Consider the following 44583-nt stretch of genomic DNA (forward strand, 5'->3'; position numbering starts at 1 on the left):
TTACAGGATTTTAAGTGCATTTTTTATCTGTAAATATTGGTAATTTAGTTGTCAAGCGCAGTTTTTAGTGTTGAGCCAAAATAATAGTATTTAAGTTTATATTATAAAATTAAAAGGCTGAAAATATAGGATAAAATCTATGTTTTCAGTCTTTTATGCTACTTTAAAATTTATAATAATAAAAGTTTATACAGTATTATGAGAAATGTAATTTGATTTTGGAAATTTCAATAAGTAAATTCATATAGAAGAGGCAATGCAAAAATAAAATACTTAAGCTTCCTGTATAGTTGGAGGACTTGCTTCAATACTGTTTCTAGGAGCTTGAGCTGATGGATTATTTTGAGTAAATAATAGGAATAAATTATAAAATATCAAGCAGATTAAAATAATAACTAAAAGATAGATTATAGTATCTATAATTTTATTTATAATTTTATCATTCATTAAACAATGCCTTTCACAATATATTAATTGTTATATTTTAAATATAGTAGCTATATCATATAAATATGTATTTTATGATTTACAAGGAATTAATAATATTATTATAAATAACTTGTTGTAAATAATGTGAAAAAAAGTTAAGCTAAATATATAAAAAGAAAAGGGGTTGAAATAATGCGTGAAGTAAATGTTGAAAAAATAATAGAAACAGTTAAAAATCTTTCTATTGAAGCAAATTATTTTTTAGGAAATGATATTAAAGAATCATTAGAAAAATCCAGAAAAGAAGAAACTTATGAATTAGCAGGACAAGTATTAGATAAGATAATATTAAATTCCGAAGTAGCTAAAAATGAGCAAATGCCTATGTGCCAAGATACTGGAATGGCATGTGTGTTTGTAGAAATTGGACAAGATGTACATATTGTAGGTGGAAAACTCGAAGATGCTATTAATGAAGGAGTTAGAAGAGGGTATTATGAAGGATTTTTAAGAAAATCTGTTGTTGGAGACCCTATAAAAAGAATAAATACTGGTGATAATACTCCAGCTGTCATATATTATGATATTGTTGATGGTGATAAAATTAAAATTACACTTGCGCCTAAAGGATTTGGATCAGAAAATATGAGTAAAATAGGTATGCTTAAACCATCTGATGGGCTTGATGGAGTTAAGAAATTTATATTAGATACTGTTAAATCTGCAGGACCTAATCCATGTCCACCTATGGTTATTGGAGTTGGGATAGGAGGAACATTTGATAAAGCAGCTTATTTAGCTAAAAAGGCACTTATAAGACCTATAGATACATGGAACAAGAATGAATTTTACAAAGATTTGGAAAAAGAACTTTTAGAAAAAATAAATGAGCTTGGAATTGGACCACAAGGCTTTGGAGGAAGAACTACAGCACTTGGTCTAAATATAGAAGTGTATCCTACACATATTGCAGGACTTCCTGTAGCAGTAAATATAAACTGTCATGCAACAAGACATAAAGAAGCATTTATATAGAATTAGGAGGAATATGGAATGGAGATTAAAATAAATACACCACTTACAAGTGAACAGATTTCTAACTTAAAAGCTGGAGATTCTGTATTATTAAGTGGGACAATATATTCTGCTAGAGATGCAGCACATAAAAGGCTTATTGAGCTTTTGGATGAAGGAAAAGAGCTTCCATTAGATATAGAAAATGAAATAATATATTATGTTGGACCATCTCCAGCTAAACCAGGAAAGGCAATTGGGTCAGCAGGTCCTACAACTAGCTATAGAATGGATGCATATGCTCCTAAGTTAATGGATTTAGGGCTTAAAGGCATGATAGGAAAAGGTGCAAGAAATAAGGACATTATAGATTCTATAGTAAAGAATAAATGTATATATTTTGGTGCAATTGGAGGTGCAGCAGCTCTTATAGCTAAAAGTATAATAAAATCTGAAATAATTGCATATGAAGATTTAGGTGCAGAAGCTATAAGAAAAATGGAAGTGAAGGACATGCCTTTGGTTGTAATAATTGATTCACAAGGAAATAATTTATATGAATTAGGGCAAAAAGAATATTTAAATTCTACAAATAAGTAAACTTCAGATTTAAATATTATATTAAGTCGTAGTAAATAATAATAAATTATGAATAAAAAAGAATGTATTGCTTAGCCATAATACATTCTTTTTATCATTGTATGTAATTTATATTTTTAATTATATACTTACAAACCCTTTTCCTCTTACTTCAGAAATATCTACTACAGTTATGAAAGCAGAAGGATCTATATTTAGAACTGCATTTTTTAATGTTACCATTTGTCTACTTGTTACGATACAGTATAACATTTTCTTTCTATCATGAGTATATTCACCTTCAGCAACTAAAGATGTAATTCCACGATGGAGGTCTTTAAGAACATAATTTATAATATCTTCTTCTTTTTTTGTAAGTATGAGAAGAAGTTTTTTACTGTTAAATCCTAAAAGTACCCTATCTAATACAATATTTTGAATAAATAGAGATATAAAAGTATATAGAGCTTGTGGAAGTCCAAATAGGTATGCTCCAATAAGAATTATAATTATGTTAATAGAAAAACTTAATGATCCAATATTAAAATTTGAATATTTTTTTCTTATAAGCATTGTAATAATATCTGTTCCACCAGTTGAACCATTTTTTAAAAACACTAATCCATATCCTATACCACATAATGCACCACCATAAATACAATATATAAGAGTATCAAGTCCTCCCATAGGCACATATGATGATAATGGTTTTGTTATCACAAGTGCAAGTGATAAACATAACATACCTATTGTAGTGTATATAGTAAATGATTTATTTAACTTTTTATAGCTTATTAGTAATAGAGGAATATTTACTAATAATACAGTTAAACCTGTTGGAATATTCAGTGTGTATTGAAATAAAAGTGCTATACCTGTAGCTCCACCACTAAGAAGTTTAGCATGTGATAAAAAGATATTGACACCTAATGATGCTATAATACATCCTATAAAAATAATTACTAGATCTTGTATGTTGGCTTTATATTTGTAGTATGTATTCATAAGAATACTCCTTTTAAGTTAATACTCTATATATTAATGCACGTTATAATTTAAAAAGCAAGGAAAATAACACTAAATAAGATTTATTGAAAAAATACTTTTAATGAGAGATAATATGTTTGGTAAATTTGTTAAAAAAACTATTTAGATTTTAAGGGATTACACTTACAATAGAGTGAAAAATATGAATTTGATAATTTGTATCAATCTAAAATTGTTAGATATATTTAATTATGATACAGTTTAATTATAGAGTTGCTTTATAAACAGGAGTTGAAGATTTTATGAATATAAAACTACCAGGAAGTTTACGAGTTAAGAAAATTATACTTATAATCCTAGTGATAATATCAGTATATGTAATATCTTATGAATTAATTCAAAATAAGAATAGTAAAAAAGACAATATAAATATTATTCAAGAACAAATCATTGGAGAAGACAATTCTAATAATACAAATAAAGATAATTCGGAAGTATTAAATGATAATACTTCTGATAAGAATGAAGAAAATTTATATTCAGAAAAAGAAGAAGGATTATATACTGAGGCATATAATTTATTTTTTTCAAATAAATATGAAGAGGCAATAAAAAAAGCAGATATATTATTAGAGGAATTTCCTCAAAATCCAAAAGGATATAATATACGAGGAATAGCTAAAGCGTATAATGGAGATTATGATGGTGGTATAAAAGATATAGATAAATCACTACAAATATCACCGGATTATGGTTATGCACTTTTCAATAAGGGGCTTACATATGAACTATATGGTAATATGGAAGAAGCATTGAATTGGTATAATAAGGATTTAGAAGTAGAAGAATATGAATGGACATATTATGGAATCGCATCTATATATGGTAGAAGAGGCGATGTAGATAATACAGTAAAATATTTGAAAAAAGCAATAGAAATAAATCCAGAAGTTAAGGAAGAGGCTAAAACAGAAAAAGATTTTAACCCAGTAAAATCATCTAAGGATTTTGAAAATTTAATTAATAGTTAGTAAAAAACTATTTTAGGAGGGATGAAAACATGTTTAATGTATTAGTAGTAGATGATGAGAAAGAAATAAGAGATGCAATTGAAATATATTTAAGAGGGGAACATCTTAATGTTTTTAAAGCAGAAGACGGGATAGAAGCGCTTGAAATACTTGAAGAGCAAAAAATTCATTTAATTATATTAGATGTAATGATGCCTAGATTAGATGGTATAAGAACGTGTTTGAAGATAAGAGAAAATCAAAATCTACCTATAATTATGCTTTCAGCTAAGGGAGAGGATTCAGATAAAATATTAGGATTAAATGTAGGAGCAGATGATTATATAACAAAGCCTTTTAATCATTTAGAACTTGTGGCAAGAGTGAAATCACAGCTTAGGAGATATGAAAAACCTTTGAATGTTGAATCCGGAAAAGATATTATTAAAGTTAAAGATCTTGTAATAGATACTATTGCGAAAAAGATTACTGTAAGAGGAGAAGAAGTAAAAGTTACAGCCACAGAATATAAGATTCTTTATTTATTAGCATCTAATTTAGGAAAAGTATTTTCGATTAAAGAAATATATGAAAAAGTATGGGAAGAAAATTTTTATAAGAGCGAAAATACTGTTACAGTTCACATAAGAAGAATAAGAGAAAAAATTGAAATAAATACAAAAGAACCTGAATATATTAAGGTGGTGTGGGGTATTGGATACAAAATTGAAAAAGATAATTAAAGTATATTGGAATAGTATATATCTTATAGATATCCTAATAATTACATTAATAACTTTAGTGTTATTTTCTATATTCGGAGACTATGCTCAAGCAAATAGGATACAGCATGAAATTGCAGTAAAAGAAATACAAAAAAATATATTAGAATTAATTATTTTATTTGTAATAGATGCATTATTCATAATTAAAATAGCATTGATAATTAAGAGGAATCCTAAATCTCCTAATATTAAATCTAAGGTTATAAATAATGTGATTTTTGTACTTAAAAATGGATTTAGATATAAGCAGACACGAAAAACTTTACTTGTATCAATAACTCTTGGAATAATAGTTCTTATAACATATCTATATTTTTTAGCAACAGGAGGATATGAGAACAATATTTTTGTGAGGTTTTTTCAAACATATCCATTCAAGGGAAGCCTTATAATGATGGTATGCTTATTTTTAGCACTCATATATGGAATAAAAAAGACTCTTGATATATGTGTAGTAAATGAAGCGCTTAGAAAAGTAAGTGAAGGAAAGGTACAAGATGAAATAAAGCTGAAAGGTTCGCAAACTATAAGAGAATTAGCTGAAAATATTAACTTAATTAAAGCAGGATATAAGGAAATACTTGAAGAGGGGGTAAGAAATGAGAAATTAAAGACTGAGCTTATATCAAATGTATCTCATGATTTAAAAACTCCTCTTACTTCAATAATAAATTATGTAAATATATTAAAGAGTGATGATATAACAGAAGAGGAACGTAAAAATTATGTTGATATCTTAGAAAAAAAATCGTTGAAGCTTAAAGCATTAATAGAAGATTTATTTGAAATGTCTAAAATAAATAGTGGTAAGATGGAACTTAATAAGGAAAAGATTGATTTTTTATCCTTAATTCATCAGGGGGTAGGAGAATATAGCAATCTATATTATGATAAGAATATTTCATTTAAAGTTGATTGTAATGAAGAAGCAATATATATTGATTTAGATGGTAGACTTATGTCCAGGGCTATTGAGAATTTGATAATTAATTCATTAAAATATTCTTTAGATAATACTAGAGTCTATATTAATATATATAAAAATGAGCGTTATGTAACAATTGCTATGAAAAATATAGCTAATTATGAAATGGACTTTAATGAGGATGAAATTTTTGAAAGATTTGCAAGAGGAGATAAATCTAGAAATTCAAAAATAGAAGGTTCAGGATTAGGTCTTGCAATAACTAAAAGTATAATTGAACTTCATGGTGGAACAGTAAAAATAAAGAGAGAAGGAGATATGTTTAAGATATATATAAATATCCCTATAATCAATAAAGATAATTAGTGAATAAAAATTATTAATAAAGTAGTTAATCTGTAGAAATAAGGAGATTAACTACTTTTATTTTGTTTATTTTAGAAATTTACAGTTTTACTTTTATTAGTTGAAAAACTATAATATACAATATATTGTACAGGATAATGAGAAAATAAGAGTGAAAATACAACATATAGTGGAGGTAATAATGATGTCAATTTTGAATGATTTATGTATGGAGGCATTATCGGGAATTGAAGATGATGGAGTTTATACTGAAAAAAAACTATTAGAAGCGTTAGGACGTGTAGTAAGAGAAGGTATGTGTGAAAATGAAATAAGAAAATCACTTATTCAGATTTGTTTAGAATTAACTACGGATATGGAGCCTAACTGGCAGTATGCAGCATCTAAAATATATACATATGAACTTTATGATGAGGTAAGGAAAAATAGAAATTTAGACGGTAATAAGGAGTTATATGCTAATTACTATGAATTTATTAGAGAATTAACTGATAAAGGTCTATATGGAAAATATATTTTGGAGAATTATTCAAAAGAGGATATTAAGGAATTAGAAAAAGAAATAAAGCCTGAAAGAGATTTTTTATTTAACTATAGTGGAATAAGCCTTGTAAGCAAGAGATATCTTGTTCAGGATTACAATAGAAGACCAGTTGAACTTCCACAGCAGATGTTTATGGGAATAGCTATGCATCTTGCTATACCAGAAGATAAAGCAAAGAGAGTGTATTGGGCAAAAAGGTTTTATGATGTATTAAGTTCTTTGAAAGCTACTATGGCAACTCCGACTATGTCTAATGCCAGAAAGCCATTTTATCAATTGAGTTCATGCTTTATTGATACTGTAGATGATAGTTTGGAAGGAATCTATAAATCAATAGATAACTTTGCACAGGTTTCTAAGTTTGGTGGTGGAATGGGAACATATTTAGGAAAAGTAAGAGCACTTGGTTCACCTATAAGAGGATTTAAAGGTGCATCTGGTGGAATAATACCATGGATAAAGCTTTTTAATGATACTGCTGTAGCAGTTGACCAGCTTGGAGTTAGAAATGGATCAGTTGCTATATGGCTTGATGTATGGCATAAAGATATACCAGAATTTCTTCAGATAAGAACTAATAATGGTGATGATAGAAAGAAGGCTCATGATGTGTTTCCAGGATTGTGCTATCCAGATTTATTTTGGAGGCTTGCAGAAAATGATATAGATGCAAAATGGTATATGATGTGTCCTCATGAGATTAAAGAAGTTAAAGGATATAGTCTAGAAGATTTTTATGGAGTGGAATGGGAAGAAAAATATTATGAATGCGTTAATGATGACAGAATTGATAAGAGAGTAATGTCTGTTAAGGATATAGTAAGGCTTATTATTAAAAGTGCTGTTGAAACAGGTACACCATTTGCATTTTATAGAGATACAGTAAATAAAATGAATCCTAATAAACATAAGGGAATGATTTATTCATCAAATCTTTGTACTGAAATTATGCAGAATATGAGTCCAATGCAGATTCAAGACAGCCAGATTATAGATGAGAATGGCGACAGTGTTGTGGTTCAAAAAATAATACCAGGAGATTTTGTTGTGTGTAATCTTTCATCTATAGTTCTTGGAAATGTTGATGTATGTGATGAAAAAGAAATTGAATATGTAGTTGAAACACAGATAAGGGCAATGGATAATGTTATTGATTTAAATTACTATTCAGTACCTTTTGCTGAAATTACTAATAAGAAATATAGGGCTATAGGTCTTGGAACAAGTGGATATCATCATATGCTTGCAAACAATAGGATTCATTGGACAGAAGATAAACATAAGAATTTTGCTGATGAAGTTTATGAAAGAATAAATTATTATGCTATAAGAGCAAGTATGAATATAGCAAAAGAAAAGGGATCATATAAATTATTTGAAGGATCAGACTGGTATACAGGAGAATATTTTGATTTAAGGGAATATAATAGTGAAAAATGGTGTGACTTAAAAAGAGAAGTAAGGAAGTTTGGAATGAGAAACGGTTACTTGTTTGCAATAGCACCAAATGGTTCAACAGCAACTATTGCTGGAACTTCTGAGGGGATAGACCCGATTATGGCCAGATTTTATTTAGAAGAAAAGAAAGGAAGTATAATCCCTAAAACTGCACCAAATTTAAATGATGAAAATTACTGGTATTATAATTCTGCATATAATATAGATCAGGCATGGTCTGTGCAGATTAATGGTATACGTCAAAGACATATAGATCAAGGACAATCATTTAATTTATATATAACTAATAATTACACTATGAGACAGATAATGAATTTATATATAGAGGCTTGTAAATGTGGAGTTAAATCTATATATTATGTTAGATCTAAATCATTAGAAGTAACTGAATGTGAAAGTTGTTCAGCATAAAAGTATTAAAAGGAAAATATTTCTATTTAGATAAATCTAATGTGATTAAAAAATGTGCGATTAAAGTATTAGGCAGATAGGAGAATTTTTTATGAGTATAAATAAGAAACCTCTTTTTAATGAATTTGGAGATAGAGAAATAAGTAGAAAGAGGCTTATAAATGGTAATACAACTAATTTAAATGACTTTAACAATATGAAATATACATGGGTTTCGGATTGGTATAGGCAGGGGATGAATAACTTCTGGATACCTGAAGAAATAAATTTATCACAAGATTTAAAGGATTATAAAAATCTTTCAGAAGATGAGAGAACTGCTTATGATAAGATTCTTTCATTTTTAATATTCCTAGATTCTATTCAGACAGCAAATTTGAGTAATATAAATAATTATATAACTGCTAGTGAAATTAATTTATGTCTTACAATTCAAAGTTTTCAAGAAGCTGTTCATTCACAAAGCTACAGTTATATGCTTGATAGTATTTGTTCTCCAGAAAAGAGAGATGAGATTTTATATCAATGGAAAGATGATGAGAACTTGCTCAATAGAAATAAATTTATAGGAGATTTATATAATGAATTTATAAATAATCCAACTGAAAAGAATCTTTTGAAGACGCTTATGGCAAATTATATATTAGAAGGGATATATTTTTATTCTGGATTTATGTTTTTCTACAATCTAGAAAGAAACGGGAAAATGCCTGGTTCAGCTCAAGAAATAAGATATATAAACAGAGATGAAAATACTCATTTATGGCTATTCAGAAATATAATTAAAGAATTACAAAAAGAAAATCCTGAATTATTTACTGATGAAATTAAAAATGAGTTGAGAGAAATGATGAAAGTCGGAGTAGATCAGGAAATTATGTGGGGGCATTATGTTATTGGAGATAAGATTCAGGGTATAAATAAAAGACTTATAGAAGATTATATAAAATATTTAGCCAATAAGAGGTTAAAAGAAATAGGATTAGAAAAATTATATGATGGATATGGAAAAAATCCAGCAACATGGGTAGATATTCAATCAAATGCTAATTCAGTAAAAACTGACTTTTTTGAAGCAAGATCTACTGCGTATGCTAAAGTTACTACATTAGTTGATGATTTATAGATTATTAACTGATAGTAAATAATGTAAAAATATGATATACTATTTTTAGAGTTATGTTATAATTTCAAAGATAAGGATATTAATTATTGGTTTAAGTAAGAAAAAACGTTTTAATTAAGTCATATTTAGAGAAATTATGGTATAATTAAAGTTGTTTAGACTTAAATACTAACTCATTATTACACTGATGAGCTGAAAGAAAAATATATTTTTATAAAATTTACAATCAAGGAGGAATTCCGTATTATGAAAAAAGGTATTGCTGCTTCTAAGGGATATGCAATTGGTAAAGTATTTTTACAGGAGCATGAAGAAATCGTTGTAACTGATGCTAAAATTTCTGATATAGCTGCAGAAAAGGAAAAATTACAAAAGGCATTAGATGAATCAAAGAGTCAATTAGAGACTATAAAAGCAAAAGCATTAGAAGAAATGGGAGCTGAAAAAGCTGAAGTATTTGAAGCTCACATTACTCTATTAGATGACCCAGAATTTACTGGAGCTATGATGAGTGAAATAGAATCAAACAGCGTTAATGGTTTAAAAGCTATTCAAAGCGTTGCAGACAGTTTTGTTGCTATATTCGAATCTATGGATAACGAATATATGAGAGAAAGAGCAGCAGATATTAAAGATGTATCAAAGAGAATATTAGCAAACTTTGCAGGTAAGGGTGGAGATGGATTTGCTATTACTGAAAACAATACAGTAGTAGTTGCTCACGATTTAACACCATCTGATACAGCAGGATTAGATAGAACTAAAGTTGTTGGATTTATTACAGATATAGGTGGAAGAACTTCTCATGCTGCTATAATGGCTAGAACATTAGAAATTCCAGCTGTACTTGGATTAGGAGACATAACTAAATGTGTTAAAAATGGAGACATGGTTATAGTTGATGGTATAACAGGTGATGTTATAATAAATCCTTCAGAAGAAGTATTAGCTGAATATCAAGCTAAGAAAGAAAAATTCCAAGCTGAACAAGAAGAATTAAAGAAATTAATAAATGTTAAGACTACTACTAAATCAGGTAGAAGAATAGAAGTTTGTGGAAACATAGGTAAGCCAGAAGACGTACTTGGTGTTATAGCAAACGGTGGAGATGGTGTAGGATTATTCAGAACTGAATTCTTATACATGGATAGAGATAGTGCTCCAACAGAAGAAGAACAATTCGAAGCATACAAATTTGTTCTTGAAAAAATGGAAGGTAAGCAAGTTGTTATCAGAACATTAGATATCGGTGGAGATAAAACTCTTCCATACTTACCATTACCAAAAGAAATGAACCCATTCTTAGGATATAGAGCTATTAGACTTTGCTTAGATAGAAAAGAAATATTTAAGGTTCAATTAAGAGCATTACTTAGAGCTTCAGTTTATGGTAAACTTGCTGTAATGTTCCCAATGATTTCAGGATTAGAAGAATTTGAACAAGCAAAAGAAGTTGTTGAAGAATGTAAGGCTGAATTAAGAGCAGAAGGAAAAGAATATTCAGATGATATCCAATGGGGTATCATGGTTGAAATTCCAGCTGCAGCAGTTTATGCTGATGAATTAGCTAAACATGTTGATTTCTTCTCAATAGGAACTAATGATTTAATACAATATACATTAGCTGCTGACAGAATGAGTGAAAAAGTATCATATCTTTACAATCCAATGCACCCAGCTGTACTTAGATTAATAAAAATGACTATAGATGGAGCTCATAAACATGGTAAATGGGTTGGAATGTGTGGAGAAATGGCAGGAGATGAAGCTGCTATCCCAACATTAGTTGAATATGGTTTAGATGAATTCTCAATGAGTGCTACATCAATCTTAAATGCTAAAAAGATAATGTTAGAACAAGAATAATCATAATTTTTAATATGTAAAAGCCATCGTAATTTAATTATGATGGTTTTTATTTTTGAGTTAAAAGTGATTTAATTGTTAATAGTTAATAAATATGCCTATAATAGAAATATTAAGGTAAATGATATAAGAGGATTATTGAGGAGAACTATGGATAATAAAAATAGAAAAATATATAATAAAGCATTAGATTTCCATGAAAAAGGTGAAATAAATAAGGCTTTAGATCTATGCGAGTCTATTTTAGCTGAAAACCTAGGTGAATCAGAAGTATTAAATTTTAAGGGACTTATGCTTTATGAAAAAGGATTGCTTAAGGAAGCAGTTACAGTCTGGAAAATTAATTTTGATTTAAATAATGATTCAATAGCGAAAAGTTATATAAAAGATGTTGAGTATGATGAAGAGAGAATAAAAATTTATAAGGAAGCTGAACAGGCTCTAAAGAAATCAGATATAAACACTGCTTTAAAATTATTTATAGAATGTGCTAAGAGTGATTTTAATTGCATTAAGGTTAATACAGGTATTGCATGGTGTTATCAAGAAAATGGTGACTATTACAGGGCAAAAGAATATGTAGATAAGGCACTTAAAATAGATAAACATGCAGTTACAGCAAATGAGATAAAAAAACAGCTGGAAAATATGGAACTATATTATGGAGAAATTAAGAGTAGAAGAGGAATTGGGAAAATATTTATTATTATTTCAGTAGTCAGTATATTATCTATTGGAGGATATTATTTTTGGAAAAGTAATATGAAAAATAATGAGAAATTAGTGAATAATGTTGAAGTTATAAATGAAAGTATAGGAAATGAAGAGGAATTAGCAAATAAAGAAGAGATAGAAAAGCAAGAAGAAAATATTGTGAATAAATTCGATATTGAATCATTAGAACAAGATATTAAGAATAAGGATTATAAATCAATTTATGAGAAAGTCCATGATGTACAAACTTCTGAATTAAGTGTTAATGAAAAGAAGATATATAATAAAGCTGTTTCAATATTGAAAAAAGATGGAGTAACTGGTTTTTATGAAGATGGATTACGATATTTTAATCAAAAAGATTTTGATAATGCAAAGAATCAGTTTGATAAAGCTTATGAATATTGTGACGGAGATAATCTTGAGCAGCATATTATATTTTATAGAGGAAGTACTGCATCAGAACAAGGCAATAGGGATTTAGCGCTGGAAATGTATAAAAATTACGATAAATTATATCCAGAAGGGTCATATATAGAAGGAGTTCTATATGAACTTGCACTTTTTAATTGGGATATTAATAAGGAAGAATCAAAAATATACGCACAAAGATTGATTAATAATTATCCATATTCTATATATGTTAACGATAAAATTAAGAATATATTAAATGTGAGCAATTAATTTACATAAAATAATTATGAGAATGTTTATTTGAAATATTCTTATAATTATTTTTTTATATTTTGTTCATATACTTAAATTAATAATAACAATCTCACCTGGAAAAGATATTTATAAGAATGTTTTTTGAGAGGTGAAATAAATATGATAACAATAATTAAAGAATGTAATGTATATGCACCAGAAAATTTAGGAGTAAAAGATGTTGTGATTGCAGGCGGGAAGATAGAAGGTGTATATGATAATGTTGATTTTGACAGCAAAACAATAGAGTATGAAGTGATTAATGGAAAGGATAAGTTATTGTTCCCAGGGTTTATAGATTGTCATGTTCACGTTATGGGTGGAGGAGGAGAGGGTGGGTTTCATACGAGAATACCAGAAATGCAGATGTCACAATTAACAAAAGCAGGAATAACAACTGTTGTTGGGTGTATTGGGACAGATGGAATATGCAGAGATATGAAATCTTTAATAGCAAAAATTAAAGCATTAAGAGAAGAGGGAATTTCAGCATATGCTTATACTGGTTCATATGAAGTTCCAGTAATAACACTTACTGATTCTATAAAAAGTGATTTAATGATTGTAGAAGAGATAATTGGAGTTGGAGAGATTGCTATATCTGATCATAGAAGTTCACAACCAAGCTTTGGAGAATTTGCAAATGTAGTAGCTCAGAGTAGAGTTGGAGGATTATTATCAGGGAAATGTGGAATAGTTAATATACATTTAGGAGATGGAGAAAATAAACTTGAATATCTTTTTGACTTAATTGATAATACAGAAATACCAACTACTCAATTGTTGCCAACTCATATTAATAGAAATAGTGAATTATTTAAAGTAGGATTGGAATATGTTCAGAGAGGTGGTTATATAGATTTAACTACAAGCTGTGATTTAGACCACATGGAAAATGGTGAACTAAGAGCTGGAGATGGATTGAAGGAATTTATTGATAAAAAACTTCCTATTGAACATATAACTTTTACTTCAGATGGAAACGGAAGTATGCCTAGATTTGATGCAAATGGACGTCTGGATGGAGTAGGAATTTGTGAAGTATCAACATTATATAGAGAAGTAAAGCATGCAATAAAAGAAAATAAAATTCCAATAAATGAAGCCATAAAAGTAATTACATCTAATGTAGCAAAAATTTTAAAATTAAAAAATAAAGGAGCTATAGAGTGTGGAAAAGATGCTGATTTAGTAATTGTTGATAAAGAATCACTTGATATTAGTATGGTTTTTGCAAAAGGTAGGAAAATGGTTGAAAATAATCAAGTGCTAATAAAAGGGACTTTTGAGTAATATCTTTATAAATGAAAAGCTATTTAAGAATACACTATATTCTCAAATAGCTTAATTTTATGCCTTTAATTTAAAAAATGTATGATGGCCAATTGTTTTTTCGTTTACTTTTTTAGTTGTTTTCATCCAGTTGCATGTTGCAGTGGCTGGATTATAGAAAAACAAAGCGTCATTCGAGGGGTCATACCCCTTTATTGCATCGTATACTGCATTGTAACAATCTTGGTTTGCCACAGATTTTATTTTTCCATTTTTTACACAAGAAAAGGCATTCTTTTGAAATATTACTTCTTTAATTGTGTTTGGAAAGCTTGAACTTACTGTACGATTAAGTACAACAGAGGCAACTGCAACCTTTCCTTCATAAGGTTCACCTATGCTTTCGGCTGCAACTAACTTTGCCATTAAGTCTATATCTTCTCCCGTTATATATAACTGTTTTGAATTATGATTAAAAACTTCAACAACTTGATTAGTTTCTTCATTATTTTGAGTTATATTTGATGTATTTTTAATTGAATATTCGGTATTATTTATATATTTTATATTCTTTATAGATTTATTTGCTTTGCAATCAGTACCTAAAACCTCAGCTGCAACTGGATTTATATTCATAACGGAAAAAAATAGTATCAATGCAGTTACAAAAATACTAAATGTTCTTTTCATAAAAAAACCTCCTTCGGTATAGTGCAACAAATAATATTATTACCAAAGAAAGTAATTATATTCACATAATAATTTTTTATAGTCTATATATTATATGATTAAGTAGGATATTATAATTTTTATAGTTTACTATTTTAATTAATTAATGTTAATACTATTACTGATAAGTTATAAGTCAAATTTTTATATTTAAATAATATTAATACAGTAGTAATAAAAAAGTAATTCTCTTTAGTATTAAGGAGAAAAAAATTGTTGTATAATTTTAATATGATGAAAAGAGGTGAGTATTATGCAGGAAGTATTATCTATGATTATAAAGAGTTTTTCCAATATATCAATATGGTCAGTTTTAGATATTTTGGTTGTATCATATATATTTTATAAAGGGTATATGCTTATAAAAGAAACACGAGCTGAGCAGTTACTTAAGGGAATAGTATTGATAATAGCATTAATTCCTATAAGCTATTTATTAAAATTAGATATGCTTTATTTTATATTAAATAAAACGTTAACTATAGGTGTATTATCAGTAGTTATTATTTTTCAGCCAGAAATAAGAAGAGCATTAGAGCATTTAGGAAGGACTGCATTTGATGATATGCATGGGTTACGAGATGAAGAGTTGGTACATAAGGTTATAGAAGAAATATCTATTGCTGCTGAAAATCTTTCTGAGAGCAAGACTGGTGCACTTATTGTAATAGAACAAACTACAGGATTAAACGAAGTTATGGGAGCAGGAACATTGCTTGATGCAGTTGTAAGCTCAAGCCTTTTGGAGAATATTTTTGTTGTTAATACTCCACTTCATGATGGGGCCACTATAATAAGAAATAATAGAATTTGGTCATCAGGATGTGTTTTGCCTCTTACTAATAATGCTAATATAAATAAAAAATTAGGAACACGACATAGAGCTGCAATAGGATTATCTGAAATATCAGATGCACTCGTAATTGTTGTGTCTGAAGAAACAGGAACTATTTCTTTAGCCGTAAATGGAAAAATAACTAGGGGATATGACAAGGAAAGATTACAAAAAGTTCTTACAAGAATAATTGATAATAGAAGTAAGAAAAATGTTAAGACAGCTAGGGAGAAGGTGAAGTCATGGATAAAATTAAAAAGCAAAATTTAATGGTTAAAATTATTTGTGTATTATTATCCTTTGGCTTATGGTTGTATGTAACTAATGTTGAAAATCCCGCTAGAAGCTATGAAGTAAAAGACATACCTGTAGAATTAGTCAATACAGATGCAATTGAGAATGCTAAATTTGCAATTGTAGATGGTCAGAAATTTACTGTAGATTTAAAAGTAGAGGGACCATCAACTGAAGTAAGTAAAGTTACTCCGGAAGATTTCAAGGTAGTTGCAGATATGTCCAAGTATGCTCTTAAAGCTGGAGAAAATACCATTCCAGTTCAAATAATGAGTTATCCTCCAAATATAACTATAAAAAATACAGGTTTTTTAGGTATAAAGATAGATTTAGAGGAAATTGTAACAAAGGAATTTCCAATAACATCAAATGTAAAGGTAAGCTATAAAGAGGGAGTTTACGAATTGGATAAAAAGATAACTCCTACGACAGTTAAGGCAACAGGGGGAAAAAGTAAAATTGATAAAATAGATAGAGCGGTAATTAGTGGAGAAGAAAAGGATGTTAGTAAAAATACTGAGAACAATTATAAAGTAATATTTTTAGATTCTGATGGAAATGAGGTTACTGGAATTCAGTCTGATGTATCTACTGCAAAATTATCTATTAATGTAGTTACAGGTAAAAAAGTTGCTGTGAATTTAAAAACTAGTGGTCAGGTTCCAGAAGGCTATGAATTAAGTGGCTATGATTTACAGACTAAGTATGTTGAAATTTCAGGTGATGGTTCACAAAATATAGAATCAGTAGATACAGAGCCTTTAGATATATCTTCATTTACTCAAGATACAGAGCAAACTGTAAAATTGAATTTACCACAAGGTATTACTGTAATCGGTGGAGATAGTACTGTAAAAGTTAAGCTTAATATAAAAAAGAGTGATATAGTTACTAAAATATTAAGTTGTGCAGTTAAGTATAATAATTTAAATGATCAATTTATTATTGATTCACCAACTGAAAAAGTAAATGTAACATTAAGTGGAACACAGAGTAACTTAGATAAGATATCAGAAAATGAAATATCTGCATCAATAGATTTAAGTAATATAACTGAAGAGGGAACATATACTTATAAACCAGATATAGTTATTAATAATGACAATAAAAATTTAACGATAAGCAGTGTAGATAGTGTTACAATAGTGGTAAAGAAAAAAGCAGAATAGTTATAAAAATGTGTATAAGGAAATTATCCTAATACACATTTTTATTTTTATGGATAATATATAAATAAAATTAGTTTAATTCAGCTAAAGAGTATTTTTATGATATAATCTTTTTGATTTGAGAGATACAACTAGAAAAAATAACTATAGATTTATAAAAAATAATTTTACTTAAATATAGGTATTTAATTATTTTTATATTTGAAAGGAAAACGGTGATAATATGGCCATAAGAATAAATAATATACATTTATCATTAGATGAAGATGAAAAATTACTAAAGAATAAAGTTTGTAAGAAGTTAAAAATATCTGAAAATGATATTAAGAAGTTAGATATACTAAAAAGAAGTTTAGATGCTAGAAAGAAGAATGATATTAAAGTTAATTACTGTGTTGAGGTAATATGTGATAAAGAAAAGAAAATTCTTTCTAGAATTCATGATAAAGATGTAAAACATGAAATAATAGAAGAAAAGGAACCATTAGAAAGAGGAAATGATGAATTAAAATCAAGACCAGTAGTAGTAGGATTTGGTCCAGCGGGGATTTTTGCTGCACTTACACTTGCTAGAGAAGGATATAAGCCAGTTGTGTATGAACGTGGAGAAGATGTGGATAGTAGAACTGAAACTGTAGAAAACTTTTGGAAAACTGGCAAGCTTAATCTTGAATCAAATGTTCAGTTTGGTGAAGGTGGAGCGGGAGCATTCTCTGATGGAAAGCTTACAACAAGAATAAAAGATCATAGATGTGCATTTGTATTAGATGAACTTATAAAAGGTGGGGCACCTAGTGAAATAAAGTATGAAAGTAAGGCACACGTAGGAACAGACCTTTTAAAAGGTGTAGTTAAAAATATAAGAGAGGAAATAAAGAGACTTGGTGGAGAAGTAAAATTTAATTCTAAAGTTGAACAAATTGATTACGAGAATGGTGAACTAAAAAGTATTGTAGTTAATGGTGAAAGAATTCCATGTCAGGCTTTAGTTCTTGCAATAGGCCATAGTTCAAGGGATACATATGAAATGCTTCATGAAAAAGGAGTATCTATGGAAGCAAAACCATTTGCTATAGGAGTAAGAATTGAACATCCACAAGAACTTATTAATGTGAGCCAATATGGTGAAAGTCATAATCATCCTAAATTAGGAGCTGCTGATTATAGACTTACATATCAAAGTGAAAGACTAAAAAGAGGAGTATATTCATTCTGTATGTGTCCAGGTGGGGTAGTAGTTGCGGCAGCATCAGAAGAGGGAAGACTTGTCTCAAATGGAATGAGTTATCATGCTAGAGATTTAGCTAATGCAAATTCTGCTTTAGTAGTAACTGTTTCTCCAGAGGATTTTGAAGGAGATTCTCCACTTAGAGGAATGGAATTCCAAAGACATTATGAAGAACTTGCATTCAATTTAGGTGGTGGTGACTATAAGGCACCTGTTCAATTACTTGGAGATTTTATGTGTGATAGAATATCTACTAAATTAGGAAGTGTGACTCCAAGTTATACAGCAGGATATGTATTTGAAGATTTGAGAAAGTGCCTTCCTAGTTATGTAATTGAAGCTCTTAAAGAAGGAATACAAAACTTTGATAAAAAGATAAAAGGATATGGAAACGAAGATGCAGTATTAACAGGAATAGAAACAAGAACTTCTGCACCAGTTAGAATGCATAGAAATGAAACTTTAGAAAGCACAAATGTAAGAGGACTTTATCCAACAGGAGAAGGTGCAGGATTTGCTGGAGGAATTATTTCTGCAGCAGTAGATGGAATAAAAGTTGCAGAACATATAATACATAGATTTAAGCAACCTGAATAAAATTTAATTGTTAAAAAGATTACATTTTAGAATATGAAATTTTAAAATTAATATTTTTTAAAAAGTCTGATATCTCTATAGATATCAGCTTTTTTTATTCTTGAAACTAAAAAAATAAATAGATTTCTTATAAAAATTTTTCTCATTTTTGCAAATATAAGTTAATTTTTGATATAATATACTTATTAAGTTTATATTTACATAAATATAATTGATATAAAATTAACAAGGTTTAATAAAAAATGTATTATTTGCAAAATTATATAGGTAAGAGGTGCATAAGAAATGAGTAAAAATTTTGATGATTTATTCTCAAGATTAAAAGAAATTCCAACTAAAAAGGTTGCAGTAGCAGTTGCACAGGATGAACCTGTACTAGAAGCTATAAAGAAAGCTGCAGAACTTAATGTGGCTAAAGCAATATTAGTAGGAGATAAGGAAAAAATACAAGAAATAGCAAAGAAGATAGATTTGGATTTATCTGGTTATGAAATTATGGATGTTAAAGATCCAAAGAAAGCTACTCTTGAAGCTGTTAAATTAGTATCTAGTGGACATGCTGATATGTTAATGAAAGGGTTAATAGATACAGCAACTTTCTTAAGAAGTGTTCTAAATAAAGAAGTAGGACTTAGAACAGGAAAACAAATGTCTCACGTTGCTGTTTTTGAAATAGAAGGATGGTACAGATTATTCTTCTTAACAGATGTAGCATTTAATACTTATCCAGAATTAAAAGAAAAAGTTGCAATAATAAATAATGCAGCAGCAGTTGCCCATGCATGTGGAATAGAACAACCAAAGGTTGGAGTTGTTTGTCCAGTTGAAGTTGTAAATCCTAATATGCAATCTACTGTAGATGCAGCATTACTTGCTAAGATGAGTGATAGAGGACAATTTAAGGGATGTACTGTTGATGGGCCATTTGCTTTAGATAATGCAATATCATTAGAAGCAGCTGAACATAAAGGTGTTAAGGGTGAAGTTGCAGGTCAATCTGACATATTAATGCTTCCTAATATAGAAACAGGTAATGTTATGTATAAAACATTAACATATTTTGCACCATGTAAAAATGGATGTCTTTTAGTTGGAACATCAGCACCAGTTATATTAACTTCAAGAGCTGATACTTTTGAAACAAAGGTAAATTCAATAGCATTAGCAGCATTAGTTGCAGATAGAAATAAATAATTAATTAATAATATAAAAACTGTATTGAAATTAATAGAGTTCTTATAGTTAGAAATTATATGCTTATGAAACTTAATATTGGGGGAATAAAAAATGGCTTATAAGTTATTAATAATAAATCCAGGATCAACATCAACAAAAATTGGTGTATATGAAGGTGAAAAAGAGTTATTTGAAGAAACATTAAGACATACAAATGAAGAATTAAAGCAATTTGATACAATTTTTGATCAATTACAATTTAGAAAAGATGTTATTCTCAAAGTATTGGGAGAAAAGAATTTTGATATAAAAACATTAAGTGCAGTTGTTGGTAGAGGTGGTATGCTTAAACCAGTTGAAGGCGGTACTTATGCTGTTAATGATGCTATGGTTGAAGATTTAAAAGTAGGGGTACAAGGTCCTCATGCATCTAATTTAGGTGGTATATTAGCTAGATCAATAGCTGATGAAATAGGAGTGCCTTCATTTATAGTTGACCCAGTTGTTACTGATGAACTTGCAGATGTTGCAAGATTCTCTGGTACACCTGATATTCCAAGAAGGAGTAAATTCCATGCATTAAATCAAAAAGCAGTTGCAAAGAGATATGGTAAGGAATCAGGAAAAGGATATGAAAATTTAAATCTAGTTGTAGTTCATATGGGCGGAGGAGTTTCAGTAGGAGCTCATAAACAAGGTAAAGTTGTAGATGTTAATAATGCACTTGATGGAGATGGTCCATTTTCACCAGAAAGAGCAGGAGCAGTTCCAGCTGGAGATTTAATAAAAATGTGCTTTAGTGGAGAATACACTCAAGCAGAAGTATACAGCAAAATAGTTGGTAAAGGTGGATTTGTTGGATACTTAAATACTAACGATGTTAAGGGAACTATTGATAAGATGGAAACTGGAGATAAGAAATGTGAAAAAATATATAAAGCATTCTTATACCAAATCACAAAAGCAATCGGAGAAATGGCTGCAGTATTAAATGGTAAAGTAGATCAAATAATCTTAACTGGTGGTATCGCATATTCACCAACACTTGTACCAGATTTAAAGGCAAATGTTGAATGGATTGCTCCAGTTACAGTATATCCAGGAGAAGATGAATTATTAGCATTAGCTCAAGGTGCAATAAGAGTTCTTGATGGAGAAGAAAAAGCAAAATTATATTAAAATTATTTATATATAATTTTGTACAAGCATTGTATAAAACATTAATTTAAAATATATGTTTTGTGGTAGTAATACTACAAAGCATATATTTTTTATTTTTAATCAAACAAATGAGTTGATTTAGAGATTATATAAATTTTGTATTTATAAAAAGCATAAAATTAATGGATTAATAATATTAACATATAAGAATTATTATTAATTCTATAAATTGTGTGACTATACGAAGAAAGTATCCGTTGACAAAAAACGCCAGTATTGATATACTAAAACCAATGACAAATTGGTGATGATTTGTTAAAAAAATATAATAAAACTTAATAAAATAATATAGGTTTGATTAAAAACATTAATATTTAAGCAATTATTTTAAAAAGCATAATTTATGAAAAGCTAAATTAAATACTTATAGATTATGTGAATTTAAGACAATATATATTTGGGGGTTGTATAAATATGAAGGAACCAAGAATTTTTTATCAACAAGACTGTGATTTATCACTATTAAAAGGTAAAAAAATAGCTGTTATTGGTTATGGTAGCCAAGGACATGCACATGCATTAAATGCAAAAGAATCAGGATGTGATGTAATCATAGGTCTATATGAAGGCAGTAAGTCATGGGCAAAAGCAGAAGCACAAGGATTTAAGGTTTATACTGCAGCAGAAGCAGCAAAACAAGCTGATATTATCATGATACTTATCAATGATGAATTACAAGCTGCAATGTATAAAAAAGATATAGAACCAAACTTAGAAGCAGGGAATATGTTAATGTTCGCACACGGATTTAACATTCACTTCAATCAAATCGTTGCACCTAAGGATGTTGATGTTACAATGATCGCTCCAAAAGGACCTGGTCATACAGTAAGAAGCGAATACCAAGAAGGAAAAGGAGTTCCTTGTTTAGTAGCTGTACATCAAGATGCAACTGGTAAGGCATTACAAATGGCTTTAGCATATGCTGCTGCAATTGGTGGGGCAAACGCTGGTGTTCTTGAAACTACATTCAGAACTGAAACTGAAACAGACTTATTTGGTGAACAAGCAGTACTTTGTGGTGGTGTTTGTGCATTAATGCAGGCTGGTTTTGAAACATTAGTAGAAGCAGGATATGATCCAAGAAATGCATATTTTGAATGTATTCACGAAATGAAATTAATAGTTGACCTTATTTATCAATCAGGTTTTGCTGGAATGAGATACTCAATTTCTAATACAGCAGAATATGGTGATTATGTAACTGGACCAAAATTAATTACTGAAGAAACTAAGAAGACTATGAAGAAGATTCTTAAAGATATCCAAGACGGATCATTCGCTAAAGAATTCTTATTAGATATGTCAGCAGCTGGCGGACAAGCTCACTTTAAAGCTATGAGAAAACTAGCTTCAGAACATCAATCAGAAAAGGTTGGAGAAGAAATACGTAAACTTTACAGCTGGAATAATGAAAATGATAAGTTAATCAATAACTAATATATTTAAAAAGCTATTGAAATCTGATATATTTGATTTCAATAGCTTTTATTATAAAGCAGTAAATAAATACAAAAGAAGAGTATTTTTTAGTGGAGGATAATATGAATAAATGTTTATATTGTAAAAAAGAACTTAAAGATGAATATGTTTTAAATAAAGCAGGATATTTTTGCAATGATGATCATTATACAAAATACTTAACTTCTTTAAGCAAAGAAGAATATATAGAATTGCAGCATTCTTTTTGCGTGTGCAGTGATGATTAATTGTTACATTAAAAATAAATTATGTGTTCATTATCATTATTTAATACAGATAACTATCAAGATAATATAGCAAAAGAATTTATTAATTCTAAAACTATAGATTAGATATATTTTGAATATTAAAGTTAGAAAACTAAACCTACAGGAGTATAATATGCTTAGTAGGTTTAGTTTTTTTATTTTAGTTAAGAATGTTTAAAGTAATAATTAATATACTTTAGAGTACTCTGATAAAAATAGTTGAAAAAGTATTAGGAGGAATAGAAAATTGAGAAGTTCATTAAATTTTACTAATAAATTAAAAATGCTTTGTGAAATGGAAGGTGATTCAAAGTTTCAAATATTACAGTATGAAAGCTTGGAAGGTGCATCAGATGTAGAAACAGCTTTTGGTTTAAATATTATCAGAGAAAATGGCATTAAATTAAAGCAGATAAGAATAGCATTAGACGATAGTTCTGTAATTCTAGAACCAGGTGCATTAAGTTACATGAAAGGTGATATAGAAATTAAAAGCAAAACTGGAGGGGTATTTGGTTTTGGTAAGAAATTATTAACTAGCAAGCTTACTGGGGAAACTGTATTTAAGCCAACATATAGTGGTAGTGGAGAAATATTTTTAGAACCATCCTTTGGAAACTTTGCGCTAATAGAGCTTGAAGATGATGAGATAATAGTGGATGATGGAATGTTTTTTGCGTGTGAAGATAGTGTTGAGGTTGGAGTATCAATTCAGAAAAATGTATCATCAGCTCTTCTTGGAAATGAAGGATTATGCCAGACTAAAATTTCTGGAAGTGGAATAGTAGCATTAGAAGTTCCTGTACCTGAAAATGAAATATTTAAATGTGTTTTAGTAAATGATACATTAAAAGTTGATGGTAATTTTGCAATATTAAGAACAGGTAACATTGAGTTTACTGTTGAAAAGTCTTCTAAGTCAATTGTTGGCAGTGCAACTAGTGGAGAAGGACTTGTTAATGTTTATAGGGGTTCTGGAGAAGTTTGGTTGGTACCAACTAAAAGCGCATATAATGATTTAAAAATTAAAAGTTTGGCTGAAATGCAAAAGCCACAGAGAAAAATGAATACTAATGAAGATTAATAAAAAAGCGATATCTTGTAATTAAGATAATCGCTTTTTTGCAAAGATTTTATAAATAATCTATTTGCTGCATTATTGTAATTTTACAGATTTTAAATATTGTTACTTTGATATATTAAAGTTGTAAAGTAAGATAGACATAGTTATAATTAATATTAATGATGATAAATGAGGTGATATGATGAACTCTCTAGAATCTAAGATAAAAAGTAAGGAATTAGATTTGTTTTTTGAAGGAATTTTAAAGCTTGAAAATATAGAAGAATGTTATATGTTTTTTGAAGATGTTGCAACAATAACTGAAGTAAAAGCTTTAGCACAAAGATTTCATGTGGCACAGCTTCTTAAGGGAAAAAAGACATATTCTGAAATAGCTGAAATAACAGGAGCAAGTACAGCTACAATAAGTAGAGTTAATAGATGTTTAAATTACGGAAGTGACGGCTATAATTTAATATTAGATAGATTGGATAAAGAACAAAAAGAATAATGTGTTTTGAAGTCACATTACGGCATATAAGATAAGATTGTAAATCTTTAAAAAAGATATTATACTATTTAAGGTAAATAGATGTAAATAAAAACAGTTATTTTTTATATTATAGTATTTAGAAGAACATATTTGCATCATGATCGGTGCTTATTATAATGAAAAAAGTGAGGTAAAATTTATGGGTAGAATGTTTGGAACTGATGGAGTTAGAGGAGTTGCCAACACAGAATTAACAGCACAGATTGCGTACAATTTAGGAAGAGCAGGAGCGTACGTATTAACAGAAGGAGCTCATAAACCTAAAATATTAGTAGCAAAAGATACAAGAATATCAGGAGATATGCTTGAAGCAGCTTTAATTTCAGGAATACTATCTGTAGGAGCTGAAGCAGTAGTTCTTGGAGTTGTACCAACACCAGCAGTTGCATATTTAACAAGAAAATACGGTGCAGATGCAGGGGTTATGATTTCAGCATCTCATAATCCAGTAGAATATAATGGAATTAAATTCTTTAATGATAAGGGATATAAGCTTTCAGATGAATTAGAGGATGAAATTCAAAGAGTTATAGAGAATGGATTTGAGGGAGTTCCAAGTCCTACAGGAACAGATATAGGAAGAGAAACTATTGAAGTATCTGCTTTAGATGATTATATTGAATTTGCAAAAAATACAATTCCTTATAGCTTAAAAGGATTAAGAATAGCTTTAGATTGTGCAAATGGAGCTTCTTATAAATCATCAGTAAAAGCATTTAGAGATTTAGGCGCAGATGTATTTGTTATAAATGATAATCCAGATGGAACAAATATAAATGAAAACTGCGGTTCAACACATCCAGAAGAATTAATGGAATATGTAATTAAAAAGAAATGTGATTTAGGATTTGCTTTTGATGGAGATGCAGATAGATGTTTAGCTGTTGATGAAAAAGGAAATCTAATAAATGGAGACTTTATACTAATGCTTTGTGCTAAGTATTTAAAGGAAATCGGAAAATTAAGAGATAATACTTTAGTAGTTACTGTAATGAGTAATTTAGGACTAGATATTGCATGTAAAAAAGAAGGTATAAATGTAGTAAAAACAAGTGTTGGTGATAGATATGTTCTTGAAGAAATGGTTAAGGATAAATATGTTATAGGTGGAGAACAATCAGGACACGTTATATTCTTAGATCATAATACAACTGGTGATGGATTAGTTACTGCACTTCAAATTGCAGCAATTGTTAAAAAGAAAGAAACACCATTATCAGAACTATGTACAATAATGAAAGAACTTCCACAAGTTTTAGCAAATGCAACAGTTCCAAATGATAAGAAAAACTTATATTTAACTGATGATGAAATTCAAGGTGAAATTAAGAAAATAGAAGATGCTTTAAATGGTGTTGGAAGAGTATTAATAAGACCATCTGGTACTGAACCATTAGTAAGAGTTATGCTTGAAGGTGAAGACCAAGGAGAAATAGATAAGATGGCTCATGGATTAGCTGAGTTAATAGAAAAGAAATATTCATGCTAATTGATTAAAATATTGAAATAAATACGAAAATATTATAAGAATACTACTTTGTAATAACTATGAGGGTTACTGCAAAGTAGTATTTTTTATTTTGTGAATAACAAATACCTTAGGAGGGGATAAATAAATTAGAAAAATAAACTTTTAGGAGGTAAGCGATGGATAATATACCATGTAATGAATTTTTATTAGTTATGCCTAATGGAGATTGCAAAGGATTTAATGATTTAAAAGAAGCTAAAGCTTACATAAATATATATTATGAGAGAAAAATTGATGAAGATGTTGATGAACATGGCTATAATGACTTTACCGATATTGGTGGTGGAGATGCTAGACACAATATTTGCACACAACTAGGTGTTGAAGAAGGAAAGTGTGAAGTATATAACATGGATGAATTTATAAAGAAGTTGGAAGGTGAGTTGGTATTTGATAATGAAAAGAATGAAATTATATCTAAACTTATGGAGGATCATCTAGACATAAATTTATATAATTATAATCTTGATATGATTTTAGCTGATATGGATTCTATTGATATGATGGAACCTTATGGTGAAATGAGCTAATGAATAAATTTAAAGTTAAGATAATAAATATAAATAAGTAAGAATTAATAAACATATATTAAATAAATAGCAATGATATTATAATTTAAATAAAATATTAAATAAAAAGAAAATAAATTAATAAAATATCAAAAAAATAACTATTTTTATAATAAAAAGATAAAATGATATGATAAAATGTAAGAGTAAAAATTAATGTGGTAAAAAATAGAATTAATTGTTGACAATGGTAATTAAGCGGAGTAAAATTTATTTCAACAGGAAAAGTTAATAGGTCCTTAAGTAAAGTAAATGCAATGATGGAGACAGTTATTAAGCATATTAAAGTTTAAGAGAGTCGATGGTTGGTGTGAATCGATACTTTAGCTTTTTAATTATCACTCCTGAGCAGAATCCAGAAAGAGAATGAAATATTCTTGAGTAAACGATATCCGGTGGCATCCGTTATATGCAAGGGTTTGGTAGAACCTAGTGATATTTGTAAGGCGGAGTATATAATCCCACTTCTTATGATTTGTATCATTAAGGGTGGACTTTTTTTAACTATTTTTAGGAGGGGAGCTAATGGAAAAGCATGTTTTATCTGCTTTAGTTAGAAATTCATCAGGAGTACTAAGCCGGGTAAGTGGATTATTTTCAAGAAGAGGATACAATATTGACAGTTTTACTGCAGGTATTACAGATGATCCTTCATTTTCAAGAATGACTATAACTCTTACAACTGATGATGATGGGTTAGAACAAGTAAAAAAACAGTTTGAAAAACTTGAAGATGTAATACGAGTTATTAGTTTTAAAGCTAATGAATGTGTATATAGAGAACTTGTACTAATAAAAGTAAGAGCCAATGCTGAAAACAGAGCTGCAATTAATGAAATAGTAAGTATATTTAGAAGTAAAATAATAGATTTATCGCCAGATACATTAACTATTGAACTTACTGGAGATGAAGAAAAAATTACAGCATTAATTAAGCTTATGGAGGAGTATGGCATAGAAGAATTAGTTAGAACTGGGGTTACTGCACTTCAAAGAGGGGGAAAAACAATTAATAATTCAGTTGATAATTTTAATTTGTAGTGCAGAGTAAAAGTAATAGCAATAAAGAATAGGGGTAATTAATTATAAATATAGAATAGCAATAACAATAATAAAAAGGGGGATAAGTATATATGGCTGGGAATCAGGTTCAAATATTTGATTCAACTCTTAGAGATGGAGTACAAGGTCAGGGAATTTCATTTTCTTTAGAAGATAAGCTTAAAATAGTAAAAGCACTTGATGATATTCAAGTTGATTTTATTGAAGCTGGCAATCCAGGATCTAATCCTAAGGATATGGAGTTTTTTAAGAGATTAAAAGATATTGAATTAAAGCATTCGAAAATTGCAGCATTTGGATCAACAAGACGACCTAACATAAAGGTTGAAGAAGATAAAAATATAAAAGATTTATTGTCCTCAGAAGCTGATGTAGTAGTTATATTCGGGAAGTCTTGGGATTTTCAAGTTACAGACATTATAAGAACATCACTAGAAGAAAATATTCAAATGATAAAAGATACTATTAAATATTTGTGTAGTAAAAATAAAAAAGTAATATTTGATGCTGAACATTTTTATGATGGATACAAAGCAAATAGAGACTATGCTATTAAGACAATTAAGGCAGCAAAAGAATCAGGGGCAGATACAGCAGTCTTATGTGATACTAATGGCGGAACTTTACCACATGAAATATTTGAAATAACAAAAGATGTTTCAGAAAAGGTAGATATAAATCTTGGAATTCATGGTCATGATGATATGGGGATGGCGGTTGCAAATTCAATAATGGCAGTTAAAGCTGGGGTAAAGCATGTACAAGGAACCTTTATAGGAATTGGGGAAAGGTGTGGAAATGCTAATTTAAGTGCCATTATACCTACATTAAAATTAAAAATGGGATATAAGATTTTAAATAACAATGAGCTTACTAATTTAACTAAAACAGCTAGATATATTGCAGAAATATGTAATATAACTCTTGAAGAACATAGTCCATTTGTAGGTGCTTCATCATTTGCACATAAAGGTGGAATGCATATTGATGCAGTAACTAAATGCACAAAATCGTATGAGCATATAGAGCCAGAATTAGTTGGAAATAAGAGAAGATTTTTAGTATCAGAAGTAAGTGGAAAAAGCACAATACTTCAAGAGATAAGAAAAGTTTTTCCAAACATTTCAAAGGATGATGAGGCTGTTCAAAGGATAACTGATAAGCTCAAAGAATTAGAGTATGAAGGATATCAATTTGAAGGGGCAGAAGGAACTGTTGAATTAGTTATAAGAAAGATAATAGGAAAATATAAACCGTTTTTTAAATTGAATCATTTTAAAATAATAGGGGAACAGCCTTATGGTAGTGAAAAATTTAGTTCTACAGCAGTAATAAATATTACAGTTGATGGGCAGAATGAAATGACAGCAGCAGAAGGAGAAGGACCTGTAAATGCACTAGATAAGGCTATAAGAAAAGCACTTGAAGTATTTTATCCAGAACTTAAAGAAGCAAGACTTGTGGATTATAAAGTAAGAGTTCTTGATTCTGAAAGTGCTACTGAAGCAAAAGTAAGAGTATTAATTGAATCAACAGATGGAATTGAAAACTGGAGTACAGTAGGAGTTTCAAGGGATGTAGTTCAGGCAAGCTGGATAGCATTAGTAGATTCAATAGAATATAAATTAATAAAAGATATAGAAAGAAAAGTAAAAGCATATTTTTAAGGGGGATAATTACACTATGGGAATGACAATGACGCAGAAGATTTTAGCAGCACATGCTGGTTTAGAATCTGTTAAAGCAGGACAATTAATTGAAGCAAAACTTGATTTGGTATTAGGAAATGATATTACAACACCAGTTGCAGTAAATGAATTTAAAAAATTTGGAGTAGATAAAGTGTTTTGCAAAAGCCAAATTGCTATAGTGCCAGACCACTTTACTCCAAATAAAGATATAAAAGCAGCAGAGCAAGTTAAATATATAAGAGGTTTTGCTAATAAAATGGAAATAGAAAACTTCTTTGAAGTTGGGGAAATGGGAATTGAACATTGCTTAATTCCTGAAAAAGGACTAGCTGTAGCAGGAGATGCTGTTATAGGGGCTGACTCACATACTTGTACTTATGGGGCTCTAGGTGCATTTTCTACAGGTATTGGTTCAACAGATATGGCTGCTGGTATGGCAACAGGAAAAGCATGGTTTAAAGTTCCAGGAGCATTAAAGTTTGTATTAAAGAATAAACCTGCTAAATGGGTAAGTGGTAAAGATATTATCCTGCATATCATAGGAATGATAGGTGTTGATGGAGCACTATATAAATCAATGGAATTTGCAGGTGATGGAATTCAATATTTATCTATGGATGATAGATTTACAATCTGTAATATGGCTATCGAAGCAGGTGGAAAGAATGGTATATTCCCAGTAGATGATAAAACTGTTGAATATTTAAAAGAACATGCTTCAAGAGAATGGAAAGCATATGATGCTGATGAAGATGCTGAATATGAAGAAGTATATGAAATAGATTTAAGTACTTTAAGACCAACAGTAGCTTTCCCACACCTACCAGACAATACAAGAACTATAGATAACGTAGGTGATGTAGAACTTGATCAAGTTGTAATTGGTTCATGTACTAATGGAAGAATTTCAGATTTGAGAATCGCTAGAGATATTCTTAAAGGAAGAAAAGTTAAAAAAGGAATTAGATGCATTGTTATTCCTGGAACTCAAAAAATATATCTACAAGCTTTAGATGAAGGTATCGTTAAAGACTTAATTGAAGCTGGAGCAGTTGTTTCTACACCAACATGTGGACCTTGCTTAGGTGGACATATGGGTATTTTAGCAAAAGGTGAAAGAGCTTTATCAACAACAAATAGAAATTTTGTAGGAAGAATGGGGCATGTTGAATCAGAAGTTTATCTTGCAAGTCCAGCTGTAGCAGCTGCATCTGCTATAACAGGAAAAATCACTGACCCAGAAACAGTCTAGGAGGTATTAATCAATGAGCGTAAAAGGTAGAGTATTCAAATATGGAGATAATGTAGATACAGATGTAATTATCCCAGCAAGATATTTAAACACATCAGATGCAAAAGAACTTGCTGCACACTGTATGGAGGATATTGATATTAACTTTGTGAAGAATGTTAAAGATGGAGATATTATTGTTGCAAATAAGAACTTTGGATGTGGATCTTCAAGAGAACATGCTCCACTTGCAATTAAAACTGCTGGAGTAAGTTGTGTTATAGCATCAACATTTGCAAGAATTTTTTATAGAAATGCAATTAATATAGGGCTTCCAATTTTAGAATGTGATGAAGCTGTAAAAAATATTGATGCTGGTGATGAATTAGAAGTTGATTTTAAAACTGGTTTAATAAAGAACCTAACTAAAAATCAACAATATCAAGGTGAAGGTTTCCCAGAATTCATGCAAAAAATAATAGATAGTGATGGATTAATTGGATACATTAAGAATAGTTAGCAGTTAACAGTTTACAGTTAACAGTTGTGGATGAAATTCCTGAGGGAATTTCTGAGATTTAAATTTGAATGTTAAAAATATTAAAATAATAAGTTAGTAGTTAACAAGTAATATTATCATTACTTGTTAACTATTAATTGAAGAAAGTTGGGGTATAAAAATGAAATGTAATATAGCAGTAATAGGCGGAGATGGAATAGGACCAGATATAGTTACAGAAGCAGTTAAAGTACTAAAAGTAATTGGAGAAAAATTCGGACATAGATTCGAGTATGAATATGCAATGGCAGGTGGATGTGCAATTGATAAATATGGAGTAGCACTTCCAGATGAAACTTTAGAAGTTTGTAAGAAAAATGATGCTGTACTTTTAGGTGCAGTTGGGGGGCCAAAGTGGGATGATCCTAATGCAAAAGTAAGACCTGAACAAGCTCTTATGGGATTAAGATCAGGGCTAGGTTTATATTGTAATTTAAGACCAGCTACTTTATATCAACCATTAAAAAATGCATCACCACTTAAAGAAAGTCTAGTTGATAAGGGAATTGATATTGCTATAGTTAGAGAATTAACTGGTGGTATTTATTTTGGACAAAGAGGTAGAGAAGTTGTTGATGGAGTAGAATCAGCATATGATACTGAAAGATATAATGTAAATGAAATTAAGAGAATTGCTAAAATTGGTTTTGATACTGCAATGAAGAGAAAGAAAAAATTAACTTGTGTAGATAAAGCCAATATACTTGAAAGCTCAAGACTTTGGAGAGTTGTTTTAAATGAAATGGCAAAAGAATATCCAGAGGTAGAACTAAGTTACATGTATGTTGATAATGCAGCAATGCAGATAGTAAAAGATCCATCTCAATTTGATGTAATTGTAACTTCAAACATATTTGGTGATATTTTATCAGATGAAGCAAGCATGGTTACTGGATCAATAGGAATGCTTCCATCTGCTTCACTTGGAGAAGGAACAAGAGGAATGTATGAACCAATTCACGGTAGTGCTCCTGATATTGCAGGAATGGGAATTGCAAATCCTTTAGCTACAATTTTATCAGCAGCATTAATGCTTAGATATAGTTTTAACCTTGAAGAAGAAGCAAGAGCTATTGAAACTTCTGTTCTTCGCGTATTAGAAGAAGGTTATAGAACAGGAGATATAATGAGTGAAGGCAAGAAAAAAGTTGGAACTGTTGAAATGGGCGATTTAGTTTGTGAAAAGTTAATGGAAATGAAATAGAATAATTCTTATATTAGGGAGTGACGGAATATGAAGAGTGATGTAATTAAAATTGGTCCTGACAAAGCTGCACAGAGATCGTTACTTAAGGCATTGGGACTTACTGAAGAAGAATATTCAAAACCATTAGTAGGAATAGTTTCAGCACAAAATGATATTATTCCAGGTCATATGAATCTTGACAAAATAACTGAAGCAGTAAAGAAAGGTGTATTAATGTCAGGCGGTACACCATTGGTATTCCCTGCAATTGGAGTATGTGATGGTATAGCTATGGGACATGAAGGAATGAAATATTCTTTAGTTACAAGAGAACTTATTGCAGATTCTATTGAATGTATGGCTAAGGCACATGCATTAGATGCATTAGTATTCATACCAAACTGCGATAAGATTGTACCAGGTATGGTTATGGCAGCATTAAGAGTAAATGTACCTTCAGTAATGGTAAGTGGAGGACCAATGCTTGCAGGAAACTTTAAGAAAAAAGCAGTATCTCTTTCATCTATGTTTGAAGCAGTGGGTTCTTTTGAAGATGGAAAAATTACTGAAAAGGAACTTTGCGATTTAGAAAATTGTGCATGTCCAACATGTGGATCATGTTCAGGTATGTTCACTGCAAATTCTATGAACTGTTTATGTGAAGTTTTAGGTTTAGCTTTACCTGGAAATGGTACTATTCCAGCAGTATTCTCAGAAAGAATAAGACTTGCTAAAAAAGCAGGTATGGCTGTAATGGATATGTTTAATAAAAATATAAAGCCAAAAGATATAGTAACAAAAGCAGCTATTGATAATGCACTTAAAGTAGATATGGCACTTGGATGCTCAACTAATAGTGTACTTCATATAACGGCTATTGCTCATGAAGCAAAACTAGATATTAATTTAGATACTATAAATGATATGTCTTCAAAAACACCAGATTTATGTAAGCTAGCACCAGCATCTAATGTTCATATCCAAGATTTATATGCTGTTGGTGGAGTTGCAGCAGTTATGAGTGAATTATCTAAGAAAAATATTTTAGATTTAGATTGTATGACTGTAACTGGTAAGACTCAAAGAGAAAATATTAAGGGAATTGAAGATACTGAACATGAGGTTGTAAGGTCTATTGATAATCCATTTAGTGAAACTGGTGGAATTGCAATTTTAAGAGGAAATTTAGCACCAGATGGAGCTGTAGTTAAGAAAGCAGCTGTACTTCCATCAATGTTAAAGCATGAAGGTCCAGCGAGAGTATTTAATTCTGAAGAAGAAGCTAACGCAGCAATCTTTGCAAAGAAGATTAAAGCAGGAGATGTTGTTGTTATAAGATATGAAGGGCCAAAAGGTGGACCTGGTATGAGAGAAATGCTTCAAGCTACAGCAGCAATTGCTGGAATGGGGTTAGATGATTCAGTTGCTTTAATTACGGATGGTAGATTTAGTGGTGCTACAAGAGGAGCTTCTATAGGTCACGTATCTCCAGAAGCAGCTTCAGGTGGAATGATTGGATTAATAAAAGATGGGGATATTATTTCAATAGATATTGACGAGTGTAAGCTTGAAGTAAAATTAAGCGATGAAGAAATTGCAGAAAGAAGAAAGAACTTTATACCACTTGAACCAAAGATTAAAGAAGGATATTTAGCTAGATATGCTAAATTAGTAAGTTCAGCAGCTGAAGGAGCAATTCTTAAGTAATTTTTTATAAGCAAAGGAGTGAATAAAGTGTTGTTAACGGGGGCAGAAATTCTAATCAAATCCTTATTAGACGAAGGTGTTGATACTATATTTGGATATCCAGGAGGGGCAGTTCTGAATATTTACGATGAGTTATACAAATATAAGTCAAAAATACACCATGTTTTAACATGCCATGAGCAGGCAGCTGCTCATGCAGCAGATGGATATGCAAGAGCTACAGGAAAGGTTGGTGTCTGTTTAGCAACATCAGGTCCAGGAGCTACTAATTTAGTTACAGGAATAGCAACAGCATATATGGATTCTGTACCTATGGTAGCTATAACAGGAAATGTAACAACTCCATTACTAGGCAGAGATAGTTTTCAGGAAGTTGATATTAAAGGAATAACTATGCCTATAACAAAACATAATTATCTAGTAAAGGATGTAAAAGAACTTCAAAGTGTTATTAAAGAAGCATTTTATATTGCTGCATCTGGAAGACCAGGACCTGTACTTATAGATATTCCTAAAGATATTACATCAGATAAAGCTGAATATGAAAAAATTATTCCTAAGGAAATAGTCAGAAAATCTAAACATATTACAGATGAATCCCTTAGAAATGCTATTAAATTAATAAATAATAGTGAAAGACCTTTTATATATGCTGGAGGAGGAGTAGGAATTTCAGAAGCAACTGAAGAGTTAATATCATTTGCAGAAAAAATAAATGCTCCTGTATCCACATCACTTATGGGAATATCATTTTTCCCTAATAACCATGAACTATATACTGGAATGATTGGAATGCATGGGACAAAAGCATCTAATATAGGAGCTACTAAATGTGATTTACTTATAACACTTGGAGCTAGATTTAGTGATAGAGTTATAAGTAATCAGAGCCATATAAAAAATGCAAAGATTCTTCATATTGATGTGGATCCAGCTGAAATTAACAAAAACATAAAGGTGGATGCATGTATTGTAGGAGATTTGAAAATTGCACTTCAAAAACTTACTCCATTAGTTGAAAGAAAGAATAATAGTGAATGGATTCAATCAATTAATGAAATTACTGTAAAAGATATTTCTATACCTAAAAATATAACTACTCCAGAATTATTATTTAAGAAATTAAATGATTTAAATAAAGATGGAAAGTTTATAATATCAACTGAAGTTGGACAACACCAAATGTGGGCTGCTCAATATTTTAAATTTGTAAAGCCTAGAACTTTTATTACTTCAGGAGGATTAGGTACTATGGGATATGGTCTTGGTGCCGCCATAGGAGCTCAGATTGGAAGAAGGGATAGAAAAGTTATTAATATTGCTGGTGATGGTAGTTTTGGTATGAACTGCAATGAGCTTGTTACTGCTGTGAAAAATAAGCTTCCTTTAATAGAAATAGTAATTAATAATAATTGTTTAGGTATGGTAAGACAATGGCAGACTTTATTTTATGAAGAAAGATATTCAGAAACAACATTAAATAGACCTACTAATTATGTAAAGCTTGCTGAAGCCTTTGGAGCAAAGGGATTTAAAGTGACAAAATCTGAAGAACTTGATGATGTATTAGAAAGAGCCTTAGAAGCAGAGGGGCCTGTTTTAATTGATTATTTAATTGATACAGATAAAAAAGCATATCCTATGGTTGCACCAGGAGCTCCAATTGATCAGATTATAACAGAATAATTAATGAAACTGCTGTGGTTTTAATTTATGTATAATTTCTTATAATAAATTAGGACACAGCAGTTTTGTAATTAGTAATAATTTTGTTATACAAATAAACTTAGTATTATATACTTATTAAAAATAATATTGGAAAGGAAAATGTAGAGTGAATTATGTGTATATATTAGAATGTTCAGATGGTACATTTTATACAGGCTGGACTAATGATTTAGAAAAAAGAATAAGGATGCATTCTGAAGGAAAGGGTGCTAAATATACTAAAGGAAGAGGACCCTTAAAGCTTGTTCATTGTGAAGAGTTTGAAAGTAGAAGCGATGCAATGAGAAGGGAATATGAAATAAAACAGTTAAAGAGAAGTGAGAAAATATTATTGATAAAAAATTATATGGAATAAAAGGGAATATATTAATAAAATATTAGAAAAAGTTAATTTGATTATAACTTTTTCTAATATTTTTATGTTAGTTTATATTTATAGATTTAGTTTTTTGAAAATATCAGTAATATCTTTAAGTGATTTATCTATTTTAATTAAATCATCATCACATAAACAACTGATTTTATCTGAAATTACATTCATTGCCATTTTATATATATAATCTAGTAAATTTTTTGATTTAGGTGTTAAATCTATTCTAAGAACTCTTCTGTCATTTGGATCTGGATATCTAGTTACTAAATCTTCTTCTATCAACTTATCTATTATTGGAGTCATGTTAGATTTAGATATTTTTAAACTTTTAGCTATTTCAGATATTGAAGGAGATTTATATTTTGTTAAGTAGAAAATTACTTTTATATGTGATGGCGGTAAATTTGGACAGCTACAGTTGCTTTTATCAGAAAGTTTTTTTAAGAAATCACTTTCAGTAAAAACACATTGTATATTGAATATAAAATTAATTATATTATTACTTACTTCGTTTAAATTTGAGTAGCTCATTTATGATTGTCCTTTCGTTATATTTTCGTATAAATATACTGGATATTATAAACTAAAAATAACCTTAAAACAAGAAAAAGGTTATTGACTAAGAATAGTTATAAAATTATAATTAAAGCATTAATTTTAAGTTTAAAATAAATTAATATAATGTTAAAGAAAGAATGATAGAAAGCATGGTATTATATAAGATTATGTGAATTTTTTAATTTTTAGGCTTAAATACATAAAGAAGTTAAGGAGGCATTATGAAAAAGTTTTTAATCATAGCTTTGACATTTACATCACTTTTAATAACAGGATGTGGTAGTAAGCCGGTTGAAGAGGAAAAGTCTATAGCAGTAACAGTACAAGCTGCTAAAAATCAGGGAATAGAAAATGCTAATATATTTTCTGGGACGACTAAAGTTAAGGATAAAGTATCAGTAACTACTGAAATGAGTGGGGTAATTGAAGAAATGTATGTAAACTTAGGTGACAAAGTTACAGCAGGACAGCCTTTACTTAGATTAAAAGGAACAGATACTGAAAATAGCATAAAGTCAGCTGAGGCTGCTTTAAATTCAGCAAAAGCAGCATATGAAGATAGTAATATAACAGTGGAAAATGCACAAAATCAATTAGACAGTTCTTTAAATAATGCAAAGATAGCTTATGATAAGGCACAAGCAGGTTATGAAGAAGTCCAAAGGCAATTCAGCAATACTGAGCAGCTTTATCAAGCAGGTGCAATTTCTGAAAATGATTATAAACAAGCTAAAGCTAATTTAGATCAAACTAAATTGGGGGTAGATCAAGCTAAGGCAGCTGTTGATGCTGCACAAAAAGCTTATGATACCGGTGTTAGTAGTAGACAACAAGCAAAAGCAGCTATAGAACAAGCACAAGTAACATATGATAATGCATTAAGTGCAAAAAATAAGCTTGTATTAGTTTCGCCAGTTGATGGAATTATAACAAGTAAGACATATAATGTTGATGAAATGGCAACACCGTCTCAGCCAGCGTTTACAATATCAAGTTTAAATACTTTACAAGTAGATATAAGTGTAACACAAGCAGATATTGATAAATTTAAAGCTGATCAAAAAGTAAATGTAATAATAGATGGTGAAACTGTAGAAGGTACTGTAAGATACGTTCCAGAAATTACTGATGCTAAAAGTTCGCTATATGTGGTTGAAGTACTTATAGATAATTCAAATGGTGAATTTAATGCAGGAATGTCAGCTGAAGTAGAAGTAATTACAGAACAAGAAAATAATGCATTGACTATACCTAAAAAAGCTGTTTTTGATGAAGAAGGACAAAGCTTTGTATATGTAGTTGGAGATGATAATAGAGCTGTAAAAACAGAGATTGTTAAGGGTATAGAAACAGACAGTGAGGTAGAAGTTACAAGTGGAGTAAATGCAGATGATACTATTGTTATTGGAGGATTATCTCTAATTAAAGATAATTCAAAATTATTCCCAGTAGAAAAGAAGGAGGACTAATATTATGAATTTAACTAAAACATCAGTTAAACGTCCTCTTACTATTTTAATGGTATTTCTAATTGTTCTTATGTTTGGTGCAATTGGATATAAGAAAATGCCACAGAACTTAATGCCTGATATAGATGTACCAGTTGTATTAGTTCAAACTATGTGGCCAGGGGCTGGACCAGAGGATGTTGATGATCAGATTAGTAAAAAGATAGAAGAACAGCTATCTTCAGTTTCAAATGTAAAAATGACCATGTCCCAGTCTGGAGAAGGATTCTCCATGGTTGCTGCTCAGTTTGAGTATGGGACGGATTTAGATGAAATATTAAATGATGTTAGATCTAAGGTAGACTCAGTTCAGTCAAGTCTTCCTGATGATGTAAAAAAATCAACAGTATCAAAAATGGATATGAACCAGCAAGCAATTGCTTCAATTGTAGTTAGTGGAAATACTAATCCTGATGCTGTAATGAAATATGCAGAAGATGTAGTACAGCCAAAGGTAGAATCGGTTGATGGGATTACTTCAGCAGAAATAAGTGGTGGAGATAAATCTCAAGTAAATATAACTGCAGATCCAGTTGTTCTTTCAAGTTATGGTGTTACTCTTGATACAATAAAAAATATTTTATCTGCATCAAATAAAACAATGCCATATGGAACAATAACTCAAGGTGAAGATAAGATAACATTAAGAGGAATAGATAAACTTGAATCCTTAGAAGATGTTAAAAGTATTCAAATACCAGTTGGGCAAACTGGACAGACGATTAGCTTGGATAAAATATGTGATGTTGAATATGGAAAAGTAGAGAAAACTTCTATTTATAGATATAACGGACAAGAAACTTTAGTAATGGATATCCAAAAACAACAGGATGCTAATGTAGTTCAAGTTATGAAAAAGGTTAAGAAGACAGTTGATGAGTTAAATAAAGAAAACCCAGCATTTAAGCTTGAGGTAATAAATGACCAAAGTACTTATATTGTAAACTCAATTAATGACGTTATAAAAAACTTGGCTATTAGTTCTTTAATCGCGTTTGTTGTTATTTTTGCATTTTTAAAGAGTTTTAGAGCATCGTTTGTTGTAGCTGTAGCTATTCCAACATCGATAATTGGTGCAATAGCATTATTATATTTTACTGGTGAAACTATAAATATTGTAACATTAAGTTCTCTTGTTATTGCCGTAGGTATGGTTGTAGATAACGCAACAGTTGTTATTGAAAATATATTTAAATATAGACAGGATCCTAATTTAAGTTTAGATGATGCTGCGGTAATTGGAACTAAAACAGTTACAACTGCAATTGTGGCATCAACACTTACAACAGTTGCAATATTCCTTCCAATATTATTTACAGAAGGATTTACAAAGATAATGTTTGGAGCATTAGCTAAAACACTTATTTTTGCATTATCATTATCTTTAATAGTTGCAATAACTCTTGTTCCAAGTGTATTTGCTAAATTAAGTGGTGGAAAGAATGGTAGTAAGCTTGTAGAAAAACCTTCACCTATATTTGATAAAGTAAGTGAAGCATATCAGAAACTTATAAGTGTAGCATTAAAGCATAAAATAATTGTTATTGTGACAAGTATTGCATTGCTTGTTGGATCTTTAGTTGTTGTAGCAACAGGTATGATAGGTATGGATTTCATGAGCTCTGGTGATGAAGGAAAAATAAATATATCTATAAAGTTACCAGAGGGACTTGATTTACAACCAAGTGATTACTATGTTTCAATGGTTGAGGAAAAAATTTCAGATATACCAGAAATAAAATCACAAATGACTAGTTTCTCTTCTGGAAATAGAAATGCTAGTATAGCACTAGAATTGGTAGATGCAGATGATAGAAAGAAAAGTACAGAAGATATACAAAAAGAAATTACTGAGTTAGTGCAGACAGTACCAGACTGTGAAATAACAGTTTCTGCAACTGATAGCACAATGGGAGGAGCTTCTGGTGGAGATGTTTCCATAAAGCTTCATGGTGAGGATTTAGATGTTCTTGAAGAAATAAGCAATCAAGCACAAGATAAATTAAAATCATTAGATGGATTTACTAATGTAAAAAGTTCATTAGCAGATTCAAGTAAAGAAGCACAATTTAAAATAGACAAGAGAAAAGCTCAACAATACGGAGTTAATACAGCAGGTATTGCAGGAATGTTACGTTTAGCTATTAATGGGGATAATGTCACAACTGCTACAATAAATGATTATAACTTAGATGTTAACTTAAGATTAAAAGAGACTAGTGTTGATAATTTAGAAGATATAAAACAATTAAAAGTTCAATCAACAACAGGTCAACAAGTTCCAATAGGAGCATTTGCAGATATAAAAATAGCTGATGGATTAAAATCAATTACTAAGAGTGATGGTAAATATTCAATCACAATATCAGCAGATGTTGATGGAAAAGATTTGAATACTGCTAACAAGGAAGCTATGGCTGCAATAAGTACAATTGATATGCCTAAAGACTATGGTGAAGAGGTTAGCGGTCAGGCTGAGATGATGAATGAAGCAATGGGAGGATTGATATTCTCCATGATTATTGCAATCATATTAGTCTATATGGTAATGGTTGCTCAATTTGAATCGTTCAGTCAGCCATTTATAATAATGTTTAGTATTCCATTTGCATTTGTGGGTGTAGTGGCGGCATTAGCTATATCGCGTATTTCACTAAATGTTGTAGGAATGCTAGGAGCAATATTGCTTGTTGGTATAGTTGTTAATAATGGTATAGTTCTTATAGACTATATAGGTCAGCTAAGAAAATCAAAATTAGCAGACCAAATGAGTTTAGAAGATTTAGTTGCTAAGGGTTGTGCTGCAAGATTAAGACCAGTTCTTATGACTACTGCAACAACTGTTGTTGGTACAATTCCAACAGCTCTTGCATTTGGAGATAGTGGAGCAATGATGCAACCACTTGGAGTTGTTATTATTGGAGGACTTACTGTATCTACATTAGTTACATTAGTATTAATTCCAACAGTATACTTAATCTTTGACAAAATCGGAAAGAAGCTTTCAGGAAGATTTAAAAAGACTTTTAAAGGGCTAGCAAGTAAATTTTCTAGAAATAGAAATAAAATAGAAGAAAAAACTATTTCAGAAACTAGTTCTAATAATGAAAATAATAAAATAGAGGATAAACAAGATTAGTTTTATTATTTGATAAAAGAAATAAGGGTTATATAAGATTTATAACCCTTATTTTTTGATAAATAGTAATAACGTATAATTATAGAGAGGTGAAGTAAATGCGTAAAAATTTAAATAAAATAATTGCTTTTGCAATAGGGGTAAGTGTAGTGTCAGGTAGTGCGTTGCCAGTAATGGCAACGGAGGTTAAAAATACAACTAATACCTCTTCAAATAGTCAGTCAGAAATCAACAGTGGAGTGTATAAAGTTGAAAATGCAGTTGAGGATGCAATTGCTAATAGTGATAAATTAGCTATATTAAATAGTAGTTTATCTGTTTTTAATGCTCAAAAAGATGTATATGAAAAGTATGATGATATGGGACAGGATATGGATGATAAAATTGATAAAGTAGATATCCAAATTTCTCAAACTAAACAAAAAAGAGATTATGTACAAGACTATATTAAATATACTGTAACTAATGATTATAATGCCATTGTATTAGCTAATGAAAAAATTGCATTAGCAGAAGAAAATATAAAGATAAAATCAGACTCAATTAATCAATCAAAACTAAAACAACAGTTAGGGCTTAGCACTGAATTAAATTTAAGAAGTGAAGAAGCAGAATTAACAAAACTTAAAGATGATTTAGAAGCACAAAAAAAATCAGTAAATGATTTAATATATAAGCTTGGATTAACAACAGGAAAAGATTTATCAAAAGCAACATTTTCTAATAATATAGAATACAAGAAATTCATTGTAGATGGTTCGTTTGACAAATACATGGAAAAAGTAATTAAAGATATGGTTAGATATGATAAAGATTTAATAGAAATAACTAAGGACGATTTATCAGATAGAAAAGATGAAAAAGAAAATAAACTACCTAAAGAACCAGATAAAAATGATTCAAAGTACTATAGTACTATTACAGATGAAACCACTGGTGAAGAAAAAGTTGTGTTTGATAAAAATACATACGAAAAGGATTTAGAGGAATATCCTAAGAAATTAACTGCATATATTACTTATTACTCAGATAAATTTGCTAATGAACAAAGTATTCATACATTAAATATGACAGAAGATGCCTATAGAACTACTATGAAAACTAATTATACAAAGCTTCAAGGAATGGAAGATACTATAGCACAAGCTCAAACAGGAATTGAAATACTAAATCAAAATATAAAAAATACTAAATTACAATATGATTTAGGATTAGTAACTAAAAATGTATATGACCAAATGGTTTATAAACAAAAAGAAGCTCAAATGAATTTAGAAACTGCAATTGATGGATATAATAAATTAAAAGGTATGTTAGAACAGCCTTGGATGATGGCAGTAGCTAATGGCTAATTATAAAGCAGATAAGATATTGATGTCTTATCTGCTTTAATATTATCAATGTTCAATAAAAATATTTTGTATTATAATGTACTTAAGGAATAAATGTTTATATGGAGGTAAATTATTGTGAAAATAATTAATAAGATATTAGTTATTTCAATGGCTTTGGCAATAAATACAAATATATGTGTATTTGCGGCTTCAGACAATTATAATAGTAATCTTGAAGAGCAAATATATAATCATATGGAAAATTGGGAGAATAAATTTAATTTTATATATGATCAAAATAGTGCATTAGACTTATTACAATCAGCAGCTAAAAAAGATGATTATTTAGAAAGATCAATTTCATTATATAAAACTATAAGAGTTGGAAATTTATTTGAAGCAGATATAGAGTATAGAACTACTAAAGATCAAGAAGTATTTATTGATTATGAGCTATTAAAAATAGTGAATAATTTGATTGACCCTAGAATGAGTAAAGTTGAAATGGTAAAGGCCGTCAATGATTATTTAGTTAAAATGTATAAATATGATTATACATATAAATCTGATAATGTTTATAGTGCACTTACAACAGGGACAACTATTTGTCAGGGATATGCAATGACAGCATTTAAAATGTTTAAAATATTAGGAATTGATTGTAGAATAATAAATGGTGAAAAAAATGGTATAAGTCATGCTTGGAATTTAGTTAAGATAGATGATAATTGGTATCATCTTGATCCTACTAATAATGATAATATTGTTAGAGATAGATATTTGCTTAAATCAGATGAATTTATGAAAGAGAATAATTACGTTTGGAACCCTAATGATTATCCTGCATGTGTTAAGAATTTCTATGATACACCTACTGAATTTATTGATTATAACTATGATAATGATACATATTATAAAGAGTATTATAGTGGAGGCGCATGGTATATAGATAATAATAAATGGCATTATCTAAGATTAAGTGGATATATGGCTTCAGGATGGATAGCTTATAAGGACAAATTGTATTATTTAAATAAAGATGGAGAAATGCAGACAGGATGGGTTAAAATTAACGATAAATGGTATTATTTTTGGTCAGATGGGTCATTAGCAACTGATACTGTAATTGATGGATATACTGTTGATAAAAATGGAGTTTGTTTATAATTTTATCAACGAAATTTAACAATACATAATTCATAATGTGGATAAGTAATGAGTTTACTATCTTAATTGTGGATTATGTATTTTTTTATTTGTTACTATTTATTCTTTTTACAAAATTATAATGGCTTTTAGGAAAAATTATCATAAAAATAAATGTTTATAAAAATATTTTGTTGTAGAATTTTAAGAAAAATGAAATATTATATATTATAGACAAATAAAAATTATATGATAAAATATATCCTAGGGTATGAAGTATGGAAGTGAAAGGTGGTAATAGTCATAAATAGAAAAATTGAATAAATTATTTTAAGCGCCAGAACTTGAGTGAAGAATAGAGAGTAATTTAATGATAAAGATTAAATTAGAAAAGGAAACTCAGCGCATATGCATTTGCTGAGTAAGTTCGCCTTAGCCAAATCAAAGATTTGAAAAGGGAAACTCAGCGCAT

The 44583-nt window shown here is 29.5% G+C and carries 37 protein-coding genes; 33 read left to right on the forward strand and 4 right to left on the reverse strand.

Features of this window, described 5'->3' with window-relative positions; translation table 11 throughout:
• Positions 1–273: 273 nt before the first annotated feature.
• On the reverse strand, positions 274–447 hold the full coding sequence (locus tag HF850_RS10520; protein WP_169105400.1) for a hypothetical protein: 174 nt from the start codon (positions 445–447) through the stop codon (positions 274–276).
• Positions 448–621: 174 nt separating this feature from the next.
• Here HF850_RS10520 and HF850_RS10525 point away from each other — a divergent pair, with 174 nt between their 5' ends.
• Complete coding sequence (locus HF850_RS10525) at positions 622–1464, forward strand: fumarate hydratase (protein WP_169105401.1); 843 nt, start codon at positions 622–624, stop codon at positions 1462–1464.
• A gap of 18 nt (positions 1465–1482) precedes the next feature.
• Entirely contained in the window at positions 1483–2043 is a 561-nt protein-coding gene (locus tag HF850_RS10530; RefSeq protein ID WP_169105402.1) for a Fe-S-containing hydro-lyase, read from the forward strand.
• A gap of 120 nt (positions 2044–2163) precedes the next feature.
• On the opposite strand, the gene HF850_RS10535 is transcribed toward HF850_RS10530, so the two are convergent.
• Positions 2164–3027, reverse strand: coding sequence for a YitT family protein (locus tag HF850_RS10535; protein WP_169105403.1), 864 nt, complete (start codon positions 3025–3027; stop codon positions 2164–2166).
• 284 nt (positions 3028–3311) lie between these two features.
• On the opposite strand from HF850_RS10535, the gene HF850_RS10540 reads away from it, so the two are divergent.
• The 8 genes from HF850_RS10540 (at position 3312) to iadA (ending at position 14215) form a co-directional block, all read left to right on the forward strand.
• Positions 3312–4040, forward strand: a complete 729-nt coding sequence (locus HF850_RS10540; RefSeq protein ID WP_169105404.1) for a tetratricopeptide repeat protein — start codon at positions 3312–3314, stop codon at positions 4038–4040.
• A 29-nt stretch (positions 4041–4069) separates the two neighbouring features.
• Positions 4070–4762: a response regulator transcription factor gene (locus HF850_RS10545; protein ID WP_169105405.1), complete on the forward strand. Its 693-nt coding sequence runs from the start codon at positions 4070–4072 to the stop codon at positions 4760–4762.
• Positions 4734–6095: a HAMP domain-containing sensor histidine kinase gene (locus HF850_RS10550; protein ID WP_169105406.1), complete on the forward strand. Its 1362-nt coding sequence runs from the start codon at positions 4734–4736 to the stop codon at positions 6093–6095. The genes HF850_RS10545 and HF850_RS10550 overlap by 29 nt, the downstream gene beginning before the upstream one ends.
• Before the next feature lie 184 nt (positions 6096–6279).
• Positions 6280–8508 carry a ribonucleoside-diphosphate reductase subunit alpha gene (locus HF850_RS10555; RefSeq protein WP_169105407.1) on the forward strand — a complete coding sequence of 743 codons (2229 nt, stop codon included), beginning with the start codon at positions 6280–6282 and terminating at the stop codon, positions 8506–8508.
• Positions 8509–8599: 91 nt separating this feature from the next.
• On the forward strand, positions 8600–9634 hold the full coding sequence (locus HF850_RS10560; protein WP_169105408.1) for a ribonucleotide-diphosphate reductase subunit beta: 1035 nt from the start codon (positions 8600–8602) through the stop codon (positions 9632–9634).
• A 246-nt stretch (positions 9635–9880) separates the two neighbouring features.
• Entirely contained in the window at positions 9881–11500 is a 1620-nt protein-coding gene (gene ptsP, locus HF850_RS10565; protein ID WP_169105409.1) for a phosphoenolpyruvate--protein phosphotransferase, read from the forward strand.
• A gap of 150 nt (positions 11501–11650) precedes the next feature.
• Positions 11651–12898 carry a hypothetical protein gene (locus tag HF850_RS10570; protein WP_169105410.1) on the forward strand — a complete coding sequence of 416 codons (1248 nt, stop codon included), beginning with the start codon at positions 11651–11653 and terminating at the stop codon, positions 12896–12898.
• 144 nt (positions 12899–13042) lie between these two features.
• The gene (iadA, locus tag HF850_RS10575; RefSeq protein WP_169105411.1) at positions 13043–14215 is read left to right on the forward strand and encodes a beta-aspartyl-peptidase; all 1173 of its coding nucleotides are present in this window, start codon (positions 13043–13045) and stop codon (positions 14213–14215) included.
• Between the two features lie 57 nt (positions 14216–14272).
• Here iadA and HF850_RS10580 read toward each other — a convergent pair whose 3' ends face one another.
• Positions 14273–14884, reverse strand: a complete 612-nt coding sequence (locus HF850_RS10580; protein WP_169105412.1) for a cell wall hydrolase — start codon at positions 14882–14884, stop codon at positions 14273–14275.
• A gap of 292 nt (positions 14885–15176) precedes the next feature.
• On the opposite strand from HF850_RS10580, the gene cdaA reads away from it, so the two are divergent.
• The 19 genes from cdaA to HF850_RS10675 all read left to right on the forward strand — a co-directional run bounded on the left by cdaA (position 15177) and on the right by HF850_RS10675 (position 36408).
• The gene (cdaA, locus tag HF850_RS10585; RefSeq protein ID WP_169105413.1) at positions 15177–16028 is read left to right on the forward strand and encodes a diadenylate cyclase CdaA; all 852 of its coding nucleotides are present in this window, start codon (positions 15177–15179) and stop codon (positions 16026–16028) included.
• Positions 16001–17221: a CdaR family protein gene (locus tag HF850_RS10590; protein WP_169105414.1), complete on the forward strand. Its 1221-nt coding sequence runs from the start codon at positions 16001–16003 to the stop codon at positions 17219–17221. The genes cdaA and HF850_RS10590 overlap by 28 nt, the downstream gene beginning before the upstream one ends.
• Positions 17222–17444: 223 nt before the next feature.
• Complete coding sequence (locus HF850_RS10595) at positions 17445–19046, forward strand: NAD(P)/FAD-dependent oxidoreductase (RefSeq protein WP_169105415.1); 1602 nt, start codon at positions 17445–17447, stop codon at positions 19044–19046.
• A 285-nt stretch (positions 19047–19331) separates the two neighbouring features.
• The gene (gene ptb / locus HF850_RS10600; protein ID WP_169105416.1) at positions 19332–20240 is read left to right on the forward strand and encodes a phosphate butyryltransferase; all 909 of its coding nucleotides are present in this window, start codon (positions 19332–19334) and stop codon (positions 20238–20240) included.
• 93 nt (positions 20241–20333) lie between these two features.
• Complete coding sequence (gene buk, locus HF850_RS10605; RefSeq protein WP_169105417.1) at positions 20334–21401, forward strand: butyrate kinase; 1068 nt, start codon at positions 20334–20336, stop codon at positions 21399–21401.
• 456 nt (positions 21402–21857) lie between these two features.
• Positions 21858–22883 carry a ketol-acid reductoisomerase gene (ilvC, locus tag HF850_RS10610; RefSeq protein ID WP_169105418.1) on the forward strand — a complete coding sequence of 342 codons (1026 nt, stop codon included), beginning with the start codon at positions 21858–21860 and terminating at the stop codon, positions 22881–22883.
• A 104-nt stretch (positions 22884–22987) separates the two neighbouring features.
• Positions 22988–23152 carry a hypothetical protein gene (locus tag HF850_RS10615; protein WP_169105419.1) on the forward strand — a complete coding sequence of 55 codons (165 nt, stop codon included), beginning with the start codon at positions 22988–22990 and terminating at the stop codon, positions 23150–23152.
• Positions 23153–23420: 268 nt separating this feature from the next.
• Positions 23421–24257, forward strand: a complete 837-nt coding sequence (locus HF850_RS10620) for an AIM24 family protein (protein WP_169105420.1) — start codon at positions 23421–23423, stop codon at positions 24255–24257.
• A 181-nt stretch (positions 24258–24438) separates the two neighbouring features.
• Positions 24439–24747, forward strand: coding sequence for a YerC/YecD family TrpR-related protein (locus HF850_RS10625; protein ID WP_169105436.1), 309 nt, complete (start codon positions 24439–24441; stop codon positions 24745–24747).
• A 181-nt stretch (positions 24748–24928) separates the two neighbouring features.
• Entirely contained in the window at positions 24929–26278 is a 1350-nt protein-coding gene (glmM, locus tag HF850_RS10630) for a phosphoglucosamine mutase (RefSeq protein ID WP_169105421.1), read from the forward strand.
• A 158-nt stretch (positions 26279–26436) separates the two neighbouring features.
• A complete protein-coding gene (locus tag HF850_RS10635) occupies positions 26437–26850 on the forward strand; it encodes a hypothetical protein (protein ID WP_169105422.1) in 414 nt (137 codons plus the stop codon).
• A 564-nt stretch (positions 26851–27414) separates the two neighbouring features.
• Positions 27415–27930 (forward strand): acetolactate synthase small subunit, encoded by a 516-nt coding sequence (gene ilvN / locus HF850_RS10640; RefSeq protein ID WP_169105423.1) that lies wholly within the window; start codon positions 27415–27417, stop codon positions 27928–27930.
• A 92-nt stretch (positions 27931–28022) separates the two neighbouring features.
• Positions 28023–29618 carry a citramalate synthase gene (cimA, locus tag HF850_RS10645; RefSeq protein ID WP_169105424.1) on the forward strand — a complete coding sequence of 532 codons (1596 nt, stop codon included), beginning with the start codon at positions 28023–28025 and terminating at the stop codon, positions 29616–29618.
• 16 nt (positions 29619–29634) lie between these two features.
• A complete protein-coding gene (gene leuC / locus HF850_RS10650) occupies positions 29635–30894 on the forward strand; it encodes a 3-isopropylmalate dehydratase large subunit (RefSeq protein ID WP_169105425.1) in 1260 nt (419 codons plus the stop codon).
• 13 nt (positions 30895–30907) lie between these two features.
• Positions 30908–31393: a 3-isopropylmalate dehydratase small subunit gene (gene leuD, locus HF850_RS10655; RefSeq protein ID WP_169105426.1), complete on the forward strand. Its 486-nt coding sequence runs from the start codon at positions 30908–30910 to the stop codon at positions 31391–31393.
• A gap of 160 nt (positions 31394–31553) precedes the next feature.
• Entirely contained in the window at positions 31554–32636 is a 1083-nt protein-coding gene (gene leuB / locus HF850_RS10660) for a 3-isopropylmalate dehydrogenase (RefSeq protein WP_169105427.1), read from the forward strand.
• Between the two features lie 30 nt (positions 32637–32666).
• Entirely contained in the window at positions 32667–34325 is a 1659-nt protein-coding gene (gene ilvD / locus HF850_RS10665; protein ID WP_169105428.1) for a dihydroxy-acid dehydratase, read from the forward strand.
• Positions 34326–34352: 27 nt separating this feature from the next.
• A complete protein-coding gene (gene ilvB / locus HF850_RS10670) occupies positions 34353–36011 on the forward strand; it encodes a biosynthetic-type acetolactate synthase large subunit (protein WP_169105429.1) in 1659 nt (552 codons plus the stop codon).
• Between the two features lie 148 nt (positions 36012–36159).
• On the forward strand, positions 36160–36408 hold the full coding sequence (locus tag HF850_RS10675; protein WP_169105430.1) for a GIY-YIG nuclease family protein: 249 nt from the start codon (positions 36160–36162) through the stop codon (positions 36406–36408).
• 78 nt (positions 36409–36486) lie between these two features.
• Here the strand turns inward: HF850_RS10675 and HF850_RS10680 are convergent, their stop codons facing one another.
• A complete protein-coding gene (locus tag HF850_RS10680; protein ID WP_169105431.1) occupies positions 36487–36957 on the reverse strand; it encodes a MarR family transcriptional regulator in 471 nt (156 codons plus the stop codon).
• Positions 36958–37205: 248 nt separating this feature from the next.
• Between HF850_RS10680 and HF850_RS10685 the strand changes: the two genes are divergently transcribed.
• The 4 genes from HF850_RS10685 (at position 37206) to HF850_RS10700 (ending at position 44132) form a co-directional block, all read left to right on the forward strand.
• A complete protein-coding gene (locus HF850_RS10685; protein ID WP_169105432.1) occupies positions 37206–38453 on the forward strand; it encodes an efflux RND transporter periplasmic adaptor subunit in 1248 nt (415 codons plus the stop codon).
• 4 nt (positions 38454–38457) lie between these two features.
• Positions 38458–41631 carry an efflux RND transporter permease subunit gene (locus HF850_RS10690; protein WP_169105433.1) on the forward strand — a complete coding sequence of 1058 codons (3174 nt, stop codon included), beginning with the start codon at positions 38458–38460 and terminating at the stop codon, positions 41629–41631.
• A 98-nt stretch (positions 41632–41729) separates the two neighbouring features.
• On the forward strand, positions 41730–42983 hold the full coding sequence (locus tag HF850_RS10695; RefSeq protein ID WP_169105434.1) for a TolC family protein: 1254 nt from the start codon (positions 41730–41732) through the stop codon (positions 42981–42983).
• Between the two features lie 117 nt (positions 42984–43100).
• The gene (locus tag HF850_RS10700; protein ID WP_169105435.1) at positions 43101–44132 is read left to right on the forward strand and encodes a transglutaminase domain-containing protein; all 1032 of its coding nucleotides are present in this window, start codon (positions 43101–43103) and stop codon (positions 44130–44132) included.
• The last annotated feature ends 451 nt before the right edge of the window (positions 44133–44583 follow it).

It is taken from the genome of Clostridium sp. SM-530-WT-3G (assembly GCF_012843905.1).
Taxonomy (GTDB): domain Bacteria; phylum Bacillota; class Clostridia; order Clostridiales; family Clostridiaceae; genus Clostridium.

Excerpts from the sequence above, each read along its gene's own strand:
- HF850_RS10635 (WP_169105422.1), top strand. The coding sequence starts at position 26,437 with ATGGATAATATACCATGTAATGAATTTTTATTAGTTATGCCTAATGGA.
- HF850_RS10570 (WP_169105410.1), top strand. The coding sequence starts at position 11,651 with ATGGATAATAAAAATAGAAAAATATATAATAAAGCATTAGATTTCCAT.
- ptb (WP_169105416.1), top strand. The coding sequence starts at position 19,332 with ATGAGTAAAAATTTTGATGATTTATTCTCAAGATTAAAAGAAATTCCA.
- ilvN (WP_169105423.1), top strand. The coding sequence starts at position 27,415 with ATGGAAAAGCATGTTTTATCTGCTTTAGTTAGAAATTCATCAGGAGTA.
- HF850_RS10540 (WP_169105404.1), top strand. The coding sequence starts at position 3,312 with ATGAATATAAAACTACCAGGAAGTTTACGAGTTAAGAAAATTATACTT.
- ilvC (WP_169105418.1), top strand. The coding sequence starts at position 21,858 with ATGAAGGAACCAAGAATTTTTTATCAACAAGACTGTGATTTATCACTA.
- HF850_RS10695 (WP_169105434.1), top strand. The coding sequence starts at position 41,730 with ATGCGTAAAAATTTAAATAAAATAATTGCTTTTGCAATAGGGGTAAGT.
- HF850_RS10580 (WP_169105412.1), bottom strand. The coding sequence starts at position 14,884 with ATGAAAAGAACATTTAGTATTTTTGTAACTGCATTGATACTATTTTTT.
- HF850_RS10555 (WP_169105407.1), top strand. The coding sequence starts at position 6,280 with ATGTCAATTTTGAATGATTTATGTATGGAGGCATTATCGGGAATTGAA.
- HF850_RS10685 (WP_169105432.1), top strand. The coding sequence starts at position 37,206 with ATGAAAAAGTTTTTAATCATAGCTTTGACATTTACATCACTTTTAATA.
- HF850_RS10520 (WP_169105400.1), bottom strand. The coding sequence starts at position 447 with ATGAATGATAAAATTATAAATAAAATTATAGATACTATAATCTATCTT.
- leuB (WP_169105427.1), top strand. The coding sequence starts at position 31,554 with ATGAAATGTAATATAGCAGTAATAGGCGGAGATGGAATAGGACCAGAT.
- HF850_RS10690 (WP_169105433.1), top strand. The coding sequence starts at position 38,458 with ATGAATTTAACTAAAACATCAGTTAAACGTCCTCTTACTATTTTAATG.
- HF850_RS10595 (WP_169105415.1), top strand. The coding sequence starts at position 17,445 with ATGGCCATAAGAATAAATAATATACATTTATCATTAGATGAAGATGAA.
- HF850_RS10560 (WP_169105408.1), top strand. The coding sequence starts at position 8,600 with ATGAGTATAAATAAGAAACCTCTTTTTAATGAATTTGGAGATAGAGAA.
- HF850_RS10530 (WP_169105402.1), top strand. The coding sequence starts at position 1,483 with ATGGAGATTAAAATAAATACACCACTTACAAGTGAACAGATTTCTAAC.
- HF850_RS10525 (WP_169105401.1), top strand. The coding sequence starts at position 622 with ATGCGTGAAGTAAATGTTGAAAAAATAATAGAAACAGTTAAAAATCTT.
- glmM (WP_169105421.1), top strand. The coding sequence starts at position 24,929 with ATGGGTAGAATGTTTGGAACTGATGGAGTTAGAGGAGTTGCCAACACA.
- leuC (WP_169105425.1), top strand. The coding sequence starts at position 29,635 with ATGGGAATGACAATGACGCAGAAGATTTTAGCAGCACATGCTGGTTTA.
- cdaA (WP_169105413.1), top strand. The coding sequence starts at position 15,177 with ATGCAGGAAGTATTATCTATGATTATAAAGAGTTTTTCCAATATATCA.
- HF850_RS10615 (WP_169105419.1), top strand. The coding sequence starts at position 22,988 with ATGAATAAATGTTTATATTGTAAAAAAGAACTTAAAGATGAATATGTT.
- HF850_RS10680 (WP_169105431.1), bottom strand. The coding sequence starts at position 36,957 with ATGAGCTACTCAAATTTAAACGAAGTAAGTAATAATATAATTAATTTT.
- iadA (WP_169105411.1), top strand. The coding sequence starts at position 13,043 with ATGATAACAATAATTAAAGAATGTAATGTATATGCACCAGAAAATTTA.
- buk (WP_169105417.1), top strand. The coding sequence starts at position 20,334 with ATGGCTTATAAGTTATTAATAATAAATCCAGGATCAACATCAACAAAA.
- cimA (WP_169105424.1), top strand. The coding sequence starts at position 28,023 with ATGGCTGGGAATCAGGTTCAAATATTTGATTCAACTCTTAGAGATGGA.
- HF850_RS10535 (WP_169105403.1), bottom strand. The coding sequence starts at position 3,027 with ATGAATACATACTACAAATATAAAGCCAACATACAAGATCTAGTAATT.
- leuD (WP_169105426.1), top strand. The coding sequence starts at position 30,908 with ATGAGCGTAAAAGGTAGAGTATTCAAATATGGAGATAATGTAGATACA.
- HF850_RS10590 (WP_169105414.1), top strand. The coding sequence starts at position 16,001 with ATGGATAAAATTAAAAAGCAAAATTTAATGGTTAAAATTATTTGTGTA.
- ilvD (WP_169105428.1), top strand. The coding sequence starts at position 32,667 with ATGAAGAGTGATGTAATTAAAATTGGTCCTGACAAAGCTGCACAGAGA.
- HF850_RS10625 (WP_169105436.1), top strand. The coding sequence starts at position 24,439 with ATGAACTCTCTAGAATCTAAGATAAAAAGTAAGGAATTAGATTTGTTT.
- ptsP (WP_169105409.1), top strand. The coding sequence starts at position 9,881 with ATGAAAAAAGGTATTGCTGCTTCTAAGGGATATGCAATTGGTAAAGTA.
- HF850_RS10545 (WP_169105405.1), top strand. The coding sequence starts at position 4,070 with ATGTTTAATGTATTAGTAGTAGATGATGAGAAAGAAATAAGAGATGCA.